This window comes from Bradyrhizobium sp. I71 (assembly GCF_022354745.1).
In the GTDB taxonomy this organism is placed as follows: Bacteria; Pseudomonadota; Alphaproteobacteria; order Rhizobiales; family Xanthobacteraceae; genus Bradyrhizobium; species Bradyrhizobium liaoningense.
In genome coordinates this window covers 1567714-1624198 of sequence record NZ_CP059398.1, presented here as the reverse complement: position 1 = coordinate 1624198, position 56485 = coordinate 1567714, and the positions used below count along the sequence as shown (strand labels likewise).

Sequence of the window (56485 nt, the reverse complement as noted above, 5' to 3'; positions counted from 1 at the left end):
ATCTCGACCTTCTCGCGCAATTCGGGATAGGGCTGCATCCGTGCCAGCAATTCCGGCGGCTCGACCGCAGTGAGAATGCGAGTGCCCGCGGCCTGAATGGCGAACTGTTCCGGCGAGAACAGCAGGAAGACGCAGTCGATCAGCATGTCGCAATTCTTCAGGGCCTCGACGGCGTCGGGCAGGGCAGCCAGGCCAGTGACGCCGACGTTCCAGCCGGCAGTCGGGAGCGGCGTGGGCAGCCGCATGTGATACATCCGCGCGCCGAGCCGCTGGCCCGCGGCCATGAAGGCGTCGGCGTAGGACAGGCGATCATTGCCCTGGGTCAGAACGACCAGGCGCTCGCCGTCGCGCACACCGGACATCTTGAGCTGATGCAGGCAGATTTCGGTGAAACCGGCGTGGTCCATGACTCATCCTCTTCGTCAATCGGGGATAAATTAAACAATGGATTAATTTAATGGCAAGCCCATGTGATAGGCAGGCCTATGAGGCAGGATGCGCGAATTGGCGGCGGCCTCAGCCCTTAAAGCCAAGGGTGGTGAAGCGGACGACCTCCTCGATCAGATCGCCGGACGGAGGGACGCTGCGCTTCGTTCCGCTGATCTCGTCGATCCGGTGCGCGTCCGAAAGAATGTAGATGTAGATTCCGATGAACTGGGCAAAACGCAGATACAAGCGCTCTTCGGTCAGATGCGGCAGCAAATCGGCCAGGACCGCGACGTAAGCGCGCACCGGGCGGTCATAGACCTCGCGGCGCAGTTGATAGGCCGTTTCGTCGGGCTCGGCATGGAGGCGGGCCTGGAGGCGCAGAAAGGCGCGTCCCTGCGCCGACGCCCGCAGCTCGAAGGGCGGCGTCACATAGGCGCGCAGCACGTCCTCGACCTTGAAGCGCCTTCGCGCCGTCAACTCGCCGAGCAGCGCCATGCGACGCTCGGCCAGCCATTCGCCGCGCCGCAGATAGACCTGCCGGAACAGCTCCTGCTTGCTGCCAAACCAATAATTCGCCATGGCCTGCGTGACCTCGGCAGCTTCGGCGATCTCGCGCAGATTGGCCGCCGCATAGCCGCGCTCGGCGAAATAGCGTTCGGCGGCGTCGAGAAGCGCGTCTCGGCTCTCAGTCTGCCCCTCGGGGCGGCCCGGTCCACCGCGTTTCTTTCCATTGCGAGCCGTTTTCATCACCGCCATGCGTGCCTCGATCACGCCACCATGCCGATCGGCCGGGAACGGGATAGCGTCTCGTGTGGGTTAGCGATCGACAGCCCGCCGTGCCAGCCGGCATGTCCGCGATATCGATTGGATGTCATGATTGCGATCGCGGTGCGGGTCTACCGGTTGATCGTCTGCGCCGGGACTTCTTTGAGGGAGCGGTGGGGCGCTGCGGCTCGTCCCGGCGCATGCCGCCGGCGATGAACGCAACGGTCTCTACCTTCAATCTCTCATTGTCCCGCGGATCATAGGCTTCCGGCATCATGTCCTCCATCCGGTTCGTGTCGGACAAGGCATAGAGATAGGTCCCGATCATCAGCGTCATGCGCCAATGGATGTCGACGCGCGAGAGATGGGGCAGGGCCTTGTGCAACGCTTCGATATAGAGGGTCGTCGATTCATCATAGGCGGTCTTGCGGAGCTCGTAGGACAGGTTGGGCGGCTCGGTGTGCAGCCGCGCATGCAGGCGCAGGAACGCCAGTCCTTGCGCCGTTACGCGCAAATTCAGGATCGGTTGCAGGAACGCCTCGATGATGGCGACGACGTCGTTCGCCTGGCCGGCGGCCCTCAACGTGGCGAGGCTTTCGATCCTGGCATCGGCGATGACAGACGCGCGACGCAGGAATGTCTCGCGAAACAGGCCGAATTTGGTGCCGAAATAATAGGTGATGAGGGCCTGCGTCACGCCGGCCTGCTCGGAAATCTCGCGCAGTGTGGTTCCAGCATAGCCCTGATTGGCGAAGATGACCTCTGCGGCATCCATGATGTCCGCGCGCATCTTGCCGCTGCCGCCTTCCGGCCGGCCCGGACGCTTGGTGCGGGACTCGGTTGAGGGAAGGCCGCGTCGGCCGGACACGCCACTCATATGTGCTTCGCTCCGTCGGCGCCGCAGCCGGCGTCAAAGAGGCGGCATGGTGCCCGGAATCGATGCAAGGAATTCTGTCGAGATCGCGATAGTCGCATGCAGTTGCCCCCGAATGGACGAAGATGGCGATGCTTTCCGCCTTTTCTCAAGGTGGCATGTGGATTGCAAACGATAATTATATAGGCGACCAATAAAGAAATTATATGGTCACCCAATTAAGATGACGTGGCGGCGCCACGTCCCGTAAAGGAGCATCGATGTCCGCCATGACCTTATCAGCTCATCGGCCGATCACTGCCCAGGACGGCTGCCAGGACCCCGTCTTGCTTAATGACTGGCATGTCGTGGGGTTCGCGTCGGACTTCGTCCCGGGCAAGATCCATCCGGTTCGCTTGCTCGAGCGCGACTTGATCGCGTGGCGCACGGACGATGGCGAGATCCATGTCTGGGAGGATCTATGCATCCATCGCGGGGCCCGCCTGTCCAAGGGCTGGATCAAGAACGACCGGGTGGTCTGTCCTTATCACGGCTGGGAATATGACGGGGGCGGCCGGTGCGCCCTGATGCCCGCGGCTCCGGACGAGACGCCGATGAAGAAGGCGCGGGCCTTTCCCTATCTGGCGGTCGAGCGCTACGGCTTCGTGTGGGTCTGCCTCGGCGAACCCAGCGTCGACGTGCCGCTGTTTCCGCAGTGGGACGATGCGAGCTTCCTGAAGGTCCACAGTGGACCTTACAGCTATGCGGCCAACGGCTTCCGTGCGATCGAGAACTTCATCGACGCCAGCCATTTTCCCTTCGTGCATGCCGGCCTGAACGGAGTCATGGATCATCCGGACCGGCTCGATCCCTACGACGTGCACGAGGCCGACACCGGGCTTCGTTCCTCGGAGGTGAAGGTGTTCCAGCCGTTCGGCGATGCGCGTGGCGTGCCGCTGATGGCCTTCTACACCTATCATACGTTCCGGCCGCTGGTGGCCTATTTCTCCAAGCGGACGCAACAGGCCGACGCTGCTGCAAACATCGTCTCCGATCACTCCGACCTGTTCACGACCTTCTTCACGGCCCAGCCCATCGACGAGAAGACGACCATCGTCCGCGTCTGCGCGGCGCTGAACGTGCAGCCGCATCCCGACCCGAAGTCGGTCCGTGAGCGCGCCGACGTGGTCTATGGGCAGGATCGCGAGATCGTGGAGTCGCAGCGGCCCGAGCGCATCCCGACCGAGCTGCGCTACGAGTTGCATCACCGCACCGACCTGATGGGCCAGCGCTATCGCACATGGTTGCGTGCCAAGGGAATTTCCTATGGCGTCATCTGAGCTCGGCCTGGGCTTGCGGCTGGTCGAGATCGTTTTTGGCGCCCCGGGCATCAACCTCTACCGGCTGGCCGCGCCCGACGGATCCGCGCTGCCGGCGTTCGAGCCCGGCGCGCATCTCGATTTGGAGATCGCGCCCGGACTTGTGCGGCAATATTCGCTGCTGTGGCCGCAACCCGCCGGGGATCGCTACGAGATCGCCGTCCAGGAGGCGCCCGACGGACGGGGCGGTTCGCGCTGCTGGCATCGGCAATCGGTGGTGGGCGACGTCTACCGCGCCTCGCTCCCGCGCAATCACTTCGCGCTCGGAGCGGCGACGCCGGAGACCCGATATCTGTTCGCCGGCGGCATAGGCATCACGCCGATCATCTCGATGTATCGCAAGCTCGTCGCTCAGCAGCAGCCGGTGCAATTACACTATTGGACCCGCAGCCCCATGGCCAGGCTGTTCCAAGACGAACTCGCCGCCATCACCGATGGTAGCGTGCATCTGCACTCTACGCGCGGGCCTGCGCCGCGCCTGGCCGACGTACTGCCGGCGGTGCCGCGCGACGCGCAGCTGTATTGCTGCGGGCCGAAGCGCATGATCGACGCGTTCGATGCGCTGACCGCGCGGCGCCCGCCCGAGCTGATGCATCGCGAGCGCTTTGCCGCGGCCCCGCAGCAGGCCGAGCCCTCGGGAAGTTTCAGCATCCGTCTCGTCCGCTCCGGCCGCACCTTGGAGGTCGGCGCCGACGAGAGTGTGCTCAGCGCGTGCATCGCCGCGGGGATCGACCTGTCCTACTCCTGCGAAGAGGGTGTCTGCGGAGCCTGCGAGGTCCGCGTGCTCTCGGGGGACGTCGATCACCGCGACCAGGTCATTCCGCCGGCCGCGAGGGCGACCTCGGCCACCATGATGGCCTGCTGCTCGCGTGGCCGGACCATGCTCGAACTCGATATCTGAGCTTTGCCAAATCTAAGCCTTGCCAAATCTAAGCCTTGCCAAATCTAAGCCTTGCCAAGTCTGCGTTGCCAAGACCAATCCGGGAGATCGCATGAAACATCCTTTCCACGTGGCCATCATCGGCGGTGGCATCGGCGGCGTCGCGCTGGCGCGCAGCCTCGATCTGCTTGGCATCGACTATCATGTGTTCGAGCGCGCTGCGGCCTTCGGCGAGATCGGCGCGGGCGTGCAGGTCACGCCCAATGCGGTCAAGGTGCTGGAGGCGCTCGGCCTCGCCGAGGATCTCGCGGCCGCCGGTTTCCTGCCCGAAGCCATGGTCGGCTGGAATTGGCAGAGCGGAGAGGAGTTATTCCGCAGCCCGCTTCGCGCCGTGTGCCCGCGGGTGTTCGGGGCCGACTTCTATCACGTACATCGCGCCGATCTGCACGCGATGCTCGCCAAGGACATCCCGCCGGAGCGCGTCACCCTAGGCCGGGCCTGCACGGGGCTGCGCCAGCGGGCAGGGCGGATGGTCGCCTGCTTCGATGACGGCAGCGAGCATGTTGCAGATCTCGTGGTCGGCGCCGACGGCGTTCGGTCCGTGATCCGGGCCGAATTGTGGGGACAGGAGCCGGCCAGCTACACGGGTCACATGTGTTGGCGCGCGCTCGTTCCGGTCGATCAGCACCCGTTGCCGTTCGTCACGCCGACATCCTCGTTCTGGATGGGCCCCAAGGGGCATGTGGTGACCTATTACGTCAAGGGTGGCGCGATGGTGAACATCGTCGCCGTCGCCGAGAACCACGAATGGGTCGAGGAATCCTGGACGGCCAAGAGCACGCCACAGGAGCTGCTCGATGCCTATGCAGGCTGGCATGACGATCTGGTCCGGCTGTTCGCTCGGACCAATCCGGATCAGGTCTACAAATGGGGATTGTTCGACCGTGATCCCATGGCACGCTGGTCGCAGGGGAATGTCACGCTGCTCGGCGATGCGGCTCATCCGATGCTGCCGTTCCTGTCGCAGGGCGCGGCGATGGCAATCGAGGACGCCTACGTTCTTGCGCAGGCGCTGGATCATTTCGGGCCTGGGAAGCTCGACGCGGCACTCGACGCCTATGAGATGGAGCGGCGCCCGCGCACGGCGCGGGTTCAGCTCGAGGCGCGCGAACGCGGTCGCACCTATCACCTGGCTTCTCCGGAGGAATCGCGCGCGCGCGATCTCGCCTTCAAGGAGGAGCAGGCGCGCAATCCCAACGCGGTCGGCATTAAGGCGGAGTGGGTCTACCAATATGATGCCCGCATCTGTCGCGATCGGTTCGACACATCGCCGGCGCTGAGCGCCGCGTCCTGACGTTTTGAGGTCTCATCGTTCACCGGAGAATAGACGTAATGATCAACAAAGTGAGTTTAAGGTGCGTTCTGCTGTCCAGTCTCGCCGCCGTCGGTGTCCTGTCTTCGGCTGCGGCCAGGGCCGAGGAGCCGATCAAGATCGGCGAGATCAATAGCTACAAGTCGCAGCCGGTCTTCACTGACGGCTACAAGAAGGGCATGCAGCTCGCGATCGACCAGATCAATGCCGCAGGCGGCGTCGCCGGTCGCAAGCTGGAGCTCATCACCCGCGACGACAACGCCAATCCGGGCGAGGCGATCCGCCAAGCCGAGGATCTGGTCACCCGCGAGAAGGTCGATATCCTCGCCGGCGCGTTCTATGCCCATATCGGCACCGCGCTGACCGACTATGCCAAGCAGAAGCGCCGCTTCACGCTGATCACGGAGGCCTTGAGCGACAACATCGTCTGGAGCGTCGGCAACCGCTACACGTTCCGCCTCGACGCGTCGACCTACATGCTCGTCGCCTCGCTGGTCGACGATGCCGTGAAGCTGAAGAAGAAGCGCTGGGCACTCATCTATCCGAACTACGAGTTCGGCACGTCGGCCGCGAACGTCTTCAAGAAGCTGATGAAGCAGCGCCAGCCGGATGTCGAATTCGTCACCGAGCAGGCTCCGCCGTTCGGCAAGATCGATGCCGGCAGCGTCGTCCAGGCGCTGTCGGACGCCAAGCCTGAAGCCACGTTCAACGCGCTGTTCGGAACCGATCTCGCGCAGTTCGTCCGCGAGGGCACCACCCGCGGCTTCCTCGGCGACAACATGCCGGTCTACAGCATCATCACCGGCCAGCCCGAATATCTCGAGCCGCTGCGCGACGAGATTCCGAAAAATTGGGTGGTCACCGGCTATCCCTGGTACAGCATCAAGACGCCGGCCCACCAGACCTTCCTGACCGAATACCAGGCCAAATACGGCAAGGAGAATCTGCGCTTCGGCTCGATCATCGGCTACGCCACGATCAAGGCCATCGCGGCCGGCGTGGCGGCCTCGGGCGGCAAGACCGATACGGAGTCGATGATCAAGGCGTTCGAAGGGCTCGAATTCGATACGCCGGATGGCAAGACGGTTTTCCGCAAGATCGATCATCAGGCGACCTGGGGTCTCTATGTCGGCAAGCTCGCGGTCGAGGATGGCAAAGGTGTGATGGTCGACTACCACTTCGCGCCGGGCGACACGCTGCTGCCGTCGGACGACGAGGTGCGCAAGCTGCGTCCCGCCGATTGACCCGACGACGGGCGCCCCGCATGCGGTGGGGCGCCCGTCGTCATTCCCCGCCACATCTGTCCTGAGCGAGATTGCCAGAGAACTGTCATGGATCTTTACGCCCTCCTGGCGCAATTGCTGAACGGCCTGGCGGAAGCCTCCGCGTTGTTTCTGGTTGCCGCCGGCCTGTCGCTGATCTTCGGCGTGAGCCGGATCGTCAATTTCGCCCATGGCTCCTTCTTCATGCTGGGCATGTATGTGGCTCATTCGCTCATCGAACGGCTCGGCGGCGGCTCCTGGCGGGTTATGGGGTTCTGGGGCGCGCTGTTGCTCGCGGCGTTGGCAGTCGGATTGCTCGGTGCGCTGGTGGAGATGCTGCTGCTGCGTCGGATCTACAAGGCCCCCGAGTTGTTCCAGCTCCTGGCCACCTTTGCGTTGGTGCTGGTGTTCAACGACGCGGCGCTCTGGATCTGGGGACCGGAAGATCTGCTGGGCCGCCGCGCGCCGGGGCTCGCAGGCGCCGTCCAGCTCTTCGGCCGTGCCTATCCGAGCTACAATCTCGTCCTGATCGTCATCGGGCCCGCGATCCTCGGACTGCTCTGGATCCTGCTGACGCGGACGCGCTGGGGTGTGATGGTCCGCGCGGCCACGCATGACCGCGAAATGCTCGGTGCGCTGGGGGTCAACCAGGCCTGGCTGTTCACCGGCGTGTTCGCGCTCGGATGCATGCTGGCGGGGCTCGGCGGCGCGCTGCAATTGCCGCGTGAGCCGGCGAGCCTCGGCCGCGATCTCACGACGATCGGCGATGCGTTCGTCATCGTGGTGGTGGGTGGTATGGGCTCGATCCCGGGGGCTTATCTGGCGGCCTTGCTGATTGCGGAAGTGAAGTCGATCTGCATCGGGCTCGGCACGGTTCAGTTGGCGGGCATCACGATCTCGTTCTCCAAGCTGACCCTGGTGGTCGAGTTCCTGATCATGGCAGTGGTTCTTGTGGTGCGGCCGTGGGGGCTGTTGGGACGCCCGCAGGCAACCAATCGCCATGCGGCGCCGGTCGAGGCGCCGCTGCGCCGCGGCTCGGGACGATATGGAGTCGCGATCACCGTCTGCCTGCTCGCGATGGCGGCGCTGCCATTGCTCAACCAGTCGCTGCCTTATGCCGCCGTGCTGGGCCAGGACGTGCTGGTGGCGATCCTGTTCGTGGTCAGCCTGCACTTCATGATGGGGCCGGGTGGCATGCACTCGTTCGGGCATGCCGCCTATTACGGGCTCGGCGCCTATGGCGCGGCGATCCTGGTCAAGGCGGCTGGCTTGCCGATGCCGCTCGCGATCCTCGCGGCGCCGCTGCTTGCGGGGCTTGGCGCGATGCTGTTCGGCTGGTTCTGCGTGCGGCTTTCGGGCGTCTATCTGGCGATGCTCACGCTCGCCTTCTCGCAAATCGTCTGGTCGGTCGCGTTTCAGTGGGACGCGGTGACGGGCGGCTCCAACGGCATGATCGGCATCTGGCCGGACGAGTGGCTGAGCGGAACGCGCTATTACTATCTGACCCTCGTCATGGTCGCGCTCTCGGCCTATGTGCTGCGCCGGTTCCTGTTCGCGCCGTTCGGCTACGCGTTGCGGGCCGGGCGGGACTCGCCGCTTCGCGCCGATGCGATCGGCATCGACGTGAAGCGCGTGCAGTGGCTGGCCTTCGTCATCGCCGGCGTGTTCGGCGGATTGGCCGGCACGATCTATGTGTTCTCCAAGGGCAGCGTGTCGCCGGATGTGATCTCGGTCGGCAAATCGGTCGATGGCCTCGTCATGGTTCTCCTCGGCGGAATCCAGGCGCTGACGGGGCCCATCATCGGCGCCGCGGTGTTCGGGGTCCTGCAGGATTCGGTCATGCGCGCCACCGATTACTGGCGGGCTCTGTTCGGCGGCATCATTCTGTTTCTGGTGCTGGCCTTCCCGCAGGGACTTGCGGGGATCTCGTTGCAGATCCGCAGTTGGTGGCAGCACCCACGAATGAGCATGACGGCGGAGCGGCAGGAGAAACTGACATGAGTGCTGCGTTGCTTGAAGTCCGCGACCTCGGGATCTCATTCGGCGGCGTACGCGCCGTCGATGGCATCAGCTTCGACCTTCATCCCGGCGAGCTGCTGGCGCTGATCGGCCCCAACGGCGCAGGCAAATCGACCACGTTCAACATGGTCGGCGGGCAATTGCGTGCCTCCGGCGGATCGGTGCGCATGGCGGAGCGTGATCTGATCGGCATGAAGCCACGCGCCATCTGGCGCCTCGGCGTCGGACGAACCTTCCAGATCGCAGCCACCTTCGCCTCCTTCACGGTCGCGGAAAATGTGCAGATGGCGGTGCTGTCGCATCACCGCCAGGTGTTCGCGCTCTGGCACCCGGCGGCCGGCCGGTTTCGCGCCGAGGCTTTGGCGCTGCTCGAGCAGGTCGGCATGCGCGCGCAAGCCGACCGGCCCTGCAGCGAGCTCGCCTATGGCGACATCAAGCGCGTCGAGCTCGCGATGGCGCTCGCCAACGATCCGAGGCTGCTGCTGATGGATGAGCCGACCGCCGGCATGGCGCCGCGCGAGCGCAACGAGCTGATGGCCCTGACGAAGCGGCTGGTGGTCGAGCGCGGCATGGCCGTGCTGTTCACCGAGCACAGCATGGATGTGGTATTCGCGCATGCCGACCGCGTCATCGTGCTCGCGCGCGGCCAGCTGATCGCGGAAGGGACGCCGGAGGCGATCCGCAACCATCCCAAGGTGCAGGAGGTCTATTTCGGCAGCGGGACGACCTTCGAGCATCTGCCGCAACCGGCCTTCGGCGGGAGGATGTCCGCATGAGCGACGTCGTCGAGCCTGCCCTGCTGGAAGTTTCCGGCTTGAACGCCTGGTACGGCGCCGCGCACATCCTGTTCGATGTTGCGCTTCAGGTGCGCCGTGGCGAGGTCATCTCGCTGATGGGGCGCAACGGCGCCGGCAAGTCCACAACGCTGAAGGCGATCATGGGGCTGCTGGCGCGCCGCGATGGGCAGATTCGCTTCATGGGCCGCGATATCGCCGCCAAGGAGCCGTTCCAGGTCGCGCGCATGGGGCTTGGTTTCGTACCCGAGGATCGTCGCATCTTCCCCGATCTGACGGTGACGGAGAATCTCGAAACCGGCCGGCAGCAGCTTCGTCATTGGCCGGATGGCAGTCCGGCGCTGAACTGGACGCCGGACGCGCTCTACGAGCTGTTTCCCAATCTCGGACGCATGCAGGGCCGGCGCGGCGGACAGATGAGCGGCGGTGAGCAGCAGATGCTTACGATCGCCCGCACGCTGATGGGCAATCCGTTCCTAGTGCTGCTCGACGAGCCCTCGGAAGGCGTCGCCCCCGTCATCGTCGAGCAGATGGCGCACATGATTCTGTCTCTCAAGGCGCGCGGCGCCAGCATCTTGCTGTCGGAGCAGAATTTCCATTTCGCCCAACTGGTCTCGGATCGCGCTTATGTGCTGGAGAAGGGGCAGATCATGTACGAGGGCTCGATGCGGGAGCTTGCGGAGAATGACGACATTCAGCGCAACTATCTTGGTGTCTAGGCGAGAGGCCCCCGCTTGGACCACGAGAAAGCACCGGCGCCCGCCGAAACGCGGACATTGCTTCGCTTCCCTTTTCTGTTTGCTGAGGGGCCGCTCTAATTCGGCTCCATCTTTTTCGCCTCCAGCAATATCTAGCTATTTGCGTAGTTGTCCCCTGAAGCGGAACCACAAATGGCCGATCAGCGATAGGGCTATGGCGGTCAGAATTATCGGGAGCCAGATCGACGTGGTTATGATGAACAAGGATATGATGACCACGCGTCCAAAGACCGATTCGCTGACCGGATTCTTAAGACGAGCGAAATAGGCGTAGGTGATAAAAATGGTGGCCGGCACCATCCACGCGGCAACAAGCACCAATAACAGGTCAGCAAGTTGGCTGGCATATTGGTGCATGAGCGCACCCCCTGACAGCGTCGGCGCGAATTGCTGTCACCGCTGCGAGAAATGCGGTGATTGTCGACGATAGTTGGTCTTTGTTCACGTTGGTGGACATCTGCACGTTCGGCATCGCTGTCACGGCCGGTGCCCAAACTCATGCGAACCCGCAGCCTTCGATTCGCCTGAGCTAGGGCCTCTCAACGCGCACTCGCTGAGATGGCTCGGGCAAGGGCTCGTCCAATGCAATCATAACCATCGGCGGTGTTGTGCAATCCGTCCCACGTTACAAGCGCGCTTTGCGCAACTCCGGCATTGATCGAGTTTCGCATCAGCGCAAAACGAGAGAACAGCCCGACCCGTTCCTGCTTCGCGACATCGGCGATGATGCCCTCCATCGTTGAGTAGCTAGCGGAAGCGAGCACCTGTGGCGCATATTGCAGATCCATCAACACGACATCGGCAGACCCCGCCTTAAGTGCCCTTACCCCTTCAAGAACGCTTCTCTTGAGCCCTTGGTCCGGCCGGCCACCCCAGGCGACGTCATTGGTACCTAATTGCCAGATAACGAGATCAGGCGTGTGCGCGAAAACGTCACGCTCGAACCGCGCGATGTTGTTCGGAATCGTATCGCCGACTCGACCGCTGTTGATGACCTCGATCGTTGCGTTGGATCTAAGCCTCGAGAGTTCTCGGCGCATCACCTGCGGATATGTGGCCGCGGACCGAAGTACCCAGAGCCCCACCGTCGACGATGATCCGATCGCGACAATCTTTAGCGGCTCACCAGATCTCAAACGCGCCGCCGTGCGGGGCAATTGTGCGCCCAGCGAAACATCCAAATTTGCAGCAAGGCATCTCTGGCCAGATGATGCCTCGTCCTGCGCTTGAGAGGGCGCTGTGCTAGACAAACCGACAATCACGGCAGCACCGATCGACGCTATTGTTCGAGCGGTTCGGCTTACGCATGGCAGAACAAATCGACCCATGTTCCCCAATAACTGGTCGATTCTCTCTTGACAACCCTTGGCTTCAAACGTCTGTTTTTGACTGCAGGTCGATTGACGCGTGGGGAGCGAGCAGCACGCATGAGTCCGGGGATAAGACAATGTCCGGCAAGCCTGTAGCGAAACGGTTGGTATTCCATATCGGCGGCTATGATCCAATCACGTCGCATGCCAGCGCGCAACGACGCTTTGTGCGCGAAATTGCGAGGTTCCAACGTACCTGGTCAGTGAAAGCGGCCGTTGACGGTTTGCATGATACCGCCGACCAGATACGATGGAATGTGACGTCAACTGGCCCCGACTGGCTCGTCGAAACCGATTACCGTCTGGTCCGATGGCACGACGTAATTGAGGCCTTCGGGCGTCGAAGCATTGGCTCACGCATTTCCGTCGGCATTCTTGCGTTTCTGGATTTCGTTTTGACCGGCACTCTTTGGCGGTACTTGCTGACCAACTGGCGCTACGCACTGTTCTTTCTCTATCCATTCGTCATGTTCGGGCTGTTCATCGCGGCCGCCTGTTTGATTGCCCTGGTTGCATTCAAGATCACCGGATCCATTCCTACGGCTACCGGTGTCGGTTTCTTCGGGATCGTAGCCGTTTTGGCTGGCCCGTGGCGCTGGCTCCACCTGAGCGACTTGTTTGACGATTGGATTTTTTCTCGCGAGTATATTCGATGCGGGAATTCGGAAATTGAGCAGAGGCTAGACAGGTTGGCCGCCGAGCTCGTGGTTGCGGCGACCAACTCTGCCGCAGACGAAATTTTGGTCGTGGGGCATAGCCTTGGCGCCGTGCTAGCGGTTGATCTACTTGATCGCGCCTTGAAGCTGGACCCTGGGCTCGGTCGGAAAAAGATTCCCGTCACATTCTTGAGCGTTGGATCATCCATACTCAAGATCGGCCTGCACCCGAAGGCAGTACGCTTTCGCAGTGCGGTGGAACGCGTCGCCAATTCCCGCGCGATCTTCTGGGGCGACTATCAAGCCCTCACCGACGTGTTGAATTTTTACAAATGCCGGCCAATGGCCGAAATGGGCTTGTCGACAGAAAACGAGGCGACCGTCAGGGTCGTGAAGATTAGTCGAATGCTTAACGACGACATGTATCAACGCATCCGCTTCAATTTCTTCCGCGTGCACTGCCAGTTCGTCAGTGGAAATGACAGGCGAACATCGTACGACTACTTCATGCTCACATGCGGACCTATTTCAGCCAAATCCCAGACGCTCGCCCCGGATGGCGCTGTGTCGATGATCGCTGACGACGGAGGCCTTATTGCGGGCGCGCCGGCGTCGGAAAGCGAGCTGCTGGGAAATCCGGGCGCGGCAGCCTGATTCAGATGACGCCCACCATTTCAAAAGTCATCTTCGTTGCGTTGGTGATCGGCTGGTACCTCATACGCTATAAGTACGCGCGCCGTTCCCGCCGTGCGAGGGTTGTGCGGAGCGCTCGAGGCCCCCTGGAAACTGCGCTCCTGCTCATATCACTTTCGGGACTCGGACTTGTTCCGCTTGTCTACGTAGCGACAGGAATGCCTCGTTTCGCGGCTCACAGCTTTTATCCCGCGTTGGCTTGGCTGGGCTCTTTCTTTGCGATTGCGGCTTTGGGCGTGTTTCACCTGACTCACCGTGCACTCGGCCGGAATTGGTCGATAAGTCTCGACGTGCGAGAGAATCATGAGCTCGTGACGGAAGGGATTTACCGGAGAGTTCGACACCCGATGTATTCGGCATTTTGGCTGTGGGCTATCGCCCAGGCATTGCTGCTGCCGAATTGGATTGCCGGTTTCGCGGGCCTGGCCGGCTTCGGGATCTTGTTCTTTGGCCGCGTCGCAAGGGAAGAGCGAATGATGTTGCAGACGTTTGGCGACAGCTATCGCGATTATATGGCGCGGACCGGTCGGGTCTTCCCGTGGATACTCTAGCTAGGTCCCGGCATGTCTCGACCTGTGGTACGCACGAGACTGATTTGGAACCAGACACCTCGATTTGCGTGCCATTTCCGCAACATACGGCAGAAAAAGCGGTCGGAACCGCGGACTCCCCCGGTCTATTCGTTGGTGCCGTGGCGAGTGTCGGGTTATTCCTATGCGTGTCAGGTGAATCCAATCGTCCCGAACAATGGTGAGAAACGATGTTGAAATTCGCTGTCCTTGGAATCGCTTCTTTGGCTTTCGTGGGAACCGCAGCTGCTGCTGACCTGCCGCGGCCTCAGCCGGTTGCCGCCGCCGCGCCGGTTGGCAAAGCTCCGATCGGCAAATATCCCGTGGGTAAGAGCCCCGTGGGCAAATACCCGGTCGCTGCCCCGGCTCCATTGGTGACCAAGGGTTGATCTGACTATCCATTCGTACGCCAGCGGCGTTCGTTTGGGGTAGCAGGCTACCTGTGGCATCGGATCTTGGATCCAAGAGGATTCGAAGATGGCGGGAGTGATTCGGAAATATCCGGGTCTAAAGCTTCTTGCAAAGGCCGCCATGCTGGCGGCCTTTGTAGGCTTGGGGGCCGGGATCAGTAGCGCGCAACCACTCGTGGCGCGTGCCGACCAGCAGCAACGGGACGCTGTCCCCAGTTCGGCGACGAAGCATGCGGCGAGCATGGCTGCTGCTACGCCGGCGATATCCGATGTAAAGCCAGCTCGAAGAGCTGCCGCCACGGGTCCCTACTACGTTGATTTTCGTGCCCGCACGGCGGCAACGTACGGTCATGCTTTCGTCTGGTACGGAAAGACGGGCGAAAAGCAGGTCGAGGTCGCTGGTCTGGCTCCGGCCGGCGACGAGGTGCCCTATATCCTGGGACACATCATGTTTGTCCCTTCTGAGACGGGCGCGACCTACGGTGATCTTGACGAGCAATATCTGACGGCCAGCTATCGCGTCTATTTGTCTGAGGCGGACGCCAAGAAGGTCTTTGCTTATATCAAGCGCCAGCAGGACACTTCGCCGCTGTGGAATGCAGCAACGACCAACTGCACTGCTTTCATCGGGCGCATAGCGACTTTTATGGGCCTCAACGCTCCGTTTCATCTGCTAAAGCCTGAGGAATACGTAAACAAACTCAGAGAGCTGAACGGGGGGCGAAAAACGGTGCAGCTTGAACCCGGTCGAGGCTAGAATCCTCGGATTGAGTTCATCCAGTTTTCCGCGCGTGAAGATGGGTGTGAGGTCTTCAAGAAATTCAAGCGAGCTTGTTCTTTGAGGATGCGGTTCGATACGACCAGCATTCGTGGGCTGCCTCGCCTTGGTTGATGAATAGGCGGGGAGATTATGGGAACGTCCGTGGCGCTGCGCTGCGAGGCAGCTCCACCTCCGCTTTGACATTGCTGAGCTCTTGTTAGAAGCCGTTCCGAGGGCGAAGTCCACCTTGGCGTAGTTCCGGAAGGTTCGCAGAACTTGTCGTCGCAGACGAAGATTGCCGTTTTGGGCAATGGTTCTGCGTCGAGGCCGAGCATCAATATCAATCGACCAGTGCACGTCGCGTAAACGGCGGGATAATAGACGCTCTCCGTGCCGAATCGAGATCTGTACCATCAGCACGCTTGTCGCCGCCTATGGCGATCCGCGATCATGATCGCGGTGTAGCCGACCTTTGCAGCGGTCACGGCGCGGAAAGCTGCGTGTTATCAAGTCGACAAGCGCTCCTTCGGCTCTGTGGAAATGGAAGAGCTGAGTTCACGTCGCTGTATTCGAGCGCGATGGATCAGACGCTTTTTTTGAGCTAAGCCGTCTGAGCCGCCTGGAACGGCGCGGGCGGCCGCTCTATTGCGGCATACTCAATGCCTGCAAGCTATCGCGCCGGTGTTCGGGGGACGCGGATGCGGGTCCATATGATTGTTGCCGGCCTAATCCTAGCTATCATCGGGACGGCCAGCGCCACGGTTGTCGATAAGGGAACCGACGCGCAAAAGGCCTGCGAGCTGCTTGTCAAGAGCTCGCTTCGCAATCAGGACGAAGCTCGGTCCGCAGGTGCATGTGAGGGAATGATCGAGACCGCGATGCTCTTTTCACCAAATCTGCCCGCTGACGTGCGTGCATGCCCCCCCGCGCAAGGCAGCCCTTTGCAAAGTGCGAAGGTTTTTCTGCAGTATCTTGATGACAATCCGGATCGGGTGAATGAGCCGGGGATCACCGTCGCGATCGAAGCATTCAGGGATGCTTGGCCCTGCCGTGGGGACGATGCCGGCACGGGACTGAAAAAGCGTGCCCCAAAAAAATCCAAATAGAACGCGTATCTGAGGATACTGATACTAGCCTTGCGGCCGGCGATGTTCGCGTCAGGCCTGATTGATTCGCAATGCACTGCCGCCGAGGTGCGCGAACTGAACCGCCATGCGCACCTCCACGATCAGCACTCAACGCCTTATCGACGAGCGGAAGCGAACCCTTGAGCCCCGATAAACAGCGGGGCATTGTGCCATCAACGCCCGGGCTGGAACAGCATGACAATCCCCTGCCGCGTCCTGATGATCTATCCGAAGTTCGTTCCGAATTCGTTTTGGAACTATGCGGATGCCTGCGAACTCGTCGGTGCGAAGTATCCAACGGCGCCACTCGGCCTGATCACCGTCGCCGCTATGTTGCCGAAGCATTGGGACATCCGGCTCGTCAACCGCAATACCGAGGCTTTGACAGAGGCGGACCTCGATTGGGCCGATCTTGTGATGATCGGCGGTATGCTCAACCAGCAACCGGATGCCATCTACCTGATCGATCTCGCTCACCTGCGCGGCAAGCCAGTATGTGTCGGCGGGCCGGACGTCTCCTCGAGCCCGCATCTTTACGCGGACGCGGATTTTCAGGTGATCGGCGAGGCCGAGCATGTCATCGAGCAGTTCATCGCCGCTTGGGAAAGCGGCGAACGCAAAGGCGTGTTCATCGCCGAGAAATTCAAGATAGATGTCACGCTGAGCCCGATGCCTCGCTACGATCTTCTCAACTTCGATCACTATCTATACATCGGCTTGCAGTATTCGCGCGGCTGCCCGTTCACCTGCGAGTTCTGCGACATTATCGAGTTGTATGGCCGCGTGCCGCGTACCAAGACCAACGATCAGATTCTCGCAGAGTTGCAGGCACTCTACGATCACGGTTATCGCGGGCATGTCGATTTCGTCGACGACAATTTCATCGGCAACAAGAAGAACCTCCGCACCTTGATGCCGCGGCTCAAAGCGTGGCTGGAAGACCACGACTATCCATTCGAGTTCTCGACCGAAGCCTCGATCAACATCGCGGACGACAGCGAACTGTTGCAGGCAATGAAGGATGCGAACTTCTTCGCGATCTTCGTCGGCATCGAGAGCCCGGATCCCGAGACGCTCGTGCAGATGAAGAAGAAGCAGAACACCAGGCGCAACATCGCCGAGTGCATTCACAAGATTTACGGCTACGGCATGTTCGTCACCGCTGGCTTCATCGTCGGGTTCGATAGCGAAAATGCCTCGATAGGACAGGCAATGGCCGACCTCATCGAGGAGGCGAGCATTCCAGTCTCCATCGTTGGACTGCTTTATGCGCTGCCTGGGACGCAGCTTACACGGCGGTTGGCCGCGGAAGGCCGCTTGCACCAGGGCCATGACCTCATGAACGTCGAGCAGGCGGGCGATCAGTGCACGCTCGGCTGTAATTTCGATACCAAGCGTCCGCTTCGTGACATCCTTGCCGATTACAAGGCCGTGCTCGGGCACGTCTACAGTCCTGCAGCCTATGCAGGACGGCTGTCGCGTCTCGCAGCCATGCTCGACCGGTCCGACCGGCGCCGCGATCTCCCGGATGGCGATGTGCGCAAAAGGCTTGGCGGCATCGACAGCGTACACAAGATCATGCGGGCCCTGCCGAAGGTTCGTGAGCCGTTCTGGAAGACCTTCGTCGACGTCGCCAAGACCAATCCGGGCGCGCTGCGTTACATCGTGATGCTGATGGCGCTGTACATGCACCTCGGGCCGTTCTCGGAACGCGTCATCGGCGAGATTGACCGCCGCATTGCCGAGTTGGACGATGTTCCTCTGCCGAGGGCTACGGCGGTTGGCCAAGTGCTACCTCCAGCGACGGTGTAGCCACAGCCACTGGTCGGGATATTCGCGGATCCAGCCCTCGATGACCGACGTGACCGCCTGCATCGTTCCCTGAATGTCGATTTGTCCGGCGGCATCGCGGACCGGCTTCACTTCTTCAGACAGTTCGCCACGAAAGCGGTGTCCGGGCAGACGGATGATGCGCACGCCGTGGATTGGGCACTCAATCTGCCGTACCAGCCGGGCAAGCAACGGATTGGCCCGTGTCTTGCGGCCGAAGAAAGTGACCTCGACGCCGTTGGTCAGATACTGATCGACCAGCATTCCAACGTGCTGGCCACTTTTAAGGGCCTCGGCAAGTCTTAAGGGCGCGTCACGACTTGCTGGAATGAGTGTGCCCATTTTCACGGCGCGCAAATCCTGGATGATGCGGTCGGCGGACGCGATGTTGGGTCGGCGATACAGGATCGCGGTATCCAGCCCGTGCGCGACGGCTGCCAGGGCCGGAATTTCCCAGTTAGCGAGATGACTCGCAAAGATCAGCGCCGGTTTCCCGTCGAGCCGCAGCTGCGTAAACAAATCATACGAGCGCTTGTCGATTTCGATCCGGCTATCCTCGGGCCGCGCGGGATCGTAGTTCCAGATGTGATCAAGATGCGCGAATTCGGCGCCGACTCGACCGAGATTGTCCCAGACGCCTGCGAGAATGGTCTCGATCTCCGCAGGCGATCTTTCCGGAAATGCGGCGGTTAGATTGGCTCGACCGGTCTTTTGCTCCCGCATCATGGGCCCGATTGAGCGAGTGATCCGAGCGAATAAGTTGGCAGTCTTGGTCGGATCGAAATAGCGAGCAGTACGCAATATTCCGATCGTCAACGCGCCCACCGCCGCTTGGCCCAGGGGCTTGGTCACGTCGCGAAGTCGGGCCCTGGTCCGCATTGAAACGACAACCTTGGCTTACACTTTCGGCTTTCCATGGGCTTCAGCGCGCATCATCATACCACCGATACGCGATGCGATCAAAGACACCGATGGGTTGCGCAGGGCGTATCGTCGATGATCCCAAGTTCATCGAAAGCGTACTCGGTTTCTTCGATGGTCTGAAAATCATGCTAGACGACGAGCATCCCGACCATGTGCGGATCGGGGCTCAGCCGGTGGCTTCAGGCCAGGAAGCTGCCAAGTTTGCCGACGTAATCTAAGCATGTCGTTCTCAATCGACGAGGGCTTGAACGACAACACGAAGGCGCTGGCTGCCAGCTCCTGTGACTATGTGCAGGACTTGATGGACCTGGACGACGTGCCGATGTCCAGCCGCCTCAGGTTCGCCAAGGAGCCGGATGGCATCTTGCCGGACCTGCGAGAAAATGGCGCCAGCGTCTTTTCAGCGACGCGTAACCGCAAGTTCCGCAATGACAGTTGGGGTGATGCGCCGGCTCTCGAGATGACGGTAGGCTATTCGGTTATCGGTCCCGCCGACCGGCAGCTCACCCAGCTCTACATCCCGCGCCGGGCGAGGCTCGCCTAATGGGGCGGTGCATCGAAGCAATATGATCGTGCGACGAATGCCCATTTTCGGCCGGATAAGCCCAGTGGTGCGACCAGTAAGTCATTGATTGTTCTCTACCCGTCGCTACCTCTTAATCAGCGGGTCCCAGGTTCGAGCCCTGGTGCGCCCACCAAATCAGTGCCTTAGCCAGAGAAACCGGTTTAGCGGTCGGATTTTCAAGCGGTTGTTTCTCGCGAACGCTGATCAACCCACGCCCCGATGCCGCAATGTGGCACTTCGCGGTCTAACCCCGCGCCGCGCGCTGTCCCATGATGGATTGGAGCGAGACTTCAAGTTTTTCGGCCATTTGGAAGGTGGCGTGTGCAAGGTTGGATCAAGCAAAATCCATCGGCGGTAGACAAGGTCGGTCGCTCCTTGGAGTGGGTCGTGCCCATATACAAGGGCGAATTTCCTGGCCTGATAACGTCACGCGAGCCTTTGAGGAAGAGCAGGCTATGTGCGCATGCTCTAAGGGGTGGCGCAGAGCGTTTTTTTGCACGTTGATACGGGCGCATATGAGCAAAATGCGTGCTTGCAGAGGATAGCCGAGCGCTCGTGAGCAGCGTCAGTTGCCGGAGGAGCGGGACGCGTCACCGCTTACTGGGCATCGGCGGCCACTCAGGGAGCCCTCGCACGACCTAACTCAGTCGCGCCGGTGCCGGGCATGGCAGCCGGTTTGCGCCGCCCTCCATGAATGTAGGCGATGGCGCCGAACACAGCGGCACTTTGACGACGCCGAGGGAATCACGACGATTATTGTGGTCCATCTCCTTCTGTTGCGCAGTTCTGCGACAGAACCTTAGCCTACGAGATCAATCAGGATGGGACATCCGCTGGATGAGGATCTGCCCTTCAGAGGTCACTAGGAAAATTCAGCAGTTTAGACATTAGCGCCCATCTTCAGCCGCTCCCGCAGACGCTGGAACGTCACGTAGAGCATCGGCACCAGGAAGATTCCGATCGAGCTCGCCGCGAGCATGCCCGCGAACACCGCTGTGCCGACAGCCCTGCGGCTGAGGGCCGCAGCGCCGGTTGCGATCACGAGCGGCAGGAGACCAAGGATGAAGGCGACGGAGGTCATCATGACCGCGCGGAAGCGCATATGGGCGCCCTGGACCGCGGCGTCGTCGAGCGCCACGCCTGCCTCGCGTTGCTCCTTGGCGAATTCGACGATCAGAATTCCGTTCTTGGCGGCGAGCGCAATCAGGACCACCAGCCCGATCTGGCCGTAGAGGTCGAGATTGAGGCCTGCGAGCTTGATGCCGACATAGGAGCCCAGGACACCGACGACGACGGACAGCAGCACCGGGATCGGGATCACCGTGCTCTCATAGAGCGCCACCAGGAACAGATAGGCAAACAGCACGGCAAGCATCAGCACGATGCCGGTCTGGCCGGTGGCCTGTTCCTCCTGAAAGGCAGTGCCGGTCCACGCAAAACTGTAACCCGCAGGCAGTATGGCATTCGAGACATCGGCCATCGCGGCCATTGCGGTGCCCGACGAAACCCCGGGTGCCGGGCTGCCATTCACCGTCACTGAGCGGTAATTGTTGTAGCGGGTGATCACCTGCGGCCCGGTTACGATCCTGATCCCGGCCAGTGATCTGATCGGCACCATCTGCCCGGTACTGTTGCGCAGATAGATGCGCCAGATGTCCGAAATGTCGCTGCGATCGAACGCTTCGCCCTGGACGTTGACCTGCCAGGTGCGGCCAAACCGGTTGAAATTGTTGACGTAGATGCCGCCGAGCGTCGCCTGCAGCGCGGTGAAGATGTCGCTGATCGTCACGCCGAGCGCCTGCGCCTTGCCACGGTCGATGTCGAGATGGATGGACGGATTGGTCGCAGTGAAGGTGGAAAAGACTCGCGCCAAACGTGGATCCGCGTTGGCGGCGCCGATCAGCGCGTTTGTGACGCTCGAGATCTCGGTCGGACTCTGTCCTTCCAACGCCTGAAGCTGGTATTCGAACCCGCCGCCGGTGGAGAGGCCGATGATCGGTGGCAGGTTGAACGGCAGCACATTGGCCTGTCGGACCTGCGCGCCGGCCGCGAAGGCCTGGCCGATCAGCGCTTGCGCAGAATCCGTTGCGGCCTTGCGATCGGCAAATGGCTTCAAACGGGTGACGACGAGAGCACTGTTCGATTCCGATGCGCCGTCGAGCAGGGAAAAGCCGACGATGGCAAGAACGTGGTCCACAGCCGGCATCTGCTTCAGGATGCCTTCGATCTGCTGGGTGACCTCGCTGGTTCGTGCCACCGATGCGCCGTCCGGCAATTGGACCGAGGTAAAGAAGGCGCCTTGATCTTCCTCGGGCAGGAAACCCGTCGGCGTGATCAGCGACACGCCGAAGATGCCGGCGGCCAGGAGCGCGACGAACAGAACGGAGAGGCCGGCCACCCGCACGAGGCGACGGACGACGCTGCTGTAGCGGTGACGAATCCAGTCGATGGAGCCAAGAACGCGCCCCATGATGCCGCGCCTCGGCCCGGTGTGGCGCAGGAACAGCGCACACAGAGCGGGCGAAAGTGTCAGCGCGTTCAACGCCGAGATCATCATCGCCGCGCTGATCGTCACTGCGAATTGACGAAACAGCGTTCCGGAAACGCCTGGAATGAATGCGATGGGTACGAAGACCGACAGCAGCACCAGTGTGATCGCGACGATCGGCGCGGTGATCTGGGTCATGGCCTTCTTGCTGGCTTCGGTGGGGGAAAGAGCCGGCTCCTCCTGCATGACCCGCTCGACGTTCTCGACGACGACGATGGCATCGTCCACGACGATGCCGATCGAGAGCACCATCGCCAGCAGGGACACCGTGTTTGCCGAATAACCCAGCACCAGCAGGACGGCGAACGTGCCGATCAGACTCACCGGAACCGCGATCGCCGGGATCACCGTTGCCCGGAGATCGCCGAGGAAGAGGTACACCACGATCACGACCAGCACGAAGGCTTCGCCCAGCGTCTGCCATACCTCCGCGATGGTGTCGCGCACGAAGCTCGTGGAATCGTATTGCACGAGGTAGCTCAGCCCGACGGGGAAGTGCTGCGACAGCCGCTGCATCGTCGCCGCCACGGCCTGGGCGGTGGTCACCGCATTAGCGCCCGGCGCCAGATAGATCGCGACCGGAACGGCCGCGCGCCCGTCGATCCGCGCTTCGCTGTCGAAGTTTTGCGCGCCCATCTCGACACGGGCAACGTCCTTCACCCGCAGGGACGAGCCGTCCGGGTTGGCGCGCAGCACGATATTGGCGAATTGATCGACGGTGGCGAGCCTGCCCAGGGTCTGCACGTTGAACTGGAATTGCTGGTCGTCGCTGATCGGGCGCGCGCCGATGCGGCCGACCGGCGCCTGGACGCTTTGGGTGCGTATTGCGGCAATGACATCCGATGGCGTGAGATTGAGGCTGGTGAGTCGCTGCGTGTCGAACCAGATCCGCATCGAGTAGTTCATCTTGGCGAACAGATTGGCCTGGCCGACCCCCGGGGTGCTCGCGATCGCATCGAGCACGTTGATGATGGCGTAGTTCGTGATGAACAGCGGATCCTGCTCGCCATGGGCGCTGTAGAGTACCAGGAATTGCAGAATGGACGAGGACCGCTTGCGCACCGTCACACCCTGCTGCTGCACTTCGGTCGGCAGTTGCGACAGAGCGCTCTGCACGCGGTTGTTGACATTGACGGTGTTGATGTCGGGGTTCGTACCGAGCGCGAACGAAACCGTCAGTGTGTAGCTACCGTCGCTGGCGCTGGTCGATTTCATGTAGAGTGCGCGGTCGACGCCGATGATCTGTGCCTCCAGGGGCTGGGCGACGCTGTTCTCGACGACTTCGGCGGATGCGCCCGGGAATGTGCCCGAAACTGCAACTTGTGGCGGCACGATGTCGGGAAATTGCGCCACCGGGATCTGCATCAGCGCGAGCGCGCCGGCGATGGTGATGATGAAGGCGATCACCATCGCGAGCCGGGGGCGATCGATGAAGACCGCAGAGATCATGGCTTGTCGTCCGCCCGGCCGGCCTTGCTGGAGGTGCTGGGAGCTGCTTGCGATTCCGCACCATCCTCAGACTTCATGCTCGACAGGATCAGTGGACTTGCCGGCCCCGGCGCAACGACCTGGCCGTGGCGAACCCGCTGCAAGCCCTCGACGATCACTCTGTCGCCGGCCGCAAGTCCGGCGATGATGGCCGCGATCGTCGGGGTCGATTGCCCGAGCTGGATGCGGCGCTGCTCGGCCTTGTTGTCGGCGCCGACAGCGAGAACATAGTCGCCCTGCTGATCGGAGAGCACGGCGGAGCGCGGGATCGCCAGAACCTCGATCGGCTGGACGCCCTCAAGCACCACGGTAACGAACTCGCCGTCAGTCAGCTCGTGAACGGTGACGCGGGCCGCCGACGACGTCCGCAGGATAGGATTGCCGATCTCGCCGCGCACGGTGATCGTGTCTGTGTTCTGGGCAATTGTATTGTCGACGAAGTTCAGTTTGCCGGATAGGCCGTACATGCGGCCGTCTGGGAGTCGCAGCCTGATGACGACCGCTTCCAGGCCACCTTTCGGCCCGTATCGTTCCCGCAGTTCCAGTCCTTGGCGCAGCGGCACGGGAAAGATGACGTACATTGGGTCCTGGCTGACGATGGTGGTCAGCACCCCCGAGCTTGGCCCGACGACGTTGCCTTCGGTCAATGCCGTGCGTCCGATCTTGCCGGCGATCGGCGCGCGGATCGTGGTGTAGTCGAGATTGATCCGGGAGGCTTGGACTTGAGCTTGGGCGGCCTGGACCTGGGCTTCGAGACTGAGCTGGTTCGCAATGGCGGCATCGTAGGTGGACTGTTGCCCGGCAGGGCCTCCGAGCAGGGTCCGCGCACGTTCTGTCGTCTGTTTGGCATTCTCGAGTGTCGCCTGAAGCTGCGCCATCTGCGCCTGTTTCGATGCCAGATCCGCCTCGAAGGGACCACGCTCCAGCTGATAGAGCTCATCGCCTTTGCTGATCTCGGCGCCTTCCTCGAACAAGCGCCGTTCCAGAAATGCGGTGACGCGAGCAATGACGTTGACCCGATTGATCGCTTCGATCCGCCCGAGAAATTCAGTGCTCTCGGTGATCGGTCGCCTCGTCGCTTCCACGACGCCGACCGCGGGTGGGCCCGGCGCGGCGGGCTGGGTCCGGGCCAGCCCGCCGGCGATGATCGTCAGCAGCGTCGCCGCCAGCAGCCTGATCGAGACGCCAGCAAGGTTCATTGTCTGCTCCTTGCGCCGAACTTGAGACCGAGCCGATGCTTCACTGGCGCCTTGTTAGTCCCGCGGTGTTCGATCGCTGCGCACCGGCTCGTCGTAACCCTTGCGACGGCTATAGAACATCAGTGCGATCAGGCCGCAGCCGGACACCAGCATCAGGATTGCAGCCCCCGCCAGGATGACGTCGCGGTAAAGCGGCATTGATGGCGTTTCCTGCCATACCGCCACGGAGAACCAGGTCGCCACAACGAGAAGCGCTGCGAGAACGGCTCCGAGAAGCCATACGTTGGTGTGGCGCACGATCTCCTCCCTCGTCTGGTTGGGGTTGCATTGCCTTCACACCCCATCGGCAGACTGCCGATTGCACAAGGCCTAGAGCCACCGCCATCCGCAGCGACGACGACCCCGATGCCACCAGCAAACCCAGCGGCGCCTGCGAGGTCGCCGGCGACCCCAGCCAGGATGAGGCGGTGGTCCCCATTGAGCTTGCGTCAGGAGATCCGACGCCCGGCCGGACCGGCCGAGCTCGGGTGCGATCGGCATCGCTTCCGCCACCGCAATGAAGCGGACGCCGATGGCGCCGATCGCCGCGGCAGCTACGGCATTATGGGCAAGGCCAAGGAAGGCGCGGCGGGTAGGGGGGACCATCATCTTCCTCTCCTTATTTCAGGCAGTCCGCCGCACGGACTGAAGCGCGTAAAGCAGCCACGCGAGGCCATGCGAGATCAGGTCGACGCCAAGCAGGAATCCGAGGACCCACACGCTCATGGTGGGGAAGCTGAACAGGATCAGCGCGCCCGCGACCAACCCGAAGACGCCGGAGATCAGCATCATCCATCCGTTCTGGCGCCAATGGGCGAAGCTCAGCATGCATCGAATGACGCCTGAGGCGATCAGGACCGCGCCGAGGAAATAAGTGAGAATGAGGGCGCCGGAGGCGGGCTGGGTCAGCAGCACGAGCCCGAAGGCGACGTAGAGGGCGCCGAGCAGGATCTGCCACAGGAAGCCGCCCCATCCTTTGGTCCAGAAGGCGTGGGCGATCTCGAACGCACCAGCCGCAATCGCCGTCAATCCGATCAACTTCACGCTGATGATGGTCGCGAACACCACATCGCTGAGAGCCGCGATACCGGCCGCGATCATGACGACGCCAAGGAGGGCGCAGACCCACAGGGGTGGAGGGCCCAGAGCTGCGATGCCGGACCGGCTGTCATAGACTGTCATGCCACGCTCCTGATCTACTAGTGATCGCCACCCCGAGGCGAGGGTAGCTTCCGAGCCGGAACGTCGACATCCGACGAAACCCTGAGCGACCGAGCGGGAATGTTCGCATGGAGTCTCGGGTGCGATTCCCGTGAACGAGCTATCGCCTGCCGCGCGGACCCAGAGTCAGGTTGGTCACGCCCACCGCGAGATTGATTCCGATAGATCGCTCGATCGAAAGCGGCTGCAGCATCACGCTCCTGCGCGAGCCGCCGATCAGGACATTGGCCCCGAGGCCGGGGCCCAAAGCGACATTGCCGCTCGCTCCCACATAGCTTCCTCGCAGCGTACCGGGGCCGACCCGCGAATTCTTGGCGAAGACGGCCCAGGAGAGAGAACCCGCCGAGGTCACTCCCAGATCGAGCCCAACGCGCCTTATGCGTCCCTCATAGATATATTGTCGAGGGGGTCTGCGTGCATAGAAGAAAGTACAGCGCAGCGATTGAGCCGATCCAAGGACCAAGCCCACGCGCGGGGAGCTGAGGCATAACAGTCTGCCGACCCGGAATGCGTCGGCGCGGGCGGGCGAGGCGGCGGTGCAAAGCAACACGCACGCGGCAATGCAGGGGAACCGTATCATCGGCATTCAAGCCTCCATCTGGTTGTCCGTGGACGCGGCCGCCGGCCGTCGGTCCTGGCGAAGCCAGAACGTGATGCCGAGGCCGGTCAGCAGCACCGCGCCAAGCAGGAAGAAGAAGACAGATTGCTTCAACCAGGATATCGCCGGGACGGTCACGCCCATCGCAAGCCCGAGAAACGAGATTTGCAGCGACAGAAGACTGACGCCCGCGAGGAACGTACCTAGCGCGAGCAACATCAGCAGGACCAGGCCGGTTGCCGGTGTCGGAAGCAATTGCTGGACACCCGACATCAGCATGATGTTCATCGTGACCAGGACGGCGATCCAGTGCAGCGCCTGGGTCCAGATCAATCGGAGCTGGGTCTCCTTGCCTTGCGTCTCCGGCCATTTCGTGACGACGCAGATCACACCGATGGCGAGCGCCAGGAATTCCCAGTAGCCGACGAGAGGCTGGTGGGAGACGTTGGTATAGGCGACGCCGGCGACGGCGAGCACTAGCGCCACCACGTAAGGGAGTTGCTGCCACAGGAAATAGGCCATCCTGAACTGAGGCGGGGGAGGCTCCCTGTCCTCGATCCGTTGTAGATCGGTCTCGCTCATGCGCCATCCACTCGCGATCTGTTGTTGCTGAACGTCAGCTTGGGGTCGTCACCGAGATAGTCCTCGACGTAGAACCGGATGATTGCGACGCGGCCGATCGCGACTAGGGGCATGGCCATCGCGATGCCCAGGATGCCGAACAGCGCGCCAAGCATGACGATCGCGACCAGCGTCCAGGCAGGGGGGATCTCGACCGCCTGACGTTGGATCAGCGGGCCAATCACATAGCCTTCGATCGACTGGATGATTGTGTAGATGAGCACGGCCCAGATCAGCAGCGAGCCGCCCAGTGGCATTGCGACCAGCGCGATCGGAACCGCCGCCACGATGGGGCCGAGGTAAGGAATGAAGTTCGACAAGCCCGCCTGCAGTCCGAGCACAAGTGGTCCGGGCAGTCCGACCAGATAGAGTGCGACCCAGACGCACAGCGTCATGAGAATGATCCGGATGAACTGTCCGATCAGCCACAACCGCATCACACTGCCCATCTCGTCCATGACCGCTCTTGTTCGCGCCCGGTAGGGTCGCTTCACCAACATGACGAGGCTCTCGCGATGGCTGGTCGGGTCGAAGGCGAAGAGGATTCCGAGGAACACGATGACCAGCGCGCCGGTCAGAAGACTCGACGCTCCGCCGAGCAGGAATTGAGCGTGGCTGAGAAAACGCCCCTGATCCGAGAACAACCATTGTGCGAAGTCGCGGCCCCATTCCGGGCCGAGCAGGTCGACGCCGTATGACAGGAGATGCTCCTGCAGGACGTCGATCTGGTTGTCCATGACCTTCAGCAGGAGGCGCGTCTGCTCCGGTAGCTTGCCCGCGCCCCATACCAGTCCAAATCCCGACAGAGCGGAGAACAGCAGCAGGACCAGCGTCAGCCGCCAGGCGCGAGCGAGCGGAAGGAGCGGGGCCAGCGCCCTTGCGCAGGCATCGAGAAATGCGCCGAACAACACGCCTGCAAAGATGAGCAGGAGACTGGACACTGTCTGCCACGCCAGAAACAGGAAGACACAGGCAGCGAGCAGGCTGAGCCCGGTCGCGAGGACGCTGCGCCCGGCGTGCTCCGCCGGGCCGGTGGAATCGTCGCGCGGGAGGAGTTCGCGAAGCCGATCCGGCCCTGTTCTGGAATCGCTCATGGATCGGTCCTATCGCGAGCGTGGGTGATGGTTCGCTGCACCTAGGTGCGGACGCGCCGGCTGCCAAAGTGCGGATGCTTTCCGCCGCGATGACGCCAGTAGCGGTGCTTGGTCGGGTTCGTGTTGGTGTTGGGCGTCACGTTCTTCGGCGCCGATACGCCGGTGTCCTTTGGCGCCATCGTCCCTGTGTCAGTCGACTGGGCCAGTGTCGGGGATACGGAAACCGCTACCAGCCCACCCAGGATCAGGGCGGTCCAGATCGATCGAATGCTCATATTCGCCTCCATGCAGCCGGGGACAAGACTCAAATCGAGATGGCTCCCGTGGAAAGTGCGTAGACGCCGGCACAAGCGGCGACCGTGATCACCGCAAAGAGGATCGCCTCGAACGGCCTGAACGCCGCTTCCTTGCGTTCGCGCTTGGCGAGAAGGAACAGCAGCGTGCCGGGTGCATAGAGGATCGACGACAGCAAGAGAAACTTCGGGCCGCCTGCGTAGATCATCCCGGCCGCGTAGAACGTCGCGACGGCCGAGCGGATCCAGTCGCCAAGGCGGGCGCGCTCGCCAGCGCGGTAGCACTCGCCGGTCCAGGCGAGCTTGAGACCGTAGGCCGCAACAAACAAATACGGGATCAGCGTCATCGCGCTCGTCATCTTCAGGGCGAGCGTGAATGCATATTCCGCAAACCAGGTGACGAGGAGGAAGGTCTGGATGACGCAGTTGGTGAGCCAGAGCGCTCCAGCAGGGACCTTGTACGCGTTCACTGTTGCGAGAAAGGAGGGCATGGTGCGGTGGACCGCGGCGGAATGCAGCACCTCAGCCGCCAGGAGTGACCAGGACAGGTAGTTGCCGAGGACCGAGATCAGGAGCGCCACGCTGATGAATATGCCGCCCCAGCGGCCGATGATCGCTTCCATGACGCCGGCCATGGATGGCGTCGGCAGATCCGCCAGTTCACCTCGTGGCAGCACGCCATAGGACAGCAGTGTCACGAGGACGAGCAGGCTGAGCACCGTCAGAAAGCCGGCAACGGTCGCGAATCCAATATCGCTGCGGCTGCGTGCATAGCGGGAATAGACACTGGCGCCTTCGATCCCGACGAACACGAATACGGTCAGCAGCATCGTGCTGCGAACCTGAGTGAGCACACTTGAATGCTCCGGCTGCTCCGCTCCCGCGAAGTTCAGGGAGAAAAGCCTGCCGTCGAAGGCGATGGCGGCGGCTGCAATGAACAGCAGGATGGGAACGATCTTGGCGTAGGTGGCGATCGTGTTGAGTGCGGCGGCGTTCTTGATGCCGCGCAGCAGCAGAACGTGCACTCCCCACAGCAGGACGGAGGCCGAAGCGATCGCCACCGCCGTTGTGCCGTCACCGAAGACAGGGAAAAACTGTCCGAGTGTTGCCTTGATCAAGACGAGACAGGCGACATCTGCAAGGCAGCATCCAATCCAGTATCCCATGGCCGAAGCAAAGCCGACATACTCGCCAAACCCAGCTCTGGCGTAGGCATAGATGCCGGCATCGAGGTCCGGTCTGCGGTGTGACAAGGTCTGGAACACCAAGGCCAGCATCAGCATGCCGGTGCCTGCGATCGCCCAGGCGATCATCGCACCGAGCGCACCCGTGGTCCGCCCGAACGAAGCGGGTAGTGCGAAAATGCCGGAGCCGACCATCGACCCCACCACGAGCGCGATGAGCGCATTGCGCGAGAGTTTTTGATCGACATCGTTCGCTGATGAAGCCATGGCAAGATGGCCTTCCAATCCGCGATCGGCGGGCACTGATGCCGGCCAACCCGGCGAAGACCTTAGAGGCGGCTTTCCCCCTCGCACATCAGGGATTCTCTGTAGGGAGCAGGGGCAGGAAATCGCCAGGCGGATCGGCGCGGCGCCTCGCCGGTCAGGCCCCTGCCGTGGGGTCGGTTGCGCCTTCGCCAGCACTGGGTGATGGCCCGGGAACGGCTGCCAGCAGCACGACGCCGGAACGGCAGAATTCACCGGCCTTCGCGAGTTCGGCCGCAATGCGTTGGGCATGCAGAACCGCGGCATCCTGATCGGCGTATTCGCATCCGGTCCCATCGGGAGTGAGACCGTATTTGTCGACGATGTGAAAATAGAAGCGCATGTCAGCCGATTAGGCCGCGCCGCGATCATCTCCTAGTGACAAACGCGTAAGGCTCCCCCTCCAAAAGGAGGAGGGGTGAGCGGCGGTTCCAGGTTGCCCATTTGTAATGAGCAGGATGGTCGCTGCGGATCGCCGGAATACTGCAGGGGCAACAGGGTGGTTTCCCCGCCGCCGTTCGGGTGATTGTCCGATGCCGTCCTCTGAGCCCGAGCGATAGCGTAGGCGCTGTCAGCAAGCTCTGAGAGGAGACGAGCAATGTCACACTATGATCAGAACCTGGCGGCCTCGAGTGCGGGCGGTGGTGGCACAATCGCGGTGGACGCCGGACTGCGTGACTACATGCTGCGCATCTATAACTACATGGCCGCCGGCGTCGGCCTGACCGCTGTTATCGCGTGGCTGACCTATCAGCTGACTGGTCCGGCCTTGCTGCAGAGCCCGTTGATGTGGGTCTTCATCCTGGCACCGCTTGCACTGGTCTTCTTCATCAGTTCGCGCATCAATACGCTGTCGGTATCAACGGCACGGCTTCTGTTCTTCATCTATGCCGCCCTGGTAGGCGTCTCGCTCTCGACGTTGTTCCACATCTACACCAGTGCGTCGATCACACGCGTCTTCTTCATCGCGGCCGCGACCTTCGGGGCGCTCAGCGTGTTCGGCTACACCACGCGGCGCGACCTGTCCGGTCTCGGCACCTTCTTGTTCATGGGCCTGATCGGCGTCATCATTGCCAGTCTGGTCAACCTCTTCCTGCAGTCTTCCGGGCTGGACTGGCTGATCTCGGTCGTGGGCGTCGGTGTGTTTGCCGGACTCACGGCCTATGACACGCAGCGGATCAAGGCGATGTACGACGACAGGGATGATGAAACTTCGGCTGGCCGCAAGTCCGTGATTTCGGCGTTGTCCCTCTATCTCAACTTCATCAACCTGTTCATGATGCTGCTGCGCCTCGCCGGCGGCCGGCGCTGAGCGGGCCAAGGGGCGGCCGTTCAGGCCGCCGGCTGCTTCGCCGCGCTTGCGAGCGCGTCGCGCAGCGCTTGTTCCTTGGTATCATCCAGGGACGTCTTGAGCACGGTCCCCCCGGCCTCCTTGATCTCCTTCAGCACCTTGTCCGCCGTCATGTTCTTGACCAGGACGAACAAGGCGGCGTTTCCGGTGTGGAGCGACGCAGACAATTCCTTCATGAAGGCATCGTCGATGCCGAAATCGGAGAGGGCACCGCCGAGCGCGCCGGATGCCGCGCCGACCGCGACACCGAGGATCGGATTGAGGAAGATAACCCCGATCAGCAGTCCCCAGAAACTTCCGGTCATCGCGCCGATCGCCGTCGTGTTGACGAGTTGGTTGAGTTTGATGCCGCCGGAATCGGTTTTCACGGCGATCACTGCGTCACTGATTGTGATCAGATATTCTTTCTGCAGCCTGAGCAGCCGTTGACGCACTTCTTCGGCCTTCGCCTCGGATGGATACACGATCGCTACTAGATCGGACATGCAAGCCTCCTGCTGGGTCGAGTTCCGCCGGCCAAGCCTGGTCGGTCCGGCGCGACACGCTGAAAGATTAGCTGCCACCCCCCTGGCACGGCATCGGAGAAAACCCTAAGGCCCTGGGGATGAATGTTCCTGATGCGCAACGCTGCCGCCCCCCTCGGGCAATTACGGCGGCATCGTATCGAAAGCCGAAGTTTCGGCTTCGTCTCATTGTGAGCGCTCGCTCGTTGGCGAGGAGAATCCCGATCTTTGACTAGGTAATCACCCCGATATTCCAGCCCCGGCGCAAGGCGCATGGTGCAACCGGTGGGCAAGTCGATCGACCCGGGATGCAACGCACGCTCGTGTCGCGAGGTCTTCACATGACTGAGACGCCGTCAATCCAAAAGCTCTCGCTGTTCGCATTGACCGCGATGGTGGTCGGCTCGATGGTCGGCTCGGGAATCTTTTCGCTGCCGAGAACCTTCGGTATCGCCACCGGACCGTTCGGAGCCATCTTCGCCTGGTGCATCGCGGGCGGGGGCATGTACACCCTCGCGCGGGTGTTCCAGGCACTGGCGGAACGAAAGCCTGAGCTCGATGCCGGCGTCTATGCCTATGCGAAGGAAGGGTTCGGCGACTATCCCGGCTTTCTGTCGGCATTCGGATACTGGATAGGCAGCTGCATCGGCAACGTCTCCTACTGGGTGCTGATCAAGTCGACGCTGGGTGCTTTCTTCCCGGTCTTCGGGGACGGGAACACGGTGATCGCGATCGTCGTCGCCTCGATCGGAATATGGCTGTTCCATTTCATGATCCTGCGAGGTGTGCAGCAGGCGGCCGCGATCAACACGATTGTGACGATCGCGAAGATCGTGCCGATCCTCGTCTTCATCATCATCCTGTTCGTCGGGTTCAAGGGGGACCTGTTTCGAGCGAATTTCTGGGGCGGAGAGGGCATGCCGGACAAGAGTTTGTTCGAGCAGATTCGTGCGACCATGTTGGTCACCGTATTTGTCTTTCTCGGCATCGAGGGCGCCAGCGTCTATTCCCGCTACGCCAAGGAACGTGCGCACGTCGGCGCTGCGACCATTCTGGGATTTACGATCGTGACGAGCCTGATGGTGCTTGTGACCATGCTGCCCTATGCCGTGCTTCCCCGCGCCGAGATCGCTGATATGCGGCAGCCGTCGATGGCGACGGTGCTGGAGGCAGTCGTTGGGCATTGGGGCGCGATCTTCGTCAGCGTCGGGCTTCTGGTTTCGGTGTTGGGGGCCTATCTCGCATGGTCGCTGATCTGCGCCGAGGTGCTGTCCGCCGCCGGCCGGACCAGGGACATGCCGGCCCTGTTCGGCACGGAAAATGCGAACAAGGTGCCAGCTGCCGCGCTTTGGCTCACCAATGCGATCGTTCAGCTCTTCGTCATCAGCACCTATTGGTCGCAGGATGCATTCGCGTTGATGCTCAATCTGACGAGCGTGATGTCGCTCATTCCGTTCTTCCTCGTCGCGGCCTATGGGCTTCTGCTCGTCAGGCGGGGCGAGACCTATGGCAAGGAAAGCAGCGACAGAACGCGCGACATGGTCTTCGCCGGCATTGCCGTCGTCTACACGCTATTCCTGATCTACTCCGCCGGAATGAAGTTCCTGCTGCTGTCCTTGATCCTCTATGCGCCCGGTACGGCGCTCTATTTCTGGGCGCGTCTGGAACAGAAGGCGCGGGTCTTTACGGCCGTCGAGTGGGTCATCTTCATCGCCGCTGCCGTCGGCGCTGCTGTCGGGATCCACGGATTGGCGACTGGCTACATTACCATCTAGGCAAGGCATCCCGGGGAGAACTCCCATGGCAAAGCAGGCGTCGGACAGCTCGGTTTCCTTTGGGGTCCATTCGGAGGTGGGTCAACTCCGGAAGGTGATGGTCTGCTCACCCGGTCGAGCCCATCAGCGCCTCACGCCGTCCAATTGCGACACCCTGCTGTTCGACGACGTGCTGTGGGTCGAGAACGCCAAGCGCGATCACTTCGACTTCGTGCAGAAGATGCGCGACCGCGGCATCGAAGTCGTTGAGATGCACAATCTGCTGGCGGAGACCGTCGCGATCCCCGAGGCCAAGAAGTGGATTCTCGACAACCAGGTCGTTCCCGATCAGGTCGGCCTCGGTCTCGTCGATGAACTGCGGGGTTACCTCGATAGCCTCAAACCGCGCGATCTGGCCGAAACGCTGATTGGAGGCGTTTCGACCCATGACTTCCCGGACGCCCATGGCGGCGAGATGCTCAAGCTCGTGCGCGAGGCCGCCGGCATGACCGAGTATCTGCTGCCGCCGCTTCCCAACACGCTATACACGCGGGACACGACCTGCTGGATCTATGGCGGGGTCACGCTGAACTCGCTCTACTGGCCGGCGCGGCACGAAGAACCGATCCTCGCGACAGCGATCTACAAGTTCCATCCGGATTTCGCCGGCAAGGTCAATGTCTGGTGGGGCGATCCGACGCGGGACCACGGTCTTGCGACGCTGGAAGGCGGCGACGTGATGCCGATCGGAAAGGGCAACGTGCTGATCGGCTTGAGCGAGCGCACCTCGCGGCAGGCGATCAGCCAGGTCGCTGCGGCCTTGTTCAAGAAGAAGGCGGCGGAGCGCGTGATCGTGGCTGCGATGCCGAAGCTTCGTGCTGCGATGCATCTCGATACCGTCTTTACATTCGCCGACAGGGATTGCGTTCTGCTCTATCCCGACATCGTCAACAACATTGCGGCCTTTTCCTACCGGCCGGCCGACAATTCGGCTGGCCTCGATCTGCGCAAGGATGAAAAGCCGTTCGTGGACGTCGTCGCCGAAGCCCTTGGCCTGAAGAAGTTGCGCGTGATCGAGACCGGGGGCAACGCCTATATGCGGGAGCGCACACAGTGGGACAGCGGCGCCAATCTGGTTTGCGCGTCCCCAGGCGTGGTGTTCGCCTATGACCGCAATACCTACACCAACACCTTGCTTCGCAAGGAAGGGATCGAGGTGATCACCATCGTCGGGGCGGAGCTCGGGCGGGGCCGGGGAGGCGGTCATTGCATGACTTGTCCGATCACCAGGGATCCGGCGGACTATTAGACCATGCGGATCGGACCGGGTTCGATCGTGAGGGCCCGCGTGCCGGGGCGGAGCGCCGCTCCGGCCCCTCTTGCACCCGGCGATCGACGAGGTCAGGCGCAGCATTGGCTCCATGCGTCTATTCCGCGGCGACAACCAAGAGCCCCCGACAGTTTACGAAATGGCGATTCATGGATTCAATCAATGATTTTAAATCATACCATTAACACGCCACAATCGTCGCCCAGGCTAAGGCAATTCCTGGTGCGCGCAATAGCCATCGAGGGGCACCATGCGCGGGTCGAGAGCTCTCTTGCCGGTCTTGGGGTTGTTGGGAACCGGCACCGCTTGGGCAGCGGACGTTGATCTCACTGAACTGAAGGCGAGCAGCCCCATACCGTATTACTCCGCTCCGTCCTGGAGTGTCGTCGGCTCCGTCACGCCGAACTTCACCGACAATGCCCTGTTCAGCCGAGACAACCGCAGGTCGGACTTCTTCTACGAGCCCGACGTGAGCGTCAGGCTGGATGGAAATCTCACAGATGACCTGTCCTACCGGCTCTATGCACGCGCACAATATGACGCCTTTGCGAGAGAGAAGGACGGCAACGCCGCAGTGGCACGGATGGGAGCGCGCCTGACGGAGAATTGGGACGGCTGGCGCTTCTCCGCCATCTACGAGCACCGATACGATTTCGACGGCGTCTATCGCGATCTCGCTTTCACGTCAGACGACGTGATGGGCTCGGTTGCGCGTGACCTCCGCGTGAAAAATGTGACATTCTCACCGCTGTTGCTCCTGACATACCGGTTTTCCGACCTTGCCGAAGCTCGCCGCTGGCGCTTTGATGCCTTGCTCGGCATAGAGGTCAAGCTCGACCCAAAATGGTCGATCGTGAGTACGCCCTTGTTCGAAGCCTTCTGGTTCACGGACGGGCTGAACAGGGGACGACAGGATCAAATCTACTCCGCGGATATTGGCCTGAAGTACAATTTCGCCAGCAACGTTTCGCTCACGACGAATGTGCTGTACGAGGTGCGAGAATCGAACGTCATGGTGCGACGCTACAGGGATCTCAGGATCGGTCCCCGACTTGACTTTGCCTTTTGAGAGGTCTGCAAGATGATGTTGAGGCGTGCTTGGGTGCTGATTGGGGTCCTTGTCGGTTTAACGGCAGCATCCGTCGCAGCGGCGGACCCACGCGACTCTGTCGACCGGAGCCAGCGTCTGGATACCGATGCACTCAGGGACGATGCCGGCACCCAACGGCTGCGGGTGCCGTCTCATCCGCTGGTGACCGCGCCGCCTCCACAGGCAACTCCAAACGCGAAGAAAGGAAGCAAGAGCAAGTCGAACACGAGCGGCGATATGAGCCGCTAGCACATCGCGTTTCAGCCATGGCGCGATCGCCTCGACGCAACGGTGAAAGCCGTTTGCGGGATAGCTATCTATTGCACTGCATTTGAATCGCAGCGGGATAATCTGGCAAGAACTCCACAACCGATCCCCTCCCGATATCGTCGCACATTGCAGGATTTTATTCCGTCAGCATCACTACCTGGTGGTGTGATCATCCTGATGGTGTATACTTTGACCATCCCGAGGGCGCGGGTCTCCTGATCCGATGATCGATACCTCGCCTGCGGGGCAGGAGGAGACTTTCGGCGTTCAGCCTCAATGTATTGAGCGTCAGTATGTTGAGCTTCAATGTTGGGGGTCACCGGCGAATAGTGAGTGCTTGCCGTGAAGTTTCATAGCTCCCCCGCCTGTGAGTCGAGTGAAACCAGTGTTCGAGGGTGGTTACGACTTGGCTCGGAAGAAGCCAGCGAACGCCTGTACTGGGTCTTCTCACCCGATCTTCTTTTTGCAGTGCGCCCTTCGTTCGGAGGGCGCTTCCTGTATGAGGGAATCAATCCGGCGTTCGAGCTTCGTCTCGGCGTCTCGTCGGAGGACATCCGGGAGATGGACGTTTCCAACTGCCTCGGCAGGGACGACGCCCGAGCCGTCAGCGAAGCTCTCCGCGCCTGTCGCGCAGAAGGAACAGAGGTCAGGATTCGCCATCGCCTTGCGTTTGGCGGCCAGCGTCAGAACTTCGAAACGACCATCGTCCCGATCATGGACGCCGGCACCGGTGGGGCGGTCCGGTTGATCGGCAGCCATCGCGTCGCGCGCAATGGACTCTTCGAAAACGCCGTTGAACCATCAGACGCCGCGCGCGCGAGCTTCAACTTGCTGTCCATCCAGGAGGATATCCAGCAACGGATTGCGTCCGATCTGCATGACTCGACTTGTCAGCATCTGATTGCTGCCAGCCTCGGTCTGATGCGGATCCGGCAGACCATTGGCGATCCGGTCGGGGCCGTGCGCCTCTGCGACGAGGTCGACGCGTCGATTGATGGGGCGCTCAGGGAAATCCGCGCTTTTGCCTACCTGCTGCACCCGCAGAATCTGACTGCCGAAGGGCTCAAGGCCACGATCGAGCATTATGCCGATGGATTCGCGGCGCGCACGTCGTTGCGGGTCTCGACCAGGATCCTGGCCGACGTCGATCGACTGCCCTACGAGAAGCAGCGTTCATTGCTCCGGGTCGTTCAGGAAGCCCTCACGAACGTATTCCGCCATGCAAAGGCAACGGAGGTGAGCATCGTCATTGACGGGACAAGCAGCCATTTTCGGCTGATCGTCAGCGACAACGGCCGCGGGCTGCAGACCGACCGCGCGAACCAGCCGGTATCGACCGGAGTTGGAATTCCGGCCATGAGAGCAAGGCTTGAGCAGATCGGAGGGGCGCTGGAGATCCGCTCCGATCCAACAACGCATCGTTCCGGCACCGTTCTATGCGCAGTCTTTCCGCATGCATTGGTCACGAACAGGGAGCCGGCGAAAGGACGCCGCTGTCACGAGGGTCGCCGCAGGCACCCACTGAGGGAAGAAAAACACTGACCACCGGCGGTAGGTGGAAGCGAGTTCGTTTCGGGCTCAGCCGCCGAGTAATGACACTGGAGTGCTCGCCATGAAGCGCTTTCTCATCGCTGATGACCACGAAGCGGTACGGTCGGGCTTGCGAGCGGTGCTCGAACAACGAGCGGATTGGGAAGTGGTGGCCGAGGCGAACGACGGCGGCAAGGCGGTGACGGCGGCGATCGAAAGCCGACCTCACGTGGCCATCGTCGATTTTTCAATGCCGCGAATGACCGGACTGGAGGTCGCGCGGCGGATCAGGGAATATCCGCTGCAGACCGAGGTCCTGATTTTCACGGTGCACGACTCCGGCCTACTCGCCCAGCAGGCATTTGAGGCCGGTGCGCGCGCCTTCCTGGTGAAATCGGACGCAAACAGATTGCTGGTGGCGGCCGTCGAATCTCTTCTGGCGCACAGGCGGTTCTGTACCGAAAGGTGTCGGAGCGAACTCAACGGTGGATCTGGCAGCAATGCAGACAGGTACCCGGGGCTCACCCCACGCGAGCAACTCGTCGTCAAGCTGGTTGCCGAAGGCTACAGCAATAAGGGCATCAGTGCGATCCTCGACCTCAGCGTCAAGACCACTGAGGCCCATCGGGCCGCCGCGATGCGCAAGCTGAACGTGAGTTCGACTGCGGGCCTGGTCCGATATGCCGTCCGCGCGCAGCTGGTCGAGGCATGACAATGCCTTGCTGAGATTTGATGGCCGCGGCCACGTCGGTACATTCGGCCGGCCGTCTCGGGGTTTTGCAGGATAGTGCTTTGACCGACGATCGCTACGGTCGCGCGACTGTTCTGCTGCCGACTATCTCCGCCGATTCCGATCGGATAGGAGGCGATACAGTGAAGCGCATCTTGATTGCGGATGATCATGAAGTCGTGCGTTCAGGGTTGCGCGCGATCATCGACACGCGCGCCGACTGGATCGTCGTCGGCGAGGCGACGAATGGCGAGCAGGCCGTCGCGTTGGCTTTGGAGACGAGACCGGACGTCGTCGTCGTCGACTATTCGATGCCCCTCATGAACGGGTTGGAGGTCAGCCGCCGCCTGAAGTCGCTGCGCTCGCGCAGTGAAGTTCTGGTTCTGACGATGCATGAGAACGAAGAGTTGCTGACCGAAGCCATTCTGGCGGGTGTCCGTGGCTTCTTGTTCAAATCGGATGCGAGGAAACACTTGCTGTCCGCCATCGAAGCGCTGATGGATCGCAGACCCTATTTCACCAGCGTGCTGCTGGAGAAGTTGCTCCACGACTACCAGCTCAATAAGCTGAACAAGCCGGATATGCTGCTCACCTCGCGCGAGCAGAGTGTAGTCCAATTGATCGCGGAAGGACATACCAACAGGTCCATAAGCGTCATTCTGCAGTTGAGTGTGAAGACTGTCGAGACCCATCGCGCTTCGGCGATGCGCAAGCTGGGAATGTCGTCGACCGCTGAACTGGTCCGTTATGCCATCCGCAAGAAATTGGTGGCGCCCTGAGGAGTTCCGCCGGCCGAACGATCTTTCGCCAGATGTGAGATCCGAGGTACCATCGACTGCCTCCGGTTCTAGCGGCGCATGCTACACGCAGATGCACGTACGGAGCGATTGCAGGCTCGCTTCGCTTATGCCACAGCCGTTGGTATCCGTATTTATCCCTTGGCGTCCTAGGCTGAAATTGGGAGTGTCCTGGTTTCGCAATGCTGCGAGACTTGTCGGCGCCCGCTGCAAGGAGGTCCGTATGAATAGAAGTGCACCTGTTGTTTTCGCAATCGTTCTGTCGGCTGTTGCCGTAAACGTCGCGCTTGCTGACCGACCGGGGCCTGACTGGATGCCGATCCAGCAAGTCATCGAGAAGGTTCTTAAGTCGGGCTTTGCGCTGGTCAGCAAGATCGAAGCCGATGACGGTCGCTGGGAAGGCGAAGGCATCAAGGATGGTCAGAAGATGAAGTTTCTCGCCGACTCAAAGACGGGCGAGATCATATCTACCAGGCCTGATCACTAGTGGAGGCCGCCGACGGCGGCGCTCGACGAGCGCCTGAATGTTCCGCTCGAGAACAGGGCTCATTCCTTTCAGGGGGGTGGCGTCTTGTAAGTCAGATCGCTCCGCATGCGGCGCCAACGTAGACGCTGCGGCGAGGTTCCTGTGAATTTCAGCAAGGAGGACGTCGTTTCACGTGAGAGGCCATCCGGAAAGTGAGGTCCTTAAAATCCAATCCTGCCGACGACCGCGAATGTGACGCCGCCACTAAGACACGCAGGAGACCGAGCGAGATCTTTGCAAAGTGAATAGCCATCGTCCCCATGATGGACGGGGGCGAGAGATCAAGTGTTTCAATCAGCTAGGAGGCGGCCTGTGCACGACGCCTGCACCGGGAGATCAAAGAAAATCTGCTTTCCGCCAAACTTGAAAGTGTGACATTCCGTATGTTGTGAGACCAACGCCCACGCTATGAAGGGGTAAAGATCGATTATGAGGCGACGAGCCCGCAGGCACGCACGAGGTGGTCCGCAATAGTGCGCGGCTACGAAGAATATTGCGTCCTGACCCTATGGCTCATCCGGCGAGGAACCCGCCATCCACGGCAACGACGGTTCCGGTCGCATATCGCGACGCCGGCATGCAGAGGAAGGCCACTGCGCCGGCAATCTCCTCCGGCTGTCCCCAGCGCTTGAACGCGGTGCGGTCGGCGATGCGCTGGTAATGCGCGAGATCAGTACGGCCGGCGGCGTTGATCGACGTTTCGATATAGCCGGGCGCCACCGCATTGACGCGGATGCCGTCTTCGGCCCACTTCAAGGCCAGCGCCTTGGTCAGCATCACGACGCCGCCTTTGCTGGCGCAATAGGCGGGAATGCGCGGCAGCGCCAGCGTCGCATTCATCGAGGCGATGTTGACGATCGAGCCTTTAGTCTCCGCGAGCCGCGGCTGAAACGCCATGCAGGTTCGGAACGTGCCGGTGAGATTGACGTCGAGCACCTTCATGAAGGTCTCGATTTCGAATTCCTTGTCGCGCGCGAGAATCCCGGCGCAGTTGACCAGCGCATCGACGCGCTTGTGCTGCCGGGCGAAGGACGTGACGGCGGCATCATCGGTCACGTCGAGTGTCGCGAGCGCAAGACCCGCGCGCGGCTTGAGCAGGGTGCGGTCGAGATCGGCATCGTTGGCGCCCGTGGCCGTCACGGTCGCGCCGAGATCGCAAAACTGGTTGCTGATCGCAGCGCCAATGTCGCCGGCGCCGCCGATCACGACGGCGTGGAAGCCGGGTGCGAGGGAGAAATTCGAACTCATGGGCAGGGTCTCATTTCAGGGATTTCGGAGGCTGGGCCGTCGATTCACGCACCACCAGCGAGAAATCGATCTCGCGATGCATGATGGTCTGCTCGCCGGCAAGGCTCCGCACCAGATATTCTCCGGCGCGCTGCCAGGTCTCTCCGGTCGGAACGTGGATCGTGGTCAGGCTCGGCCGCAAATGGCGGCTCCAGTCGAGGTCGTCGAAGCCGACCACGGATAAGTCGCGCGGCACGGAGAAGCCGTCGCGCTCCGCCTCGAGCAGGACGCCGTAGGCGATGACGTCGTTGCCGCACACCACCGCCGTCGGACGGTCCTTGAGATTGAGGAGATAGCGCGCTGCCTCGCGCGCGTCGTCCAGCGTATAGGGCACCTCGACATGCCATTGCGAGGGAAGGTCGATGCCGTTCTCGGCGAGCGCGCGGCGAAAGCCGGCGACGCGGGCGCTGGCGCGGTCGTTGTTGCGCTGGAGCGCCGAGACGATCCCGATGCGGCGATGGCCGAGCTCGATCACATGCGCGGCGGCGCGATGGGCGGCGGCTTCGTTGTCGGTGCCGACACAGGGGTAGGGCCGGTCCGGCTGATAGATGCCGACGTTGATAAAGGGGACTGCATTGTCCGCGAGCAGTTTTCGCAAGCCGTCGTGATGACAATCGCCCCGCAGCACCAGGCCGTCGACGCCGCGGCTGATCAGATTGCGCGCCTGCTGCAATTCGACGTCGAGGTCGTAGCCGCTCGTGGTGAGAAACAGCATGTATCCGACCGAGGAGAGATATTGCTGCAGCGAGGCGATGCCGCGCGCGAACATCGTGTTGTCGATCGTCGGCACGATCGCGCCGAGTGTGCGCGAACGCCGCGACGACAGGATCCGCGCCGGCGCATGCGGGATGTAGCCGAGCGCGTCAATGGCCTTTTCAATGCGCGCGCGCAGGGACGGGCTCACCGCATCGGGATTGTTGAGCGCGCGCGACACCGATGCCGTCGAGACGCCGGCGCGCGCCGCCACGGCGCGGATACCCTGTTTCGCAGACTTGGCGTTGGTCAGTCTCATGTAACGTTACATTGTGCGGCGCAACCCGAGCGTTAGCCGGAATGTCGCAAATATGCCGGAGATTGTGCAGCTTGTCCATCGCTTGACACGGCGGATGCGAGGTCTATTTTGTAACCGTTTTCAGATAGTGATCAAACGTACTCAAAATGGTCCGCCAGCTTAAGGCGGCCAGCCGGGAGGAGAGTTCGATGAAGGCCAGGATGCTCGCGACCCATGTCGCGTTGCCCGTTTTCGCGATTGCCGCCGCCAGCGCGCCAGCACACGCGGCCGATTTCGACTGGATGAAATTCAAGGGCAAGACCGTCACCTTTCTCGCCAACAACAATCCGGTCGCGCAGGCGCTGCTGACCTACAAGGCCGATTTCGAGAAGCTGACCGGCATGACCCTGAAGGTCGACGCCTATCAGGAACAGCAGATGCGCCAGCGCCTGGTCACCGTCATGAACGCGAACAGCGACGAGGTCGACGTGTTCATGACGCTGCCCTCGCGCGAGGGCGAGCAGTTCGCCGCTGCCGGCTGGTACGGCGATCTCACCGCGATGGCCAAGAACCAGGTTGCCAAGGACTATGATCCGAATGGATTGAGCCAGGCCTTGCTCAAGGCCGCGACCTTCAGCGGCAAGCTCACCAGCATGCCGATGAACATCGAAGGTCCGATCTTCTATTACCGCACCGACATCTTCAAGAAGTGCGGCCTCGAGGCGCCGAGGACCATCAAGGATGTCGAGGCGGCCGCCGAGAAGATCAAGACCTGCGACGGCGCGGTGACGCCGTTCGTCTCGCGTGGCCTCAAGCCCGCGATCGCCTACACCTTCAGCAACATGCTGCACAATATCGGCGGCACCTACATCGCAAGCGGCAAGTCGAACCTCTGCTCCGCCAAGGGCAAGGAGGCGCTCGATACCTATAGCCGGCTGCTGCGCGATTTCGGTCCGCCGGGCGTCGTCAATTACAGCTTTCAGCAGATCTCCGCGCTCTACCGCAGCGGCCGCGCGGCGATGGCGTTCGAATCCTCGAACGAACTGCGCACGGTGATGGAAGGCGGCGCGCGCCTGAAGGACACCGGCCTGCTGCCGTTCCCGGCAGGCGAGGCCGGCCAGGTGCCGACCACGATCGGCTGGGGCATGGCAGTGTCCTCGCACAGCAAGCAGCCCGAGGCAGCCTGGTACTTCGTGCAGTGGGCGACCAGCCCCGAGGTGCAGAAGAAGATGGCGCTGCAGGGCATTGCCCCGCCGCGTCCGTCGGTCGCCAAGGACCCTGAATATCGCAAGTGGATCGACGAGGAGCCGGTCCGCAAGGAATGGCAGGCCGCGCTCGACGTGCTCGCCACCAAGGGCTCCTCCGAGGTCGGCTATCCCATCGTTGCCAACCCGGAATCGCGCGAGTTCATCGGCCAGGCGGTGCAGGATCTGATCCTGAAGCAGAAGCCGGTCGAGCAGGCCTGCGCGGATGCCGACAAGGCGCTCGATGCGCTGATCGCCCGGAAGTAACGGCTTCATGCCGGCAGGCTCGCTGCCTGCCGGCACCTCATTCTCAAGGAAACGGGCGGATGTCTGACACGGCTGCGACACTTACGCAGGACCGGCAGAAGCTGGAGATGGCGGCGCTTTCGGCGCCGGCCGTGATCTTCACGGTCGCGATGATCGCGTTTCCGGTCGTCTATACGATCTGGCTCGGATTCCAGACGTTCTCCTCGACCGGCAAGCAATCCTTTGCGGGCCTCGCCAATTATTCGAAGCTGATCTCCGATGTCGAATTCTGGCACGGACTGTGGATCACCATCGCGCTGTTCGTGCTGTCGCTGGTGCTGCAGCTCGTGTTCGGCGTCTGGCTGGCGCTGGTGCTGTTCCACGCCAAGCGTCTGCCGGGCATCGTGCGCTCGCTGTTCATCTCACCCTTCATGATGCCGCCGGTGGTGGCGGGCATGATGTGGCTGGTGATCCTCGATCCCTCGCTGGGGGCGGCCAACTACGTCCTGCAATCGTTCGGCCTGCCGCCGTCGGATTGGCTGGCGTCGCCAACATGGGTGATTCCGACCGTAGCCCTGATCGACAGCTGGCAGTGGACGCCCTACGTCGCCCTGATCGTGCTGGGCGGCCTGCAGTCGCTGCCGCCGAGCGTGTACGAAGCCGCGCAGATCGACGGCGCGTCCCCGTTGAAGACCTTCCACCGCATCACGTTGCCGCTGCTGCTGCCGACCATCGTCACCGCGGCGATCCTGCGCAGCGTCGATCTCTTGCGCTTCTTCGACATCATCTACATCACCACCCAGGGCGGCCCTGGCAACGCCTCGAACACGCTCAACATCTACGGCTTCCGGGTCGGCTTCGAATTCTTCAACATCGGCTATGCCAGCGCCCTGATGCTGACGTTGACGGCGATCGTGTTCGGCGCCGTGCTCGCCTTCAACCGCCTGCGCGGCGCAGTGGCGTGGTGATGTCATGACCGATGCCGCCAACACCGACCGCTGGATCCGCCGGCTCAACCTGGTGCAGCTCGTGCTGGCCGGCGCGATCATCATGGCGCCGACGGTCTGGATGGTGCTGTCCTCGTTCAAGCCGTCCTTCGAGGTCACCGCCTATCCGCCGACGCTGGTCTTCACGCCGACATTGGAAAACTATGCCGAGCTGACGAGGACCACGCCGTTCCTGAGCTATGCGCTCAACAGCCTCATCGTCACCGTGGGCTCGACCGCGCTCGGACTGCTGTTCGGCATTCCCGCCGCCTTCGCCGTCTCCTGGACGCGGATTTCCTGGCCCGCGATTCTGACGCTGGCGGCGCGCATGGCGCCGGGCACGCTGTTCCTGCTGCCATGGTACGTCATGTTCCGGCAGGTCGGCATGATCGGCTCCTATACCGCGTTGATCCTCAGCCACGCCGTGATCACGCTGCCGATCGTGATCTGGGTCCTGCTGCCGTCCTTCGACGGCATCCCGCGCAGCGTCTTTGAAGCGGCGCAGGTGGACGGATGCAGCGTCACGCGCATCCTCTGGCGCATCGCGCTGCCGCTGGTGGCGTCGGGCGTCGCGGTCTCGGCGATCCTCGCCTTCGTGTTCTCGTGGAACTACTTCCTGTTTGCGCTGGTGCTTTCCAATGGCGACACCAAGACGCTGATCGCGGCGGCCTTCAACTTCATCGGCGAGGGTTCGACGCAGTGGGGTGCGCTCATGGCGGCGGCGACGTTGATCGCATTGCCGCCGCTGGTGCTGGCGGCCCTGGTTCAGCGCTGGCTCGTCTCAGGACTGACGCTCGGCGCGGTGAAAGGCTAGGTCTCTGATGAATGTATCATCCCGTCCGAATTCGATCATGCAGGCCGCGGTCTTCCACGGCAACGATCGCATCACCATCGAACGCGTGCCGATGCCCGACGTCGGCAAGGGCGAGGTGCTGGTGCGCGTCTCGCGTACCGCGCTGTGCGGCTCGGACTTCAAGCTCTGGCACAAGGGTGCCGAGTTCACCGCGGGCCACGAGATCTTCGGCGTGGTCGAGCAGCCCGGTCATCGCCTGCATGGCCGGCGCTGCGCCGTCTATATCCCCTTGCACTGCGACCGCTGCGCCGCCTGTCAGCGCGGCGACACCCAGATGTGCCTGGAAGTCTCCAGCCTGATCGGCTGGAACAGGCCGGGCGGCTATGCCGAATACGTGCCGGTGCCCGAAAATTGCCTGCTCCCGGTCCCCGACGACATCGAGGACAGCCTCGCGCCGTTGCTGCTCGACACCATCGGCACCTCGGGCCATGCCGTGCGCTTCGTCAGCCGCGTGGTGTCGCCGGCCGAGGCCGGACCGGTGCTCGTGATGGGGGCGGGGCCCGTCGGTCTCGGCGTCGTACTGGCGCTCCGCGCGCTCGGCTACGATGACGTCCATGTCGCCGACCCCAACGCCACGCGCCTCAGGATCGCGCAATCCTTCGGCGCGAAGGCGCACCCGGTCGGCGATATCTCCAAGCGCTTTGCTCTCATCATGGAATGCTCGGGCGCGCATGCGGCGCGCAATCTCGGCATCGAGCTGGTCCTGCCGCGCGGCGCCTTGGTGCTGGTCGGCGAAAACGCGGCGCCCTGGACCATCGAGGAAGGCAAGGTGTTTCGCCGCAAGGATTTCTACATGATCCGGACCTTTTATTTCCCGGTCTCGGATTTCGAGCCGAATGTCGAGCTGCTGCGCAAGTACAAGGACGAGTATCGCGTCCTCGTCGACGGCGAGTTCTGCCTCTCGGCACTCCCTGAGAATTTCGCCCGCTTCGCCGAAGGCGAGCTGATCAAGCCCGTGCTGGCGCTGGACTGAGCGATCATGGCCTCGATCTCGATCCGCAACCTCACCAAACGTTACGGCAATTTCACCGTGATCCCCGATCTCAATCTGGAGATCGCGGACCACGAGTTCGTCGTGTTCGTCGGCCCATCCGGCTGCGGCAAGTCGACCTTGCTGCGCATCATCGCGGGCCTCGAGCCGATCTCGTCGGGCGACCTCTATATCGGCGACAAGCGCGTCAACGGCGTGCAGGCCGCGCAGCGCGACATCGCGATGGTGTTCCAGGACTACGCGCTCTATCCGCATATGCGCGTCTACGACAACATGTCGTTCGCGCTGGAGCTGCGGGGAGTGTCCAAGGCGGAAATCGATGCGCGCGTGAGGCGCGCCGCCGCGCTCTTGCACATCGAGCCTTATCTCGACCGCAAGCCGAAGGAGCTCTCAGGCGGACAGCGCCAGCGCGTCGCCATGGGGCGCGCCATCGTGCGAAATCCCAAGGCGTTCCTGTTCGACGAGCCGCTCTCCAACCTCGACGCCAAGCTGCGCGGGCAGGTCCGCGCCGAGATCAAGGCGCTGTCGCAGGAGCTGAAGACCACCATGGTCTTCGTCACCCACGACCAGATCGAGGCCATGACCATGGCGGACCGGATCGTGGTGCTCCAGAGCGGCACGATCCAGCAATACGACACGCCCGAGACGGTCTACGAGCGGCCCGCCAACCAATTCGTCGCCGGCTTCATCGGCTCGCCCGCGATGAATTTCTTCCCGGTCGAGTGGCGCCAGGAGCGGGCAGTCCTTTCGCAAGGTGGAACGGTGGTGGCGCTGGACGGCGAGACCGCTGGCCGCCTGAGCAAGGCCGGTAACGCCGTGCTCGGCATTCGCCCCGAGCATTTCGCCGTCGCGACCGATGACGCCGATGGCATCGCCATCGACGTCAAGCTGGTCGAGCCGCTCGGTTCGGACACGCTGATCCATTTCGACCTCGCCGGCGGCCCCGCCATTGCGCGGGTCGATCCAGCGTTGCGGCCGAAGGTCGGCGATCGCATCAACCTGCGCCCGCAGCCGGGCAAGACGCATCTGTTCGATGCCACCAATGGACAGGTTCTGCGGTGAGCGCGTCGGTGAACATCGGTGACCTCTCGGCGCTGGAGGACGTCGCGTCCAGGGAGAGGCCCGTGCACGTGATCTGTCTCGGGCTGTCCGCGCTCGACCAGGTCTGGCGCGTCGATCGGCCGTTCGCGGGTGGAAGCGAGAAAATCAGGGCGGTCGAGTACGGCACGCTTGGCGGCGGCATGGCTGCCAATGCTGCCGTCGCGGTGGCGAAGCTCGGCGCGTCTGTCGCGTTCTGGGGGCGGGCAGGGAACGATGCTGCCGGCCATGAGATGAAGTCGGCCTTCACCGCCGAAGGCGTCGACGTCGAGAACTTCCGGCTGTTTCCCGATGGCCGTTCGTCGGTCTCCGGAATCATCGTCGACAGCTCCGGCGAGCGCCAGATCGTCAACTTCCGCGGCCTGTATCCGGAGGCAGCCGATTGGATTCCGCTCGAAATCGTCGCGCACGCCTCCGCCGTGCTGGCCGATCCGCGCTGGGTCGAGGGCGCGGCCACGTTGTTCCGCGAAGCGCGCGCGCGCGGCATTCCGACCGTGCTGGACGGCGACATGGCCGACGCCGAGGTGTTCGAGCGGCTGCTGCCGCTGACTGATCACGCCATCTTCTCCGAGCCCGCGCTCACAGCCTTTGCCGGATCGGCCGATGATAAATCCCTCGCAACGCTCGCGCGCTTCGGATGCCGCGTCATCGCCGTCACGCGCGGCGAGGGCGGCGTGAGCTGGTACGAAAACGGCCAGCTGCATCGGCAGGTCGCCTTTGCCGTCGACGTCGTCGATACCACGGGCGCGGGCGACGTCTTCCACGGCGCCTATACGCTTGCGATCGGCGCCGGCATCGACGTGCGCGCCGCCATGGCGTTTTCGGCGGCCACGGCCGCCATGAAATGCCGCCATGCCGGCGGCCGCAATGGAATCCCCACCATCAATGAGTGTCTTGTATTCATGAGGACGAAGCCATGAGAGCGATTGGAAAGAACCGAGGCCTGGCACGGCTTGCTGATGCGGACGGCCACTTTCGCATGGTCGCGCTGGATCAGCGGCCGCCACTGTTCGATGCCATCGCGAAGGCCAAGGGCATCACGCGAGAGCAGGTCGAGTTTTCCGACGTCACGGCGGCCAAGCGCCTCCTGGTCGAGAACCTCGCGCCGCATTGCAGCTCAATGCTGTTCGACCCGAACTTTGCGGTGCCTGCCGCCATCGACCTGCTGCCTCCGCGCTGCGGCCTCATCATGACGCTGGAAGAGCACCGCGTCGAGGAGACCGCGGGCGGCCGCAAGTCGCGCGCGATCACCAATTGGAGCGTGGAGAAGATCCGCGCCATGGGCGGCGACGCCGTCAAGGTGCTGGCCTGGTACCGGCCCGACGCCGATGCCGCCGTCAACGAGCACCAGAAGAAGTTCGTGCGCGAGATCGGCGAGGACTGCGCCCGCCACGATATTCCCTATGTGCTCGAGCTGCTCGTCTATCCGTTCCTCGGCAGCGCCAATCACACTGCCGATTACGTGGAATCGCCGGGCAAGCTGCCGGGCCTCGTCATCGACAGCGTGCGCGAGTTCGCGAAGCCCGAATACGGCGTCGATCTCCTCAAGCTGGAGAGCCCGCTTGCGGCCAAGAGCCTGCCGGCCCGTGACGGCAGCGCCGAGGCGAAAGCCGCGCAGAAGGAGTTCGATGCGATCGGCGACATCTGCCGCGCGCGCAACATTCCCTGGGTGCTGCTCTCGGGCGGCGCCGCGCCGGAGAAGTTCGAGCGCGTGCTCGACTATTCCTATGCTGCAGGCGCAAGCGGCTTCCTGGCTGGTCGGACCATCTGGCTCGATGCCGTCCTCAAGAACTTCCCGGACCGCGCGGCGGTCTCGGCGAGCCTGAGCAAGGATGGTCTCCACGTCCTCGCACGGCTCAGCGAGCTGACCAAGGCCAAGGGCACGCCCTGGAAGCCGCGTTTTCCGGTCTTTACCGATATCAAGCTGGAAGGTGACTTCGCACGCGCCTACTAGGATGGTAGCGGTCCGGCGTGGTCTTGCAGGAATTGCAACATGACTGACGGCTTCACCATCCGCTCGATCGAGGCGTTCTGCTATCGCTATCCGCTGGCAATGCCGGTGGTGACCTCTTTTGGCAAGATGCTCGACCGTCCCGCCGTCTTCGTTCGCGCTGTCGACGAAGACGGCGTCGAGGGATGGGGTGAAGCCTGGTGCAACTTTCCAGCGCCAGGCGCGGAGCACCGCGCCCGGCTCATCAACGAGGTGTTTGCGCCCGCGCTCATCGGGCGCAAATTCGATGGTCCCACTCAGGCTTTCGAGACCCTGACCAAGGCCACCGAGGTGCTGGTGATTCAATGCGGCGAGCCAGGTCCGTTTGCGCAGGCGATTTCGGGCATCGATCTTGCGCTGTGGGATGTCTGCGCACGGCGTCGGCGGTTGCCGCTATGGCGGCTGCTCGGCGGACAGTCCGGCAAGATCAAGGTCTACGCCAGCGGCATCAATCCCGCCGGCGCGGCGCAGACGGCGGAAGCCGCGCTCAAGCGCGGCCATTGCGCGCTGAAGCTGAAGGTCGGGTTCGGCGCCGAAACCGACATCGCCAATTTGGCCGCGCTGCGTGGGATCCTCGGCGCCGGCATGCTTGCCACCGATGCAAATCAGGGCTGGTCAGTCAGGCAGGCGATCGAGATGCTGCCGCGGCTTGCCCAGTTCGATCTACGCTGGCTGGAAGAGCCGATTCGGGCCGATCGCCCGCGCGCGGAATGGCGCAGGCTGCACGCCGCAGCGAAGATGCCGATTGCCGCCGGCGAGAACATTTCGAGTGTCGAGGGCTTCAAGGAGGTGCTCGCCGACGACGTGCTCGGTGTGGTTCAGCCCGATATTGCGAAATGGGGCGGGCTGAGCGTGTGCAGTCCACTGGCCCGCGACATTCTGAAGGCGGGCAAGACGTTCTGTCCGCACTATCTCGGCGGAGGCCTGGGCTTGCTTGCGTCCGCGCATCTCCTCGCCGGCATCGGCGGCCAAGGCTGGCTGGAGGTTGACGTCAACGACAACCCGTTGCGCGATCTCTTTTGCGGCCCGGTTCTCAACGTGAGGGATGGCACGGTTGAATTGGATCAAGAACCGGGGCTCGGAATCGCGCCCGAGCTCTCACGTATCGAGCGCTATCGCAGCCTCTAGGCCGACGACCGTTCGTCATGATTGGCGTCTACTGCCGGCACCTCGGGCGGGTGCCAGACGATCCATCGCGGCGCCGGTACGCCTCGGCACGCGATGGACGCCACCATCGCTGCAAGGTGCATCGTTGACGAGGTGGTCAGTCATCGCCGATCACTCCTCGATTGGGAGCTGGTACAGGGACGTCCGCCCGTTCCGCCTCTACGAGGGCACCAGCCAGATCCATCAGCTCAACATCGCGCGTCTTCTGCTGCGTGACGGGGCGTGAGCGAGTGATCGGAGTCAACGGGTTCGAGGAGGTGAAATGAGCGGGCCGCTCGACGGATTGAAGGTTCTGGACATCGCCATCATCGTTGTCGCGCCCTTCGCCCCGACGCTGCTGGCAGATTGCGGCGCAGACGTGCTCGGATCGTCAGGAAGAAGGTGGCTCACGGATTCACCCACCGCTGCGTGCCGCGCGTTGGCGCAGCAGCTTGGCAAACGCCTCCGCAGGCGGAGAGAGCACGAGCCCGCGTCGTTGATATATATAGTAGCGGCGGCGGATTTCCGGAGCGCGCAGCTTGATGAAACGCACGTCGAAATTCGGCGCGAACAGCCGTCCGTAGTCGGGAACGGCCGCGAGGCCGGTACCGACGCCCACCAGCGCCAAAGCGGTCGTCAGATATTTGACCTCGACGGCGGTCTGCATGGAAAGCGAGCTATCATGCGCATGCAGCAGGCTCTCCAGGTGCCGGTTGAACTCACTGGAATAGATGACCCAGCGCTCGTCGCGCAGTTTTTTCCACGAGACGGCGCGTTGCTGCGCCAGCGGGTGCTGCGCTGAGCAGACCACTCGGATCGGTACATCCATCAGAAATGTGCTGGTGACATCCTCGCCGGTGGCGCGCTCTGGGCCAACGCCCAGTTCCGCCTCGCCTCGGCGCACGGTGCTCACCACCTCGTCCGCCATCGCGTCGGTCACGCGCAGGCCGACATCCGGATGGGCTTGCTCGAACTCGCCCAGCACTGCCGCCACCCACGTGCATGCCAGCATCTGCGGCGCTACCACGCGCAACAGGCCGGTGCGAAGGGAGCGAAGGTCCGAAGCGCCCTCTGCGATCTGTTGCACGTCATCCAGGATGCGGCGCGCCAGGGGGAGCAATTGCTGGCCAGCCGCCGTCAACAACACGACCGCGCCGCGGTCGAACAGTTTCAGCCCGAGGGTCTCCTCGAGTTGCTGAACCAGCATGCTGACTGCCGACTGCGTCAGGTTGATCTGTCGCGCCGCCGCCGTGAAGCTGCCCGCTCGAGCGACCGCGGCAAAGGCGCGCATCTGGCGCAGGCTAAGAGTGGAAAGAATGGCGGACCGCATCACATATCCTCGCTCGAATGGATCGACTATCAGGAAACCTGATGACAATATTAAAAGAATTGGCTTGTGTGATGGGGGAATTATTTTTCAGAATTCCCGCATGCACATTGTCGTCATAGGAACGGGAATCGTCGGCGCCTGCACTGCGGCGTGGCTGCAGCGCGACGGCCACGCGGTGACCTTCGTCGACCCGCTAGACGCGGGCGAGGCCTGCTCCTTCGGCAATGCCGGCTCGCTTTCGCCCAGCGCCTGCCTGCCGGTGGGCATGCCGGGCATGTGGAAGAAGGTCCCGCGCTGGCTGCTGGATCCATTGGGACCGCTGACGGTGCGTTGGGCCTATGCCCCGCTCGTGGCGCCATGGCTGCTGCGCATGCTGCATCATTCATCACGCGAAGAGGTGACACGCATCGCCACCGCGTTACGTTCGCTGCTGGCGCCTATCTTCGACTGCTATGATCCGCTGCTCGCCCATGCCGATGCCCGGGAGTTGGTGCGGCGTAGCGGCTGTCTGTATGTCTTTTCCTCTCGCGAGACGGCGGCCCAATGGGCCTGGGGCATGAACCTGCGGCGATCACTTGGCGTGCGGATGCAGGACGTGGAGCAGGATGAGTTGGAAAGCCTCGAGCCGGACCTGAAGGGACGTTTTCGGTTCGGCATTCTGGCGCCCGATAACGGCTCCACGTCCGATCCATCTGCCCTCGTCAAGGCGATCTACAATCGCTGCATCGGCGACGGCGCGCGTCACGTCCGCGATCGCGTCCGCGGTTTCGAGCGGCAGGGCCGGCGCGTCACGGCAATGCTGTTGGAGCACGGCGAGCCGCTGGCGGCGGACGGCGTGGTGGTGGCAGCCGGGGCCTGGTCGGGCGCATTGGCGGCACAGCTCGACAGCCCGGTGATGCTGGAGACGCAGCGCGGTTACCACGTCACCGTGCAGAGCTCGAACCTGGCCCTGCGCCACACCGTGATGGCGGTGGAGCACAATCTGATGGTCAACCCGATGGCCATGGGTCTGCGGCTGGCCGGCACGGTGGAATTCGCCGGCTTGAAAGCGCCACCCAACATGGCGCGTGCCGATGCACTGCTTCGTCAGGGACAGCAATTATTCCCGCACCTGGACACATCGTCCGTCACGCGCTGGATGGGCCATCGTCCCTGTCTTCCCGACAGTCTTCCCGTGGTCGGTCCGGTCCGCGCGGCCGACAACGCCTGGCTCGCCTTCGGCCACGGCCATATGGGCATGTGCATGGGCGCGGCGACCGGCCGCGAGATCGCGCATCTGGTGGCCGGACGTCCGACGCAGGTGGACCTGACGCCGTTTTCGCTGGAGCGCTTCCGTTGAACGCGTCCTGGTCACTCGCCGTGGACATGGGTGGCACCTTCATCGATGCGGTGGCCTTGCGGAGCGACGGGCACGTTGCATCGCTCAAGCATCCGCGCGCCGGACGCCGGCTGGCGGAGCCGGTCGTCGAGGCACTCGATCGGCTGTGCGCGCAGGCGGGCATCGGGGCAGATGACGTCGGCCGCGTCGTGCACGGCTCCACCGTCATCACCAATCTGCTGCTGGAGCTGAACGAGCCGCCGGTGGCCCTTGTCCTGACGCGCGGCATGCGCGACGTACCGATCCTCGCGCGCCAGGACCGCAAGGAGCTGTATGAGCCGGTGATCATGCCGGCCGTGCCCGAAGCAAAGCTGTTTCCGGGGCCGCTGCGTTTCGAGATCGGCGGGCGCATCGATGCCGAGGGGCGTGAGTCGGAGCCGCTCGACCTGTCGGCCGTGGACGCCATTGCGGATGCAGTGAGCGACGCCGGCGTGCGCGCGCTGGCGATCGGTCTGTTGTTCTCGCACCGCAATCCGACCCATGAGCGCGCGCTGCGTGCGGCGCTGCATGCGCGCCTTCCGAGCCTGCACATTTCACTGTCCAGCGAAGTCGATCCGCAACCGCGGGAGTTCGAGCGCTGGCTGACCACGGCGCTGGACGCCTATGCCAAACCGCTGGCAGCGAATTATCTGCACGCGCTGGCCGACGCATTGAAGATACGTGGCTTGCCGCCGCTGCGCCTGATGCGATCGGCCGGCGGCACTGCGCCCTGGCATGATCTCGCCGCGCAGCCGATCGGCCTCGCCATGTCCGGTCCCTGCGCGGCGCTGCAGGGCGTGGCCGCCGGCCTCGCAGCATCCGGTCCCGCGATCGTTCTGGATATCGGAGGCACCAGTGCCGACATCAGCATTCTGCTCGACGGCAGGCCGACCTTTACCGATGCGCTGGAATGCGGCGGCTTGCCGATCCGTCAGCGCTGCGCAGATATCGCCTCCATCGGCATCGGGGGTGGCAGCGTGGTCTCGGTGCTGCCGGGTGGCGCGCTTCGCCTGGGGCCGCGCTCGCAAGGAGCCTGGCCAGGACCGGCCGCCTTCGGTCTCGGCGGTGACTTGCCGACGCTGAGCGATGCGCTGTGCGTCCTGGACCGCTTGCCGCCCCGGCTGGCCGGCGGGATGGTGCTGGACCGCGCCGCTGCGGAGGCCGCGCTTGGCGACGTGGCCGGCGCACTCGGCTTGTCGGTGCTTCGAACCGCTGAAGCCGTCGTGAGCGCGGCCGCCGCCGGGATGGCGGAGGCGCTCAAGACCCACGCCTTTCAGCGCAACCTGGATCCGGCGGATGCGGTGCTCGTCGCCATCGGCGGCGGCGGCGCGCAGCATGCGGCCGAGATTGCCGAACTGGCCGGTATGCGCCGCGTGCTGGTGATGCCGCACGCCGGCGTGATGGCGGCGCTGGGCATGCTCTACAGTCCGGACGAGGGCGACGTCAGCCTGGCGGCGAGCGAAAGCCCGTGGGATTCGCTGCCGCCGCAAGGCGAGGGGCCGCATTCTCTGTTCGCGCCGATGACAACCGTCTTTGTGCCGGCGGGCTGGTCGTGGCGGGTGACGCCGGACCAGGCGCTGGCGCTGGAGGCGAAGGCATGATGCCGCGCGCGCACGACGTCGCACCTGATCCGGTCATCGCCCTGCGCATGGAGCCGCTGCGTCTTGCGCTGCAAGGCACGGCCGACCGCATGCAGCATGGCATGATGCGCGCCGCCGTGTCGTCCATCGCCCGCGAGAGCGGCGACTGTGCCGCGGCGCTGTTCCTGCCGGACGGACGCTTGCTCGCCCAGGCGCGCTCGCTGCCGTTGTTGCTGGGCTCGCTGATTCCGGCCGTTGCCGGTGTGCTCGCACGCTTTCCGCTCGCAACGATGTCCGAGGGCGACGCCTATCTGCTCAACGACCCCTGGTCCGGCGGCACGCATCTGCCGGACCTGGCTCTGGTCCATCCGGTCTTCCACGATGGCGAGGTGATCGCCTTCGCCGCCGCCAATTTGCACCATCAGGATGTCGGGGGCATGGCCGCCGGCTCCATTCCGCCCGACGCAACCGAAGTGTACCAGGAGGGCCTGCGCCTGCCGCCGGTGCGCTGGCGCAGTGCCGAAGGCGTGCGGCCCGATATCGACGCCATCCTGGCCGCCAACTCACGCACGCCTGACAATCTGCGTGGCGACCTGGAGGCGCAGTGGACCGCGCTGACGCAAGGCGCGCGCGAACTGAAGCAGATCGCACGTCACACCGGACCTCGTTTTGCCGAGGTTTGCGATGCCCTGATTGCGCAGACCGAACGCATGACCCGCGCCGCCCTTGCGGCCGCGCCCGACGGCGAATGGACCTGGCGCGATCAACTCGACGGCGACGGCATCGACACCGCTCCGGTTTCCATCGTGGTGAGCTTGCGCAAGCAGGATGACACACTGCTGATCGACTTCGAGGGGACCGCGCCGCAGGTGAGGGGGCCCCTCAATGCATCGCCGGCGGCGATGCTGTCGGCGGCTCTCTTCTTCATGCGCACGCTGGCGCCGGACGCACCCAACAATGCCGGCTGCCTTGCGCCACTGACGCTGAAGCTTCCACCCGGCAGCCTGGTCAATCCGGCGCTGCCGGCGGCGGTCAATGCGCGCACGGCGACCGTGAAGCTGGCGTGCAACGCGATTCTCGGAGCCTGGTCACAGTCGGCAAGCGGGATGGGCGTGGCGCCGCACGCCGGCGTGGCCACCGTCCTCGCGCTCAGTGGCACGCGGGCGGACGGGCGCCGTTGGATGTTCACCGAGATCATTGCCAGCGGCGCCGGCGCCAGCGTTCACGCGCCCGGCCGCGCCGGCGTCTCCACCGACGTCGGCAATGCGCGCAATACCCCCGTGGAGGTGATCGAGACCGAAGCGCCGCTGCGTGTGGAATGCTACGAGATCCGCCGCGGCAGCGGCGGCGCCGGTCTGCAATGCGGCGGCGACGGCGTGCGGCGCGCCTATCGGCTGCTCGAAGGCCAGGGGTGGATCGCCTATCGCGGCGAGCGCCATGTCGGCCGCGCGCGCGGTGCGCGAGGCGGCGGGGCCGGCGCAACGTCGATGGCCCGGGTCTTG

55 protein-coding genes (2 of these 55 running past the window's edge) are annotated in these 56485 nt (G+C 62.8%); 35 read left to right on the top strand and 20 right to left on the bottom strand.

Features of this window, described 5'->3' with window-relative positions:
• The 3 genes from FJV43_RS08080 to FJV43_RS08070 all read right to left on the bottom strand — a co-directional run.
• Nucleotides 1-407, bottom strand: partial view of a leucyl aminopeptidase gene (locus FJV43_RS08080; RefSeq protein ID WP_239626011.1) — the beginning only. Its footprint begins 625 nt before the window's first position; the window shows 407 of its 1032 coding nt (coding positions 1-407); the start codon lies at nucleotides 405-407; the stop codon falls past the left edge of the window.
• 109 nt (nucleotides 408-516) lie between these two features.
• Nucleotides 517-1200, bottom strand: a complete 684-nt coding sequence (locus FJV43_RS08075) for a TetR/AcrR family transcriptional regulator (protein ID WP_239626009.1) — start codon at nucleotides 1198-1200, stop codon at nucleotides 517-519.
• Between the two features lie 100 nt (nucleotides 1201-1300).
• Complete coding sequence (locus FJV43_RS08070) at nucleotides 1301-2071, bottom strand: TetR/AcrR family transcriptional regulator (protein ID WP_239626008.1); 771 nt, start codon at nucleotides 2069-2071, stop codon at nucleotides 1301-1303.
• A 266-nt stretch (nucleotides 2072-2337) separates the two neighbouring features.
• Here FJV43_RS08070 and FJV43_RS08065 point away from each other — a divergent pair, with 266 nt between their 5' ends.
• From FJV43_RS08065 to FJV43_RS08035, 7 genes are all read left to right on the top strand, one after another.
• Nucleotides 2338-3387 (top strand): aromatic ring-hydroxylating dioxygenase subunit alpha, encoded by a 1050-nt coding sequence (locus tag FJV43_RS08065; protein WP_239626006.1) that lies wholly within the window; start codon nucleotides 2338-2340, stop codon nucleotides 3385-3387.
• On the top strand, nucleotides 3374-4327 hold the full coding sequence (locus FJV43_RS08060) for a PDR/VanB family oxidoreductase (RefSeq protein WP_239626004.1): 954 nt from the start codon (nucleotides 3374-3376) through the stop codon (nucleotides 4325-4327). Before FJV43_RS08065 ends, FJV43_RS08060 begins: the two co-directional genes overlap by 14 nt.
• Before the next feature lie 91 nt (nucleotides 4328-4418).
• Entirely contained in the window at nucleotides 4419-5660 is a 1242-nt protein-coding gene (locus tag FJV43_RS08055; RefSeq protein ID WP_239626002.1) for an FAD-dependent monooxygenase, read from the top strand.
• Nucleotides 5661-5698: 38 nt separating this feature from the next.
• The gene (locus FJV43_RS08050) at nucleotides 5699-6922 is read left to right on the top strand and encodes an ABC transporter substrate-binding protein (protein ID WP_239626000.1); all 1224 of its coding nucleotides are present in this window, start codon (nucleotides 5699-5701) and stop codon (nucleotides 6920-6922) included.
• An 87-nt stretch (nucleotides 6923-7009) separates the two neighbouring features.
• Nucleotides 7010-8941 (top strand): ABC transporter permease, encoded by a 1932-nt coding sequence (locus FJV43_RS08045; RefSeq protein WP_239625999.1) that lies wholly within the window; start codon nucleotides 7010-7012, stop codon nucleotides 8939-8941.
• Entirely contained in the window at nucleotides 8938-9735 is a 798-nt protein-coding gene (locus tag FJV43_RS08040) for an ABC transporter ATP-binding protein (RefSeq protein ID WP_239625997.1), read from the top strand. Before FJV43_RS08045 ends, FJV43_RS08040 begins: the two co-directional genes overlap by 4 nt.
• On the top strand, nucleotides 9732-10472 hold the full coding sequence (locus FJV43_RS08035; protein WP_194392605.1) for an ABC transporter ATP-binding protein: 741 nt from the start codon (nucleotides 9732-9734) through the stop codon (nucleotides 10470-10472). Before FJV43_RS08040 ends, FJV43_RS08035 begins: the two co-directional genes overlap by 4 nt.
• Before the next feature lie 135 nt (nucleotides 10473-10607).
• Here FJV43_RS08035 and FJV43_RS08030 read toward each other — a convergent pair whose 3' ends face one another.
• Both FJV43_RS08030 and FJV43_RS08025 read right to left on the bottom strand, forming a co-directional pair.
• Nucleotides 10608-10868 (bottom strand): hypothetical protein, encoded by a 261-nt coding sequence (locus tag FJV43_RS08030; protein ID WP_239625995.1) that lies wholly within the window; start codon nucleotides 10866-10868, stop codon nucleotides 10608-10610.
• A 182-nt stretch (nucleotides 10869-11050) separates the two neighbouring features.
• Complete coding sequence (locus FJV43_RS08025) at nucleotides 11051-11773, bottom strand: SGNH/GDSL hydrolase family protein (RefSeq protein WP_239625993.1); 723 nt, start codon at nucleotides 11771-11773, stop codon at nucleotides 11051-11053.
• Between the two features lie 185 nt (nucleotides 11774-11958).
• Between FJV43_RS08025 and FJV43_RS08020 the strand changes: the two genes are divergently transcribed.
• From FJV43_RS08020 to FJV43_RS07995, 6 genes are all read left to right on the top strand, one after another.
• Nucleotides 11959-13191 carry a hypothetical protein gene (locus FJV43_RS08020; RefSeq protein WP_239625991.1) on the top strand — a complete coding sequence of 411 codons (1233 nt, stop codon included), beginning with the start codon at nucleotides 11959-11961 and terminating at the stop codon, nucleotides 13189-13191.
• 5 nt (nucleotides 13192-13196) lie between these two features.
• Nucleotides 13197-13781, top strand: coding sequence for a protein-S-isoprenylcysteine O-methyltransferase (locus tag FJV43_RS08015; protein WP_239625989.1), 585 nt, complete (start codon nucleotides 13197-13199; stop codon nucleotides 13779-13781).
• Between the two features lie 209 nt (nucleotides 13782-13990).
• Entirely contained in the window at nucleotides 13991-14188 is a 198-nt protein-coding gene (locus FJV43_RS08010; protein ID WP_082822273.1) for a hypothetical protein, read from the top strand.
• An 88-nt stretch (nucleotides 14189-14276) separates the two neighbouring features.
• Nucleotides 14277-14966 (top strand): hypothetical protein, encoded by a 690-nt coding sequence (locus tag FJV43_RS08005; protein ID WP_239625988.1) that lies wholly within the window; start codon nucleotides 14277-14279, stop codon nucleotides 14964-14966.
• Nucleotides 14967-15667: 701 nt separating this feature from the next.
• Entirely contained in the window at nucleotides 15668-16075 is a 408-nt protein-coding gene (locus FJV43_RS08000) for a Rap1a/Tai family immunity protein (RefSeq protein WP_239625986.1), read from the top strand.
• A 216-nt stretch (nucleotides 16076-16291) separates the two neighbouring features.
• Nucleotides 16292-17908: a B12-binding domain-containing radical SAM protein gene (locus FJV43_RS07995; protein ID WP_239625984.1), complete on the top strand. Its 1617-nt coding sequence runs from the start codon at nucleotides 16292-16294 to the stop codon at nucleotides 17906-17908.
• Here FJV43_RS07995 and FJV43_RS07990 read toward each other — a convergent pair.
• The gene (locus FJV43_RS07990; RefSeq protein WP_239625982.1) at nucleotides 17888-18805 is read right to left on the bottom strand and encodes a lipid A biosynthesis lauroyl acyltransferase; all 918 of its coding nucleotides are present in this window, start codon (nucleotides 18803-18805) and stop codon (nucleotides 17888-17890) included. The genes FJV43_RS07995 and FJV43_RS07990 overlap by 21 nt on opposite strands.
• 74 nt (nucleotides 18806-18879) lie before the next feature.
• Here FJV43_RS07990 and FJV43_RS07985 point away from each other — a divergent pair, with 74 nt between their 5' ends.
• Both FJV43_RS07985 and FJV43_RS07980 read left to right on the top strand, forming a co-directional pair.
• Nucleotides 18880-19068: a hypothetical protein gene (locus tag FJV43_RS07985; RefSeq protein WP_239625980.1), complete on the top strand. Its 189-nt coding sequence runs from the start codon at nucleotides 18880-18882 to the stop codon at nucleotides 19066-19068.
• 2 nt (nucleotides 19069-19070) lie between these two features.
• On the top strand, nucleotides 19071-19394 hold the full coding sequence (locus FJV43_RS07980) for a hypothetical protein (RefSeq protein ID WP_239625979.1): 324 nt from the start codon (nucleotides 19071-19073) through the stop codon (nucleotides 19392-19394).
• A 901-nt stretch (nucleotides 19395-20295) separates the two neighbouring features.
• On the opposite strand, the gene FJV43_RS07975 is transcribed toward FJV43_RS07980, so the two are convergent.
• The 10 genes from FJV43_RS07975 to FJV43_RS07930 form a co-directional block, all read right to left on the bottom strand.
• Nucleotides 20296-23412 (bottom strand): multidrug efflux RND transporter permease subunit, encoded by a 3117-nt coding sequence (locus FJV43_RS07975; RefSeq protein ID WP_239625977.1) that lies wholly within the window; start codon nucleotides 23410-23412, stop codon nucleotides 20296-20298.
• The gene (locus tag FJV43_RS07970) at nucleotides 23409-24650 is read right to left on the bottom strand and encodes an efflux RND transporter periplasmic adaptor subunit (protein ID WP_239625975.1); all 1242 of its coding nucleotides are present in this window, start codon (nucleotides 24648-24650) and stop codon (nucleotides 23409-23411) included. The genes FJV43_RS07975 and FJV43_RS07970 overlap by 4 nt, the downstream gene beginning before the upstream one ends.
• 54 nt (nucleotides 24651-24704) lie before the next feature.
• Nucleotides 24705-24947, bottom strand: a complete 243-nt coding sequence (locus tag FJV43_RS07965) for a hypothetical protein (protein WP_239625973.1) — start codon at nucleotides 24945-24947, stop codon at nucleotides 24705-24707.
• A 366-nt stretch (nucleotides 24948-25313) separates the two neighbouring features.
• Complete coding sequence (locus FJV43_RS07960) at nucleotides 25314-25871, bottom strand: HdeD family acid-resistance protein (RefSeq protein ID WP_239625971.1); 558 nt, start codon at nucleotides 25869-25871, stop codon at nucleotides 25314-25316.
• A 139-nt stretch (nucleotides 25872-26010) separates the two neighbouring features.
• Nucleotides 26011-26490 (bottom strand): DUF992 domain-containing protein, encoded by a 480-nt coding sequence (locus FJV43_RS07955; protein ID WP_345946197.1) that lies wholly within the window; start codon nucleotides 26488-26490, stop codon nucleotides 26011-26013.
• 6 nt (nucleotides 26491-26496) lie between these two features.
• Complete coding sequence (locus FJV43_RS07950; protein ID WP_239625968.1) at nucleotides 26497-27090, bottom strand: hypothetical protein; 594 nt, start codon at nucleotides 27088-27090, stop codon at nucleotides 26497-26499.
• Nucleotides 27087-28223: an AI-2E family transporter gene (locus tag FJV43_RS07945; protein WP_239625967.1), complete on the bottom strand. Its 1137-nt coding sequence runs from the start codon at nucleotides 28221-28223 to the stop codon at nucleotides 27087-27089. Before FJV43_RS07945 ends, FJV43_RS07950 begins: the two co-directional genes overlap by 4 nt.
• Nucleotides 28224-28264: 41 nt before the next feature.
• Entirely contained in the window at nucleotides 28265-28498 is a 234-nt protein-coding gene (locus tag FJV43_RS07940; RefSeq protein WP_239625965.1) for a hypothetical protein, read from the bottom strand.
• 29 nt (nucleotides 28499-28527) lie between these two features.
• On the bottom strand, nucleotides 28528-29967 hold the full coding sequence (locus tag FJV43_RS07935) for a basic amino acid/polyamine antiporter (protein WP_239629355.1): 1440 nt from the start codon (nucleotides 29965-29967) through the stop codon (nucleotides 28528-28530).
• Between the two features lie 154 nt (nucleotides 29968-30121).
• Nucleotides 30122-30346: a hypothetical protein gene (locus FJV43_RS07930; protein WP_239625964.1), complete on the bottom strand. Its 225-nt coding sequence runs from the start codon at nucleotides 30344-30346 to the stop codon at nucleotides 30122-30124.
• Between the two features lie 255 nt (nucleotides 30347-30601).
• Between FJV43_RS07930 and FJV43_RS07925 the strand changes: the two genes are divergently transcribed.
• On the top strand, nucleotides 30602-31315 hold the full coding sequence (locus FJV43_RS07925) for a Bax inhibitor-1/YccA family protein (protein ID WP_239625962.1): 714 nt from the start codon (nucleotides 30602-30604) through the stop codon (nucleotides 31313-31315).
• A gap of 20 nt (nucleotides 31316-31335) precedes the next feature.
• Here the strand turns inward: FJV43_RS07925 and FJV43_RS07920 are convergent, their stop codons facing one another.
• Entirely contained in the window at nucleotides 31336-31839 is a 504-nt protein-coding gene (locus FJV43_RS07920) for a DUF1269 domain-containing protein (RefSeq protein WP_239629353.1), read from the bottom strand.
• 359 nt (nucleotides 31840-32198) lie between these two features.
• Between FJV43_RS07920 and FJV43_RS07915 the strand changes: the two genes are divergently transcribed.
• The 7 genes from FJV43_RS07915 (at nucleotide 32199) to FJV43_RS07885 (ending at nucleotide 39845) form a co-directional block, all read left to right on the top strand.
• The gene (locus FJV43_RS07915) at nucleotides 32199-33632 is read left to right on the top strand and encodes a basic amino acid/polyamine antiporter (RefSeq protein ID WP_239625960.1); all 1434 of its coding nucleotides are present in this window, start codon (nucleotides 32199-32201) and stop codon (nucleotides 33630-33632) included.
• Nucleotides 33633-33657: 25 nt separating this feature from the next.
• Entirely contained in the window at nucleotides 33658-34920 is a 1263-nt protein-coding gene (arcA, locus tag FJV43_RS07910) for an arginine deiminase (protein ID WP_239625959.1), read from the top strand.
• Nucleotides 34921-35212: 292 nt separating this feature from the next.
• Nucleotides 35213-36010, top strand: a complete 798-nt coding sequence (locus tag FJV43_RS07905; protein WP_239625957.1) for a hypothetical protein — start codon at nucleotides 35213-35215, stop codon at nucleotides 36008-36010.
• Between the two features lie 633 nt (nucleotides 36011-36643).
• Nucleotides 36644-37843 (top strand): ATP-binding protein, encoded by a 1200-nt coding sequence (locus FJV43_RS07900; protein WP_239625955.1) that lies wholly within the window; start codon nucleotides 36644-36646, stop codon nucleotides 37841-37843.
• A gap of 70 nt (nucleotides 37844-37913) precedes the next feature.
• Nucleotides 37914-38543 carry a response regulator transcription factor gene (locus tag FJV43_RS07895; RefSeq protein ID WP_239625953.1) on the top strand — a complete coding sequence of 210 codons (630 nt, stop codon included), beginning with the start codon at nucleotides 37914-37916 and terminating at the stop codon, nucleotides 38541-38543.
• A gap of 161 nt (nucleotides 38544-38704) precedes the next feature.
• Complete coding sequence (locus FJV43_RS07890; protein ID WP_239629351.1) at nucleotides 38705-39340, top strand: response regulator transcription factor; 636 nt, start codon at nucleotides 38705-38707, stop codon at nucleotides 39338-39340.
• A 241-nt stretch (nucleotides 39341-39581) separates the two neighbouring features.
• Nucleotides 39582-39845: a PepSY domain-containing protein gene (locus tag FJV43_RS07885; RefSeq protein WP_239625952.1), complete on the top strand. Its 264-nt coding sequence runs from the start codon at nucleotides 39582-39584 to the stop codon at nucleotides 39843-39845.
• Nucleotides 39846-40397: 552 nt separating this feature from the next.
• Here FJV43_RS07885 and FJV43_RS07880 read toward each other — a convergent pair.
• Both FJV43_RS07880 and FJV43_RS07875 read right to left on the bottom strand, forming a co-directional pair.
• Entirely contained in the window at nucleotides 40398-41132 is a 735-nt protein-coding gene (locus FJV43_RS07880) for an SDR family oxidoreductase (RefSeq protein ID WP_239625950.1), read from the bottom strand.
• Nucleotides 41133-41142: 10 nt separating this feature from the next.
• Nucleotides 41143-42183 carry a LacI family DNA-binding transcriptional regulator gene (locus FJV43_RS07875; RefSeq protein ID WP_239625948.1) on the bottom strand — a complete coding sequence of 347 codons (1041 nt, stop codon included), beginning with the start codon at nucleotides 42181-42183 and terminating at the stop codon, nucleotides 41143-41145.
• A gap of 188 nt (nucleotides 42184-42371) precedes the next feature.
• Between FJV43_RS07875 and FJV43_RS07870 the strand changes: the two genes are divergently transcribed.
• The 9 genes from FJV43_RS07870 to FJV43_RS07830 all read left to right on the top strand — a co-directional run bounded on the left by FJV43_RS07870 (nucleotide 42372) and on the right by FJV43_RS07830 (nucleotide 50963).
• The gene (locus FJV43_RS07870; RefSeq protein ID WP_239625946.1) at nucleotides 42372-43673 is read left to right on the top strand and encodes a sugar ABC transporter substrate-binding protein; all 1302 of its coding nucleotides are present in this window, start codon (nucleotides 42372-42374) and stop codon (nucleotides 43671-43673) included.
• Between the two features lie 59 nt (nucleotides 43674-43732).
• Nucleotides 43733-44620 carry a sugar ABC transporter permease gene (locus FJV43_RS07865; protein WP_239625945.1) on the top strand — a complete coding sequence of 296 codons (888 nt, stop codon included), beginning with the start codon at nucleotides 43733-43735 and terminating at the stop codon, nucleotides 44618-44620.
• 4 nt (nucleotides 44621-44624) lie between these two features.
• The gene (locus FJV43_RS07860) at nucleotides 44625-45452 is read left to right on the top strand and encodes a carbohydrate ABC transporter permease (protein ID WP_239625943.1); all 828 of its coding nucleotides are present in this window, start codon (nucleotides 44625-44627) and stop codon (nucleotides 45450-45452) included.
• A 7-nt stretch (nucleotides 45453-45459) separates the two neighbouring features.
• A complete protein-coding gene (locus tag FJV43_RS07855; RefSeq protein ID WP_239625942.1) occupies nucleotides 45460-46464 on the top strand; it encodes a zinc-binding dehydrogenase in 1005 nt (334 codons plus the stop codon).
• Between the two features lie 6 nt (nucleotides 46465-46470).
• A complete protein-coding gene (ugpC, locus tag FJV43_RS07850; protein WP_239625940.1) occupies nucleotides 46471-47544 on the top strand; it encodes a sn-glycerol-3-phosphate ABC transporter ATP-binding protein UgpC in 1074 nt (357 codons plus the stop codon).
• Nucleotides 47545-47552: 8 nt separating this feature from the next.
• Nucleotides 47553-48500: a sugar kinase gene (locus FJV43_RS07845; protein ID WP_239625938.1), complete on the top strand. Its 948-nt coding sequence runs from the start codon at nucleotides 47553-47555 to the stop codon at nucleotides 48498-48500.
• Nucleotides 48497-49534: a tagatose 1,6-diphosphate aldolase gene (locus tag FJV43_RS07840; RefSeq protein WP_239625936.1), complete on the top strand. Its 1038-nt coding sequence runs from the start codon at nucleotides 48497-48499 to the stop codon at nucleotides 49532-49534. Before FJV43_RS07845 ends, FJV43_RS07840 begins: the two co-directional genes overlap by 4 nt.
• 39 nt (nucleotides 49535-49573) lie before the next feature.
• Nucleotides 49574-50698: a mandelate racemase/muconate lactonizing enzyme family protein gene (locus FJV43_RS07835; RefSeq protein WP_239625934.1), complete on the top strand. Its 1125-nt coding sequence runs from the start codon at nucleotides 49574-49576 to the stop codon at nucleotides 50696-50698.
• A gap of 124 nt (nucleotides 50699-50822) precedes the next feature.
• On the top strand, nucleotides 50823-50963 hold the full coding sequence (locus FJV43_RS07830) for an acyl-CoA dehydrogenase family protein (RefSeq protein ID WP_239625932.1): 141 nt from the start codon (nucleotides 50823-50825) through the stop codon (nucleotides 50961-50963).
• 168 nt (nucleotides 50964-51131) lie between these two features.
• Here the strand turns inward: FJV43_RS07830 and FJV43_RS07825 are convergent, their stop codons facing one another.
• On the bottom strand, nucleotides 51132-52046 hold the full coding sequence (locus FJV43_RS07825; protein WP_239625930.1) for a LysR family transcriptional regulator: 915 nt from the start codon (nucleotides 52044-52046) through the stop codon (nucleotides 51132-51134).
• 100 nt (nucleotides 52047-52146) lie between these two features.
• Here FJV43_RS07825 and FJV43_RS07820 point away from each other — a divergent pair, with 100 nt between their 5' ends.
• The 3 genes in view from FJV43_RS07820 to FJV43_RS07810 are tightly spaced (each overlapping or abutting the next) and all read left to right on the top strand, a layout consistent with a single transcriptional unit that may run on beyond the window.
• Nucleotides 52147-53385, top strand: coding sequence for an FAD-dependent oxidoreductase (locus tag FJV43_RS07820; protein WP_239625927.1), 1239 nt, complete (start codon nucleotides 52147-52149; stop codon nucleotides 53383-53385).
• Entirely contained in the window at nucleotides 53382-55004 is a 1623-nt protein-coding gene (locus FJV43_RS07815; RefSeq protein WP_239625925.1) for a hydantoinase/oxoprolinase family protein, read from the top strand. The genes FJV43_RS07820 and FJV43_RS07815 overlap by 4 nt, the downstream gene beginning before the upstream one ends.
• On the top strand, nucleotides 55001-56485 hold the 5' portion of the coding sequence (locus FJV43_RS07810; protein WP_239625924.1) for a hydantoinase B/oxoprolinase family protein. 153 nt of this gene lie beyond the right edge of the window; the window shows 1485 of its 1638 coding nt (coding positions 1-1485); it begins with the start codon at nucleotides 55001-55003; its stop codon lies off the right edge, out of view. Before FJV43_RS07815 ends, FJV43_RS07810 begins: the two co-directional genes overlap by 4 nt.

What these genes read in the sequence shown, in the direction of transcription:
- FJV43_RS08070 (WP_239626008.1), bottom strand. Translation starts at nt 2,071, where the DNA reads ATGAGTGGCGTGTCCGGCCGACGCGGCCTTCCCTCAACCGAGTCCCGC.
- FJV43_RS08065 (WP_239626006.1), top strand. Translation starts at nt 2,338, where the DNA reads ATGACCTTATCAGCTCATCGGCCGATCACTGCCCAGGACGGCTGCCAG.
- FJV43_RS08060 (WP_239626004.1), top strand. Translation starts at nt 3,374, where the DNA reads ATGGCGTCATCTGAGCTCGGCCTGGGCTTGCGGCTGGTCGAGATCGTT.
- FJV43_RS08055 (WP_239626002.1), top strand. Translation starts at nt 4,419, where the DNA reads ATGAAACATCCTTTCCACGTGGCCATCATCGGCGGTGGCATCGGCGGC.
- FJV43_RS08050 (WP_239626000.1), top strand. Translation starts at nt 5,699, where the DNA reads ATGATCAACAAAGTGAGTTTAAGGTGCGTTCTGCTGTCCAGTCTCGCC.
- FJV43_RS08045 (WP_239625999.1), top strand. Translation starts at nt 7,010, where the DNA reads ATGGATCTTTACGCCCTCCTGGCGCAATTGCTGAACGGCCTGGCGGAA.
- FJV43_RS08040 (WP_239625997.1), top strand. Translation starts at nt 8,938, where the DNA reads ATGAGTGCTGCGTTGCTTGAAGTCCGCGACCTCGGGATCTCATTCGGC.
- FJV43_RS08035 (WP_194392605.1), top strand. Translation starts at nt 9,732, where the DNA reads ATGAGCGACGTCGTCGAGCCTGCCCTGCTGGAAGTTTCCGGCTTGAAC.
- FJV43_RS08030 (WP_239625995.1), bottom strand. Translation starts at nt 10,868, where the DNA reads ATGCACCAATATGCCAGCCAACTTGCTGACCTGTTATTGGTGCTTGTT.
- FJV43_RS08020 (WP_239625991.1), top strand. Translation starts at nt 11,959, where the DNA reads ATGTCCGGCAAGCCTGTAGCGAAACGGTTGGTATTCCATATCGGCGGC.
- FJV43_RS08015 (WP_239625989.1), top strand. Translation starts at nt 13,197, where the DNA reads ATGACGCCCACCATTTCAAAAGTCATCTTCGTTGCGTTGGTGATCGGC.
- FJV43_RS08010 (WP_082822273.1), top strand. Translation starts at nt 13,991, where the DNA reads ATGTTGAAATTCGCTGTCCTTGGAATCGCTTCTTTGGCTTTCGTGGGA.
- FJV43_RS08005 (WP_239625988.1), top strand. Translation starts at nt 14,277, where the DNA reads ATGGCGGGAGTGATTCGGAAATATCCGGGTCTAAAGCTTCTTGCAAAG.
- FJV43_RS08000 (WP_239625986.1), top strand. Translation starts at nt 15,668, where the DNA reads ATGCGGGTCCATATGATTGTTGCCGGCCTAATCCTAGCTATCATCGGG.
- FJV43_RS07995 (WP_239625984.1), top strand. Translation starts at nt 16,292, where the DNA reads ATGACAATCCCCTGCCGCGTCCTGATGATCTATCCGAAGTTCGTTCCG.
- FJV43_RS07990 (WP_239625982.1), bottom strand. Translation starts at nt 18,805, where the DNA reads ATGCGGACCAGGGCCCGACTTCGCGACGTGACCAAGCCCCTGGGCCAA.
- FJV43_RS07985 (WP_239625980.1), top strand. Translation starts at nt 18,880, where the DNA reads ATGCGATCAAAGACACCGATGGGTTGCGCAGGGCGTATCGTCGATGAT.
- FJV43_RS07980 (WP_239625979.1), top strand. Translation starts at nt 19,071, where the DNA reads ATGTCGTTCTCAATCGACGAGGGCTTGAACGACAACACGAAGGCGCTG.
- FJV43_RS07975 (WP_239625977.1), bottom strand. Translation starts at nt 23,412, where the DNA reads ATGATCTCTGCGGTCTTCATCGATCGCCCCCGGCTCGCGATGGTGATC.
- FJV43_RS07970 (WP_239625975.1), bottom strand. Translation starts at nt 24,650, where the DNA reads ATGAACCTTGCTGGCGTCTCGATCAGGCTGCTGGCGGCGACGCTGCTG.
- FJV43_RS07960 (WP_239625971.1), bottom strand. Translation starts at nt 25,871, where the DNA reads ATGACAGTCTATGACAGCCGGTCCGGCATCGCAGCTCTGGGCCCTCCA.
- FJV43_RS07955 (WP_345946197.1), bottom strand. Translation starts at nt 26,490, where the DNA reads ATGATACGGTTCCCCTGCATTGCCGCGTGCGTGTTGCTTTGCACCGCC.
- FJV43_RS07950 (WP_239625968.1), bottom strand. Translation starts at nt 27,090, where the DNA reads ATGAGCGAGACCGATCTACAACGGATCGAGGACAGGGAGCCTCCCCCG.
- FJV43_RS07945 (WP_239625967.1), bottom strand. Translation starts at nt 28,223, where the DNA reads ATGAGCGATTCCAGAACAGGGCCGGATCGGCTTCGCGAACTCCTCCCG.
- FJV43_RS07940 (WP_239625965.1), bottom strand. Translation starts at nt 28,498, where the DNA reads ATGAGCATTCGATCGATCTGGACCGCCCTGATCCTGGGTGGGCTGGTA.
- FJV43_RS07935 (WP_239629355.1), bottom strand. Translation starts at nt 29,967, where the DNA reads ATGGCTTCATCAGCGAACGATGTCGATCAAAAACTCTCGCGCAATGCG.
- FJV43_RS07930 (WP_239625964.1), bottom strand. Translation starts at nt 30,346, where the DNA reads ATGCGCTTCTATTTTCACATCGTCGACAAATACGGTCTCACTCCCGAT.
- FJV43_RS07925 (WP_239625962.1), top strand. Translation starts at nt 30,602, where the DNA reads ATGTCACACTATGATCAGAACCTGGCGGCCTCGAGTGCGGGCGGTGGT.
- FJV43_RS07920 (WP_239629353.1), bottom strand. Translation starts at nt 31,839, where the DNA reads ATGTCCGATCTAGTAGCGATCGTGTATCCATCCGAGGCGAAGGCCGAA.
- FJV43_RS07915 (WP_239625960.1), top strand. Translation starts at nt 32,199, where the DNA reads ATGACTGAGACGCCGTCAATCCAAAAGCTCTCGCTGTTCGCATTGACC.
- arcA (WP_239625959.1), top strand. Translation starts at nt 33,658, where the DNA reads ATGGCAAAGCAGGCGTCGGACAGCTCGGTTTCCTTTGGGGTCCATTCG.
- FJV43_RS07895 (WP_239625953.1), top strand. Translation starts at nt 37,914, where the DNA reads ATGAAGCGCTTTCTCATCGCTGATGACCACGAAGCGGTACGGTCGGGC.
- FJV43_RS07885 (WP_239625952.1), top strand. Translation starts at nt 39,582, where the DNA reads ATGAATAGAAGTGCACCTGTTGTTTTCGCAATCGTTCTGTCGGCTGTT.
- FJV43_RS07880 (WP_239625950.1), bottom strand. Translation starts at nt 41,132, where the DNA reads ATGAGTTCGAATTTCTCCCTCGCACCCGGCTTCCACGCCGTCGTGATC.
- FJV43_RS07875 (WP_239625948.1), bottom strand. Translation starts at nt 42,183, where the DNA reads ATGAGACTGACCAACGCCAAGTCTGCGAAACAGGGTATCCGCGCCGTG.
- FJV43_RS07870 (WP_239625946.1), top strand. Translation starts at nt 42,372, where the DNA reads ATGAAGGCCAGGATGCTCGCGACCCATGTCGCGTTGCCCGTTTTCGCG.
- FJV43_RS07865 (WP_239625945.1), top strand. Translation starts at nt 43,733, where the DNA reads ATGTCTGACACGGCTGCGACACTTACGCAGGACCGGCAGAAGCTGGAG.
- FJV43_RS07860 (WP_239625943.1), top strand. Translation starts at nt 44,625, where the DNA reads ATGACCGATGCCGCCAACACCGACCGCTGGATCCGCCGGCTCAACCTG.
- FJV43_RS07855 (WP_239625942.1), top strand. Translation starts at nt 45,460, where the DNA reads ATGAATGTATCATCCCGTCCGAATTCGATCATGCAGGCCGCGGTCTTC.
- ugpC (WP_239625940.1), top strand. Translation starts at nt 46,471, where the DNA reads ATGGCCTCGATCTCGATCCGCAACCTCACCAAACGTTACGGCAATTTC.
- FJV43_RS07840 (WP_239625936.1), top strand. Translation starts at nt 48,497, where the DNA reads ATGAGAGCGATTGGAAAGAACCGAGGCCTGGCACGGCTTGCTGATGCG.
- FJV43_RS07835 (WP_239625934.1), top strand. Translation starts at nt 49,574, where the DNA reads ATGACTGACGGCTTCACCATCCGCTCGATCGAGGCGTTCTGCTATCGC.
- FJV43_RS07825 (WP_239625930.1), bottom strand. Translation starts at nt 52,046, where the DNA reads ATGCGGTCCGCCATTCTTTCCACTCTTAGCCTGCGCCAGATGCGCGCC.
- FJV43_RS07820 (WP_239625927.1), top strand. Translation starts at nt 52,147, where the DNA reads ATGCACATTGTCGTCATAGGAACGGGAATCGTCGGCGCCTGCACTGCG.